Below are 54,387 nucleotides of genomic sequence, written 5' to 3'. Positions count from 1 at the left end.
GCGCTGTTCCAGGACCTCAAGGCCGGTGCCGCACCGGCGGGCATCGAGTACTACCTGCCGCTGTTCTTCCCCGACGGCGCCACCGCGACCCTGTTCGACTACCTCGGCGAGGATGCCCTGCCGCTGGTTGACGAGGGCGCCCCTGCTGCGGCCGACCACTTCTGGGCCCAGGCCGGGCAGCGCCACGAGCAGCGCCGCCACGATGTCGAACACCCGGTGCTGCCGCCGGGCGCGCTGTGGCTGGCGCCGGACGAGCTGCGCGCGCGCTTCAACGACGCGCCGCGGATCGAGCTTGCTGGCGCCGACCACCCGCGCCATGCGGAGGCCGCGCGCCTGGGCGAGCAGCCGGCACCGGAACTTCCGGTGGCCGCCCGCCACGACGCCGCCGCCGCGCCGCTGAAGGATTTCCTCGGCAGCTATCCGGGCCGCGTGCTGGTCTCGGCCGACAGTGCCGGCCGCCGCGAGGCGCTGCTTGAAGTGTTGGACGCCGCCGCGCTGCGGCCGCAGGTGCTGCCCGACTTCCGCAGCTTCGCCACCGGCGATGCGCGCTTCGCGATCGCGGTGGCGCCGCTGGAGGATGGCTTCGCCCTTGATGGCGACGCGGCGGCCGGCAGCGAGCCGATGGTGGTGCTCACCGAACGCCAGCTGTTCCCCGAGCGCGCCGCGCAGCCCCGTCGGCGCAAGCGCGTCGGGCGCGAGCCCGAGGCGATCATCCGCGACCTCGGCGAGCTGTCCGACGGTTCGCCGATCGTGCACGAGGACCACGGCGTCGGCCGCTATCGCGGGCTGGTGACGCTGGAGGCCGGCGGCATGCCGGCCGAATACCTCGAAATCGAATACGCCAAGGGCGACCGCCTTTACGTGCCGGTCGCGCAGCTGCACCTGATCAGCCGTTACTCCGGCGCCTCGCCGGAGACCGCGCCGCTGCATTCGCTGGGTGGCGAGCAGTGGACCAAGGCCAAGCGCAAGGCCGCCGAAAAGGTGCGCGACGTGGCAGCCGAGCTGCTGGAAATCCAGGCCAAACGCCAGGCCCGCGCCGGACTCGCGATCGACGTCGACCGCGGCATGTACGAACCCTTCGCGGCGACCTTCCCGTTCGAGGAAACGCCCGACCAGCACGCCGCCATCGAGGCCGTGCTGCGCGACCTGCAGTCCTCGCAGCCGATGGACCGCGTGGTCTGCGGCGACGTCGGCTTCGGCAAGACCGAGGTCGCGGTGCGCGCGGCTTTCGCCACCGCCGCCGCCGGCAAGCAGGTCGCGGTGCTGGTGCCGACCACGCTGCTGGCCGAGCAGCACTACCGCAACTTCGCCGACCGCTTCGCCGACTGGCCGATCCGGGTGGAAGTGCTGTCGCGCTTCAAGAGCACCAAGGAGATCAAGGCCGAGCTGGAGAAGGTCGCCGAGGGCACGATCGACGTCATCGTCGGCACCCACCGCCTGCTGCAGAAGGACGTGCGCTTCAAGGACCTCGGGCTCGTGATCGTGGACGAGGAGCAGCGCTTCGGCGTGCGCCAGAAGGAGGCGCTGAAGGCGCTGCGCGCCAACGTCCACCTGCTCACGCTCACCGCAACGCCAATCCCGCGCACGCTCAACATGGCCATGGCCGGGCTGCGCGACCTGTCGATCATCGCCACCGCGCCGACCAACCGGCTGGCAGTGCAGACATTCGTCGTGCCCTGGGACGACGCCCTGCTGCGCGAGGCCTTCGACCGCGAGCTCGCGCGCGGTGGCCAGCTGTTCTTCCTGCACAACGACGTCGAGAGCATCGGCCGCATGCAGCGCCAGCTGCAGGAGCTGGTGCCCGAAGCGCGCATCGGCGTGGCCCACGGCCAGATGCCCGAGCGCGAGCTCGAGCGGGTGATGCTCGACTTCCAGAAGCAGCGCTTCAACGTGCTGCTGGCCTCGACCATCATCGAGTCCGGCATCGACATCCCCAACGCCAACACCATCATCATCAACCGCGCCGACAAGTTCGGCCTGGCGCAGCTGCACCAGCTGCGCGGCCGCGTCGGCCGTTCGCACCACCGCGCGTACGCCTACCTGGTGATCCCGGACAAGCGTTCGATCACCGCCGACGCACGCAAGCGCCTGGACGTGATCGCATCGATGGACGAGCTGGGCGCCGGCTTCACGCTGGCCACCCACGACCTCGAGATCCGCGGCGCCGGCGAGCTCCTGGGCGAGGACCAGAGCGGGCAGATGGCCGAGGTCGGCTTCAGCCTCTACACCGAGCTGCTGGAGCGCGCGGTGCGCAGCATCAAGCGCGGCGAGCTGCCCGACGTCGACGGCACCGCCGCGCGCGGCGCCGAGGTCGAGCTGCACACGCCGGCCCTGATCCCCGACGATTACCTGCCCGACGTGCATGCCAGGCTGACGCTGTACAAGCGCATCAGCTCGGCCCGCGACGCCGAGGGACTGCGCGAACTGCAGGTGGAGATGATCGACCGCTTCGGCCTGCTGCCCGACCCGGTGAAGTACCTGTTCGCGATCGCCGAGCTGAAGCAGCGGGCAAGCGAGCTGGGCATCCGCAAGATCGACATCGGCGCCAGCGGCGGGCGGGTGCAGTTCGTCGAGAAGCCGTCGATCGACCCGATGGCGATCATCAACCTGGTCCAGGGCCAGCCGAAAAGCTACCGCATGGACGGCCCCGACAAGCTCCGCCTCACCCTGGAACTGCCGACGCCCGAGGAGCGCCTCCAGGCCGCCCGCGGCCTGCTGTCCGTCCTTGCCCCCGGCCCCTGACGACATCTCCCGGTGGGAGCGGCCATAGCCGCGATCGAAAGGCCTGGAAAAGCGTTTGCCGCGGACGAGTGCGGATTACGCCGATCTGGTTGCACTTCCGCGTCAGCCCTGGGAGCGATTGGTCGGGGTCACGGTGGCGGCGGAGTCGGCGATGCGCCACAGGTACAGGGCGGCATGCGTGCGATACGGGCCCCAGCGCTCGCCCCGGGCCGCGAGTTCGCGCGGCTTCGGCATCTCGTCGCTGCGATCCACCAGCTGGGCACCCTTGCGGATCCCGAGGTCGTCGACCGGCAGCACGTCCGGGCGGCCGAGGCGGAACATCAGCATCATCTCGACCGTCCAGCGGCCGATGCCGCGGATCGGCACCAGTGCCGCGACGATGGCGTCGGCGTCCATCACCGACATCCGCCGCAGGTCGGGGATCTCGCCCCGCGCCTCGCGTGCCGCGAGGTCGCGCAGGGCCAGGGCCTTGTTGCCGGAGACCCCGCAGGCGCGCAGGGTCGCATCGTCGATGCGGCCGAGGGTGTCGCTGTGCAGGCGCGCGCTGCCGATGGCCACCTCGACCCGCCCGACGATCGTCGACGCCGCCTTGCCGCTGAGCTGCTGGAACAGGATCGCCCGCGCCAGCGCATCGACTGGATCGAACGTACGCCGCCACCTCGGATCGGGATCGATCGGACCCAGGCGCCGGATCCAGGTGCCCAGGCGGCGGTCGCGGCGCGCCAGCCAGGCCTCGGCTTCAACGGTGTCGTAACCGCGGGAAAACCGGGGCATCGCCTCAGCGCCGCAGTGCAGCCGCGGCGTGGGCGAGCCAGCCGAGGATCATCAGGCTGCCGCCCGCCGGTGCCAGCCGCGTCGGCAGAGCGAAGAAATGTGCGCCGGCCAGCGAGCCCGCGAACAGCAGCACGCCCAGCAGCAGCGCCCACAGCGCCGCCGTGGCCAGGCTTCCGCGCGCGCGCGGTGCCAGCGCCGCCAGCGCCAGCCCGTGGCCGAAGGCGAACGCGGCGGCCAGGCCGAGGCGCATCCCCGCGTCCGCACCCGCGGCATGCGATGCGTATGCGGCCAGCGCCACCGAGACCGCCGCCAGCAGCGCGCCGGCGGCCGCAAGGGTTCGGAGGCCGGCAGGCGTTGCTCTGGTGAAACCGGCGTTGATCATCGCGCGCTGCTCCGTGAAAGCAGAACGCCGCATCCAGGGATGCGGCGTTCTGCGTGGCAATCGTCATCCAGCCTCGCGGCTCAGCGCTTCAGGTTCCAGAACACCTTGAACCGGCCTTCGGCGGTGAACGCGGCATCGATGCCGTTGAGGTAGTACTCGTACGGCCGGCCGATGGCTTCCTCGCCCTGGGTCAGCGCCCAGGCGCGGGTGGCGTTGCGGGCATTGTCGAGTTCGGCCATGAAGCCCTTGTAGTCGCCGCGGACCACGTACAGCGGCTCGCTGCGGACATAGGTCACCGGGCCCAGCAGCTCGAGCGAATCCTCGTCGATGGCGTCCGATTCGGTCACCGTGAAGGCCGGGGCGGCGGCTGCCTGCTCGCCATCCTCGCCCTCACCCGTGGCCTTGTCGTCCGCGGCGGCCGCGGCATCGTCAGCCGCAGCGCCGGTGCCCTTGCGGCGCACGGCCTGGACGACGTCGAAGGTGTAGGTCGCACTCGCGAACTCGGTGGTCACGATGCGCACCGGACCGATCGGCTCGAGATCGCTCTCGGCCATGGTGCGGTTGATCCACTCGACGTTGTCCTTCATCGCCTTCTTGATGACTTCGTTGTTGCGCTCGATCGCGCCGGCGTTGACCACCAGCAGGTTCTCCGCCGGGATCTCGGCGAACTCGAGGCCGGTCAGCGTCGAACCTTCCACCCGGTAGTCGAAGTTGGGCACCGAGGCCAGCATGTTGGTCAGGCGACCAAGGCCGAGCTTCATGGTGTCGCCGATGTTGCGGCTGACGTACAGGCCCGCGTAGCGACCGAGCAGGTTCCAGCCGTAGTCGACGCTGTAGGCCTGGGTGATCTCGATGTTGCGGCCGCCGCGACCGGTCGGCTTCAGGGTGAAGCTGGTCTGCTTGTTGGAACCGCGCTTGTTGTCCTCGATCCTGTAGGCCACGCGCGCGTCCTGCTCGGACTCGACGATCTCCCAGCTGCCCTTGCCAACGCCGGACACTTCCGAGTCGTAGTCGATGCGGGCGCCGACGCCGGAATCCGGGCCCGAGCGGTTCAGCTTGACCTGGCCCAAGGCAAAGGGATGCCAGTCGTCGAAGCGCTTGAAGCTGTTGAGCGTGTCGAACACGATCGCCGGCTTGCGATTGGTCTCCACGCTTTCGGTCAGGGAGCGGCTGGACGGCAGCAGCACGCCGACGACGATGAACAGCACGGCGACGATCGCCAGGGAAATCAGGAGCTCAAGAAAACGGGTCATTCAGGGTTCTCCGGGACCAGGACCGGCCGAGGCCGGGGCGCAGACCGGCAATCCTAGCAAGATTGCCGCCGACGCCGCGACCTTCGCAGCGCGCTTTTTTCGATATCCGGCTTCGCGGGTGCGCCGTGGCCACCGCGCGTCCGGCGGCTCAGACCAGCTGGAGCTCGAACGCCTTGAGCACCGCACGCGTGCGGTCGCGCACGCCAAGCTTGCTGAGGATGTTGGAGACGTGGTTCTTGATCGTGCCTTCGGCCACGCCCAGCGAGTTGGCGATCTCCTTGTTGGAGAAGCCCGAGGCCATCAGGCGCAGGATCTCGGTCTCGCGATCGGTCAGCGGATCCGGCCGGTCGAGGCTGACGAAATCGTTGCGCATGTGCTCCAGGCCCGACAGCAGGCGCTGGGTGACCGCCGGCTGCACCAGCGAGCCGCCGCCGGCCACCGTACGGATGGCGCCCACCAGCTGCTCCAGCGACACGTCCTTGAGCAGGTAGCCCTTGGCCCCGGCCTTGAGCCCGGCCAGCACCAGCTGGTCGTCGTCGAAGGTGGTGAGGATGATCGTGGGCGGCAGCGTCCCGGCCTGCGACAGCGCCTGCAGCGCCTCGAGGCCCGACATCGCCGGCATGCGCATGTCCATCAGCACGACGTCGGGAGCGACCTGCGGGATCATCTCCACCGCCTGTCGGCCGTCAACGGCCTCGGCCACCACTTCGATCCCGCCATCAAGCGCGAGCAGGGAGCGGATGCCCTGGCGTACCAGGGTCTGGTCATCGACCAGGCACACGCGGATGGCGCGCCGGGGATCGCTGGTACCGGTGGTCATGGAGCCTCCATGGTGATTGGCGGCGCCGCGGGCGGTCCCGCCACGGGCATCGCGATGTCTGGGACGTCGTCGGTGGGCAGCCGCAGGCGCAGGGTGAAGCCCTGCCCCGGGGCGGTCTCGGCGTCGACCTCGCCACCATACGCCGACAGCCGCTCGCGCATGCCGCGCAGGCCGTTGCCGGCAGTGAACCCGTCGGCGCCGCGACCGTCGTCACGGGCCACCAGGTGCACCGCGCCGCGGTCGAGCCGGTATTGCAGTTGCAGCACGTTGGCCTGGGCGTGGCGCACGGCGTTGGTGATGATTTCCTGGGTGCAGCGCAGCAGCACGTGGGCGCGCTCGGGATCTTCCATCGGGAACGGCCGCGGCAGCCGCATTTCGACCTTCAGCCCCGGCACGTTGCCCACCAGCGGCTCCAGCGTGGCGGCCATGTCGATGGTCTCGTTGCCGCGGATCTGGCTGACCGCCTCGCGCACGTCGGACAGCAGCAGCCGCGCCAGGGTGTGCGCCTGACCGACGTGTTCCTGGGCCTTGCCGCTGGTGAGGTGGTTGGCGACCTCCAGGTTCAGGCTGAGCGCGGTCAGGTGGTGCCCCAGCAGGTCGTGCAGCTCGCGCGAGATCCGCGTGCGCTCGTTGACGCGCACGCTTTCCGCCAGCAGGGCCCGGGTCGCGCGCAGCTCTGCATTCAGCCGGCGCTGTTCGTCGCGGGCCTGGGCCTGCTGCCGGGCCACCAGGCCGGTGACGAAGGCGAAACCGGTGAAGCCGACGTACAGGCTGGCCTGCAGGATGGCCTCGCCCCATGAAAAATCGAAGCCGCGAACGTAGACCGGCACGATCACGAATTCGCACAGCACCAGCAGGGCCACGCCCTGCCAGACCGGAAGCAGCCACGGCAGCACGCTGGCCACCACCATCAGCAGGATGCTGCCCAGCCCGCTCTGGCTGTAATAGCTGATCGAGATCGCGCCACCGGCCAGGCCCGCCAGCAGCACCCGGTCCACCGCTCCGACCCGGTGCCGCCCCAGGCCCCGGGTCAGCCAGGCATAGCTGGCGCCGAAAACCGCCCAGGCCAGCCACGCGCGGATGGCGCCGGGGGCAGCCGGCACGGCGAGGCCTTCGCGGTCTGCCTGGGGAATGGTCAGCAGCAGCAGTGGCAGGCCGATCACCGCCCAGGTGAACAGTCCCGCGTAACGCAGCAGCCGGTTGTGGTCGAAGCGCTGGAGCATGGGCTGCATGGTAGGCGCAAGCGCCGCCGGCGCGACGGTCCGGAAGTCATGTCCGCGCCGCGGCCACCCGGGTGTGGCCACGCGATCCCGCCATGCGATAATGGCCGCTGTCGCCGAACGGGCGCCGCTGGCCCATGCGCCGCGCGCGCCACGTTGACGGTCATTGGCCACACCACGGAGTCTGGAATGTCGATTGTCATCCGCGACGTGCGCGAGCACGAGCTGGATTCCGTCCTTGCCCTGAACAATGCCGCCGGTCCGTCGATCCTTCCCCTGGATTCGGCCCGCGTGCGCCATTTCCACGATACTGCCGATTATTTCCGGGTCGCGGAGCGCGACGGCACCCTGGCCGGCTTCCTGATCGGCTTCGGCTCGCGCCGCGGGCACGACAGCAGCAACTTCGACTGGTTCGCCGCGCGCCATCCCGAATTCATGTACATCGACCGCGTGGTGGTCGCCAGCCGCCGCCGCGGTGGCGGCGTCGGCCGCACCATCTATGCCGACGTCCAGGGCTATGCCGAGCTGCGCTACCCGGTGCTGGCCTGCGAAGTCCTGATCGAGCACGACAGCGATCCGGCCCGCATCTTCCACGGCAGCTTCGGCTTCCGCGAGGTCGGCCAGCACGTGATGCCCGACACCGGCATCCGTGCTTCGATGCTGACCAAGGAACTCTGCAGCTACGCCTGGGTCCGCGACACCTACGGCGACAACCTGCCCGACGCCCCCTGGCTGGTGCAGCCGCGGTCCGCCGGCCAGGCCTGCCGCGCGACGGGCACCCGCTGATGGCGGGCAGCGTGGGCGCACCGGCCGCGAACTTCGAACCCGCCGGCGAGCTCAAGATCGGCCAGGTCGGGATCGCCAACCTGCGCATCCGCACCCTCGACATCGAGCGCCTGGCCGCGGAAATGCGCGAGCGCGTCCAGCGCGCGCCCAAGCTGTTCGCCCGCGGCGCGGTCGTGCTCGATTTCGGCGGCCTGGCCGCGCTTCCGGACCCGGCCACCGCGCGTGAGCTGCTCGCCGCCCTGCGCGAGGCCGGGGCGCTGCCCGTGGCTCTGGCCTGGGGCAACAGCGAGAACGAGCAGTTGGCGGCTGAACTCGGCCTGCCGCTGCTGGCGCGGTTCCGCGCCCAGTACGAGCCCCTCGGCGGCCCGGCGCCCGCCGCCGAGCCCGAGCCGGCTCCCCGCCAGCGCGCCGTCCCTGACCGGCCGGAACCGGCCGCGCCGGCGGCGGCGTCCCAGGGCGGCGGCCCCGGCGTGGTCCAGACCACTGCGGTGCGTTCCGGCCAGCAGGTCTACGCCGACAACCGCGACCTCACCGTGCTGGCCGCCGTCGGCGCCGGTGCCGAGGTCATCGCCGACGGTTCGATCCATATCTACGGCGCGCTGCGCGGGCGGGCGCTGGCGGGCGCGCAGGGCAACGCCAAGGCACGTATCTTCTGCCGCGAGTTCCATGCCGAACTCGTGGCAGTCGCCGGACACTACAAAGTGCTGGAAGACATTCCGTCCGACCTGCGCGGCAAGGCCGTGCAGGTGTGGCTGGATGGCGACCAGCTGAAAATAGCAGCGCTCGACTGAGCAGCGCGCACACAGGAGATAGACTTTGGCCGAGATCATCGTAGTCACATCCGGAAAGGGCGGCGTCGGCAAGACAACCAGCAGCGCAAGCCTGGCCTGCGGGCTGGCGCGGCGTGGCAAGAAGGTCGCGGTCATCGACTTCGACGTCGGCCTGCGCAACCTCGACCTGATCATGGGCTGCGAGCGCCGGGTGGTGTACGACTTCGTCAACGTCACCCAGGGCGAGGCCACGCTCAAGCAGGCGATGATCAAGGACAAGCGCTTCGACTCGCTGTTCATCCTCGCGGCGTCGCAGACCCGCGACAAGGACGCGCTGAGCAAGGAAGGCGTGGAGAAGGTGCTCAAGGACCTCGCCGCCGACGGCTTCGACTACATCGTCTGCGACTCGCCGGCGGGCATCGAAAAGGGCGCGTTCCTGGCCATGTACTACGCCGACCAGGCGGTGGTGGTGGTCAACCCGGAAGTCTCCTCGGTGCGCGACTCCGATCGCATCATCGGCCTGCTCGACTCCAAGACCCGCAGGGCCGAGGCCGGCGAGTCGATCAAGTCGCACCTGCTGCTGACCCGCTACAACCCGGCGCGCGTGGAAACCGGGGAAATGCTGTCCATCACCGACGTGGAAGACGTGCTGGGCCTGAAGACCATCGGCGTGATCCCGGAGTCGGGCGACGTGCTCAACGCGTCCAACAAGGGCGAGCCGGTGATCCTGGACATGGAGTCGGACGCCGGCCAGGCCTATGACGACGCCGTCGCGCGCATCACCGGCGAAGAACGCCCGATGCGCTTCACCCAGCTGGAGAAAAAGGGTTTCTTCAGCAAGCTGTTCGGGGGTTGAGGCATGGGCATGTTTGATTTTCTCAAGGTCAAGAAGAACACCGCGTCGATCGCCAAGGAGCGGCTGCGCATCATCGTCGCCCAGGAGCGCGGCTCCCGCGGCGCACCCGACTACCTGCCGCTGCTGCAGCGCGAACTGCTTGAAGTGATCCGCAAGTACGTCAGCGTCGACATCGACGCGGTCAAGGTCGACCTGACCAAGGACGGCGAGCACGACGTACTCGACATCACCGTCGCCCTGACCGACGAACGCGCCGCGGCCGGCTGAGCGCGCCGTGGCGGACACCGCGGCTGTTGTGGGGGCGGCGGGGGTGTTGGTCCTGGGCCAGATTGCATTTACAGAGGTGGCGGGGCTGCTTTCGCGGCATGGGCTGGAGCTGGTGGGCGTCGAGGATGGGGCGCCTATCCCCGGCAGCTACTGGGGCGAGCCGGAGGCCGGAATCATCGGCTCGACCGTGTACGCGCGCGGCGACACACCCGTGCACTCGCTGCTGCACGAAGCCTGCCATCTGATCGTGCTGCCGCCGGAGCGCCGCGCCCGGGTGCATACCGACGCCACCGATTCGGTGCCCGAGGAAGACGCCAGCTGCTACCTGCAGATCCTGCTTGCCGATGCCCTGCCCGGGGTCGGCCGCGACCGGCTGATGGCCGACATGGATGCCTGGGGCTACAGCTTCCGCCTCGGCTCCACCCGCGCCTGGTTCGAGCGTGACGCCGACGATGCCCGCGCCTGGCTCGAGGCCCGTGGCCTGCTGCCGGCCTGAGCCTTCGCCACTTGCGGGGGCTTCACCCGCCCACTAGCCTGCGGGGGTTTCGCGCCGCCAGCAGGCGCCATCGGAGATCCGCCGTGAAGCCACGTACCCGCCTTGCCCTTGCCGTCGCCACCGGGCTGGTCCTCGCCGCCTGCTCGCGGACGCCCTCCACCGCCCCGGGCCCCGACGGCACGCCGTCCCAGGCCCAGCTGGAGAAGGAAACCGCCGACGAGTTCATCGCGCGCGTGAACGACGAACTCACCCAGTTGATGCCGGAGCTGACGGCCTCGCAGTGGGTCGCCTCCACGTACAGCAACGACGACAGCGAACTGCTCGCGTCGAAGGGCAACGAACGCTACCTGGCCCGCACCCAGCAGTGGGTCGAGCAGTCGCGGCGCTTCGAGGGCAAGGAGATGTCGCCGGCCACCGAGCGCGCGATCAGCCTGCTCAAGCTCGGCACATCGATGCCGCCGCCGCGCGACCCCGCAAAGCTGTCCGAGCTGACCCGCCTGGCCAGCAAGATGGAAGGCACCTACGGCCGCGGCGAATACTGCACCGGCGAAGGCGAGGCCCGCTCCTGCCGCCAGCTCGGCGCGCTCGAGGACGTGCTGCGCAACGACCGCGACTACGATGCCCAGCTCGACGCCTGGCAGGGCTGGCACACGGTTTCGATGCCGATGCGCGAGGACTACGTGCGCTTCGCCGAGCTGGTCAACGAGGGCGCGCGCGATCTCGGCTTCGCCGACGCCGGCGAGCTCTGGCGCGCCGGCTACGACATGACCCCGGCCGAGCTCTCCACCGAGACCGACCGGCTCTGGAGCCAGGTCGAGCCGCTGTACGAACAGCTGCACTGCTACGCCCGCACCCGACTGGAAGCCGAGTATCCGGGCCAGGGCTCGATCAACGGCATGCTTCCCGCGCACCTGATGGGCAATATGTGGCAGCAGGACTGGAGCAACCTCTGGTCGCTGCTGGCGCCGTATCCGCAGGCCAGCCAGCTTGACGTCAGCAGCGCCCTCGAGCGCCAGTACCAGGCCACCCTGAACGAGCAGCTGGTGCGCGAGAACGCACTGCTGGAAACCGACCAGCGTGCCGAGATCGCGCACGCCGCGCGCCTGGAACATGCCAAGGCCATGACCCGCCAGGCAGAGGAGTTCTACACCTCGCTGGGCATGCCGGCCCTGCCGGAAAGCTATTGGCAGAAGACCCAGTTCATCAAGCCGCGCGACCGCGACGTGGTCTGCCACGCCAGCGCCTGGCAGATGAACGCCGACGCGACCGACGTGCGCACCAAGATGTGCATCAAGCCCAACGAGGAAGACTTCACCACCATCTACCACGAGCTCGGCCACGTCTATTACTACCTGGCCTATGGCAAGCAGCCGCCGCTGTTCCAGAACGGTGCGCACGACGGCTTCCACGAGGCCATCGGCGACACCATCGAACTGGCGATGACGCCCGGCTACCTGCAGTCGATCGGGCTTGTCGAAGGCCAGGCGCCGGGCGAGGAATCGCTGATCAACGCGCAGATGCGCATGGCGCTGTCCAAGGTCGCCTTCCTGCCCTTCGGCCTGATGATCGACCGCTGGCGCTGGGGCGTGTTCGACGGCTCGATCACCCCGGACAACTACAACAGGTCGTGGTGGGACCTGAAGGCCCGCTACCAGGGCGTCGCCCCGGCCACGCCGCGCGGCGAGGAGTTCTTCGACCCCGGCGCCAAATACCACGTGCCGGGAAATACGCCGTACACGCGCTACTTCCTCTCGCACGTGCTGCAGTTCCAGTTCTACAAGGCGCTGTGCGATGCCGCCGGCCACGACGGCCCGCTGTCTGCGTGCACCTTCGCCGGCAACCCGGCCGCGGGCGAGAAGTTCCAGGCGATGCTGTCCAAGGGCAACAGCCAGCCCTGGCAGCAGACGATGAAGGAGCTCACCGGCGGCGAGACCATGGACGCGGCGGCGGTGCTGGAATATTTCGAGCCGCTGCAGGCCTGGCTCGTGACCCAGAACGAGGGCAAGACCTGCGGCTGGCAGGCCTCGGCACCGGTGGCCACGGCGGCTGCGACCCCCTGAGCGTGATCGACGCCCGCGCATTGCGCGGGCGGGACCGGGCCGTGGGCACCTTGCACACGGCCACGCTCGACTTGCCGATCGGCGACCGCTGAAGCCGCGGCCGCTGGCCGCCGACGTCAGACGTGCTCCGCCGGATCCGGCATCCCCGGCTCGCACTGCCCCGCCGGCAGTCGCCTGGTCCGGTAGCGCTCCAGGCGCCACACCAGCCAGCCCGCGAGCGTGAACGCCGCCCCGGCCAGCGCAAGCGTCAGCATCGAACCACTGACCATCGGCGACAGCAGCCCGGCCACCGCGGCGTTCAGCGCAAGGCTGGTGAAGGCCTGCAGCGACGACGCCGAACCGCGCTGGCGCGGATACATGTCGAGGATCGCCAGAGTCAGCACCGGGAACACCATGGCCACGCCAAAGGCCCCCAGCGCCGCCGGCAGTACGGCCCACGGCACCGCAGGCACGTCCACCAGCAGGCCGTAGGCGACGTTGGCCACCGCGGCCACTCCGCAGCAGGCGAAGCCGATGTTGACCTGCACCGCGTGCGGCATGCGTCCGGCCACGCGGCCGGAGGTGAAGGCACCGAGCATCATCCCGCCGATCATCGGCCCGAAGAACCACACGAAGCTGCGCTCATCGAGCCGCAGCAGGTCGAGCACGAAGGCCGGCGCCGAAGCGATGTACAGGAACAGCGCCGAGAAGTTCAGCGCACCGGCCGCCGCCAGCCGCTGGAAGCGCCGGTTGGTGAAGATCAGCACGTAGTCCGCCAGCATCCGCCGCGGCACCGGGGCGCTGCGGTTCTGCGCGGGATGGGTTTCCGGCAGCCACATCCAGGTCGCCGCCAGCAGCAGCACGCCGAAGCCGACCAGGAACCAGAAAATGTCGTGCCAGTGGCCCCAGCCGAGGATCCAGCCGCCGATCACCGGCGCGATCGCCGGCGCGATGCCGAAGATCATCGACACCTGGCTCATCAGCCGCTGCGCATCGTCGCCGTCGAACAGGTCGCGGATCACCGCACGGCCCACGATCAGGCCCACGCCCGCCGACAGGCCCTGCAGGGCACGGAAGGCCAGCATGGTCGTCAGGTCGTTGGCCAGCGCGCAGCCCACCGAGGCGGCGATGAACACCACCAGCCCGCCAAGGATCACCCGCCTGCGGCCGAAGGCGTCGGACAGCGGGCCATGCACCAGGCTCATCAGCGCATAGGCCACCAGATAGACGCTGATGGTCTGCTGCATGGCCAGCTTGTCGGCGCCCAGCGCCTCGCCGATCACCGGGAACGCGGGAAAGATCGCGTCGATCGAGAACGGGCCGAACATTGACAGACCGGCGAGCAGCAGCGCCAGCCGGCCGGTGGACCTGGGGAAGTGCGGGGGCATGGGCGGGCCGGCGGCAGGCCGACGGGATGAAGGCGGGCCGGCAAGGATACCGGCTCCCCCCGTCCGCTGTAGGAGAGGCTGGCACTGCTCCACGGGAGCTGGCGCTGCCCGCGCAGGCTATAATCCCCGGGCAAGACTCTCCAGCGGGAGAAGCCGTTCCAGTCCACCGGGTCGGCTGCCGAAGGCGCAACGCCCGTAATCGCTCAGGCCCATGTACCGCTGGCGGGGACAAACTCTGGAGAGACCGGTCAAACCCGGCGCCGAAGGTGCATGGGGTGGGCGTCACGCCCGCCTCGAACTCTCAGGCAAAAGGACAGAGGGGCGCCCCGCGTGCACGCACGCGGCCCATCCGCGCCCGCCAGAGTCCATTGCCATGTCAAAGCAGCCCGCTTCCCTCCGCTCGCTCGAGCACCACGATGCATTCGTGGAACGCCACATCGGCCCGAACGAAGACGAGATCGCGCGGATGCTGCGCGTGATCGGCCACGATTCGCTCGATGCGATGACCGACGCCATCGTGCCCGGCTCGATCCGCTCCGGCGACGCGCTCGACCTGCCGCCGCCGATGACCGAGGTCGACGCGCTGGCGAAGATCCGCGCCATCGCCGACCGGAACACCGTCTTCCGCAGTTTCATCGGCCAGGGTTATTACGGCACCCACGTGCCCAACGTCATCCTGCGCAACATCCTCGAGAACCCGGCCTGGTACACGGCCTACACGCCCTACCAGGCGGAAATCTCGCAGGGCCGCATGGAGGCGCTGATCAACTTCCAGACCATGCTCGCCGACCTGACCGGCATGGAGATCGCCAACGCCTCGCTGCTTGACGAGGCCACCGCGGCGGCGGAAGCGATGACGCTCGCCAAGCGCTCGGCGAAGTCGAAGTCCAACGTCTTCTTCGTATCGAAGAACGTGCATCCACAAACGCTGGAAGTACTGCGCACGCGCGCCGGCGGCCTCGGCATCGAGCTGCACGTGGGCGACGATGCGGACGCGGCGACCGTCGACAGCTACGGCGTGCTGCTGCAGTACCCCGACACCTTCGGCCGCATCGGCGACTACCGCGCGGTGGCCGAGGCCGTGCACGCGCGCCAGGGCGTGGTCACCGTGGCCGCCGACCTGCTGGCGCTGACCCTGATCGCCGCACCCGGCGAATGGGGCGCGGACATCGTCATCGGCAACACCCAGCGCTTCGGCGTGCCTTTCGGCTTTGGCGGCCCGCACGCGGGCTACATGGCCTGTCGCGACGCGTTCAAGCGGCAGATCCCGGGGCGCCTGATCGGCGTGTCGGTCGACGTCGAGGGCAATGCCGCCTACCGCCTCACCCTGCAGACCCGCGAGCAGCACATCCGCCGCGAGAAGGCGACCTCCAACATCTGCACCGCGCAGGTGCTGCTGGCGGTAATGGCGAGCATGTACGCCGTCTACCACGGTCCCGAGGGCCTGACCCGCATCGCCCGCCGCGTGCATCGGTTCACCACGATCCTCGCCGCTGCGCTGCGCGATGCCGGCGCCACCGTGGGCGATGACTTCTTCGACACCCTGCACGTCAGCGGCCTCGACGCCGCGGCGGTGCATGCCAAGGCCGGCGCGGCGCGCATCAACCTGCGCGCGATCGACGCCGGCAGCGTCGGCATCAGCCTGGACGAAACCACCACGCGCGATGACGTGGTGGCACTGGCCGCGCTGTTCGGTGCCGTGATCGACGACATCGACGCGCTCGACGCCGGGGCTGCCGACGCATTGCCCGCGGGCCTCGAGCGCACTACCGCGTTCATGACCCACCCGGTGTTCAACACCCACCACAGCGAGCACGAGCTGCTGCGCTACATGCGCGCCCTGGCCGACAAGGATCTGGCCATGGACCGCACGATGATCCCGCTGGGCTCGTGCACCATGAAACTCAACGCCACCGCCGAGATGATCCCGATCACCTGGCCCGAATTCAGCGAGATCCACCCGCTGGCACCGGCCGACCAGACCGCGGGTTACAAGGTGCTGATCGACGGCCTGGAGGCGATGCTGGCCGAGATCACCGGCTACGACGCGGTGAGTTTCCAGCCGAACTCCGGCGCCCAGGGCGAGTTCGCAGGACTGCTCGCGATCCGCGCCTACCTGGCCTCGAAGGGCGAGGGCCACCGCGACATCTGCCTGATCCCGGAGTCCGCGCACGGCACCAACCCGGCCTCGGCGCAGATGGTCGGCATGACCGTGGTCGTGACCCGCTGCGACGCCAACGGCAACGTCGACGTCGAGGACATCCGCGCCAAGGCGGAGAAGTACTCCGACCGCCTGGCCGCGATCATGATCACCTACCCGTCCACGCACGGCGTGTTCGAGGAGGACGTGGTCGAGATCTGCGAAATCGTGCACGCCCACGGCGGCCAGGTGTACACCGACGGCGCCAACATGAACGCGCTCTGCGGCGTCGCGCGTCCCGGCAAGTGGGGCTCAGACGTGAGCCACCTCAACCTGCACAAGACCTTCTGCATCCCGCACGGCGGCGGCGGCCCCGGCGTCGGCCCCTGCGCGGTGAAGTCGCACCTGGCGCCGTTCCTGCCGCGCGCCTTCGGCGGCGAGGGCGAGGTCGGCATGGTCTCCGCCGCGACCCACGGCTCGGCCAGCATCCTGCCGATCAGCTGGATGTACATCGTGTTGATGGGCGCCGAAGGCCTGCGCCGCGCCACCCAGGTCGCGCTGCTCAACGCCAACTACGTCGCCAAGCGCCTGGAACCGCACTACCCGACCCTCTACACCGGCCGCAACGGCCTGGTCGCGCACGAGTGCATCCTCGACCTGCGGCCGCTCAAGGACGCCACCGGCGTTGGCGCCGAGGACGTGGCCAAGCGCCTGATCGACTTCGGCTTCCATGCGCCCACGCTGAGCTTCCCGGTCTCGGGCACGCTGATGGTGGAGCCGACCGAGAGCGAGTCGATGCACGAGCTCGACCGCTTCATCGACGCGATGATCCAGATCCGCGAGGAGATCCGCGCGATCGAGGACGGCCGCCTGGACCGCGAGGACAACCCGCTCAAGCACGCGCCGCACACGGCGGCGCAGGTGTCGGCGAGCGAGTGGACGCACGCGTATCCGCGCGAGCTGGCGGTGTTCCCGCTGCCCAGCCTGCGCCAGCAGAAGTACTGGCCGCCGGTGGCGCGCGTGGACAACGTGCACGGCGACAAGAATGTCTTCTGCAGCTGCATCCCGATCGGCTCTGCCGAGGACGAGCCGGAGGCCTTCAGCGAACCCGACGTCGCCTGAGCCCGGGCGCGCAGCCGCAACCGCCGCGCGCGTGCCGGTCCCGACGCCGCGACGTCACTTCGCGTGCGCCGGTGGGCGCACGCGGAACACCACGCTCATGCGCGGGCCCACGGCCCGCGCGGTCTTCGGAATGCCGTGCTCGTGGCTCAGCTGTGAGGCATGGCTCATCGCCAGCAGGCTGCCGTGCACCAGGTCGATGGCATGGCGCTCGCGCGCGCCATCCTTCGCACGCACGAGCATCCTGCGCGGATCGCCCAGCGACACCAGTGTGATCGGCTGCCCGGGCACGATGGTGTGCAGCTTGTCGTTGTGCATGGCGACGCTGTCACGGCCGTCGCGATAGAGGTTGAGGCCGACCGCGTTGTACGGCGCCGGCACGACGCCGCGCACCTGTTCCAGCATGGTGGCCAGCGGCAGTCCGTCGGGCAGCGCGTCGACCCGCCACGAAGCCAGCAGTCGCGGCACGTCCACGGTCCGGTCGTACATCTGCCGTCGGTGCGAAGACCAGGGCACCCGTGCCTGCAGCGCCTGGAACCATGCATCGGCCTCGCCGGGAGCGGCGAACGCCGGCCAGTAGCGGATGCCGCCTTCGGGGTCATCCACCACCTGCACCGCGCCTGTGTCCGGAAAGAGGTCCATGGCCATGGCACGAGCCTGGCCTTGCGCCCATGAAGCCCGCGTCGCCCGCGGTCCCCTCCTGTCTGCATCCTGGCCGCGACGCCGGCTTTACGCCGGCCGCGACAGGATGGCCGCTCCCGAAGCTGCGGACGCTTGCCTGAATGACGACCCCGCGAGCGGCCTGCCCGGAGACCGCCCGCCGCAGCGGTTATGCTTCGGGCATGGTTTTCGATCTCGCCGCCCGCTATGCGGAAGTGCGCGCCCACACCGTGCTGCTCGCCGCGCCGCTGTCCCCCGAGGACGCGCAGCTGCAGTCGATGCCCGAGGCCAGCCCGGCCAAGTGGCACCTGGCGCACACCAGCTGGTTCTTCTCGCGCTTCGTGCTGGGCGATGCCCCCGGGGCTATGCCGGACGGCTGGGACTATCTCTTCAACAGCTACTACGTCGGCGCCGGCGAGCGCCACGCGCGCGCGCGCCGCGGCCTGGTGTCACGACCGGCCCTGGCCGAGGTGCTGGCCTGGCGCGAGGCCATCGACGCCCGCGTGCTGGAGCGGCTGGCGGCCGGCGGCTTCGAGGCGGACACGTGCGACGTGCTGCTGCTCGGTACCCACCACGAGCAGCAGCACCAGGAGTTGCTGCTCACCGACATCAAGCACGCGCTCTGGTGCAATCCGCTGCAGCCGGCCTACCAGCCGGACTGCATGATCGAACAGGCGCACTCGGCTGCAACCGGACGCGCTGGATCCGCTGGCGCCACCGCGTCATTGCATCGCTCCGCGGGCGCTGACTGGATCGAATGCGACGAGTGCATCGCCGAAGTCGGCGCCGCGCGCTGGCCGGGTGACGGCGCCGGCTTCGCCTACGACAACGAAACGCCGCGGCACAGGGTGCTGGTCCCGGCCCACGCCATGGCCACGCATCCTGTGACCAACGCCGAGTACGCCGCCTTCGTCGCCGACGGCGGCTATGACACCGCGTCGCTGTGGCTGAGCGACGGCTGGGACCTCGCGCAGCGGCAAGGCTGGCGACGCCCGATGTATTGGCACGCCGACGGCGTGCGCGAGTTCACCCTGGCCGGATGGAGGGCGCGCGATCCCGATGCGGCGGTGCGCCACCTCAGCCACTACGAAGCCGACGCCTTCGCCCGCTGGGCCGGCGCGCGCCTGCCGACCGAGGCCGAGTGGGAAGTCGCGGCACCCGACCTTGCCGGCACCGGCCAGGCTTGGGAGTGGACGTCCAGCGCGTACGCGCCCTACCCCGGCTTCCGCCCGCTCGCGGGCACCCTGGGTGAATACAACGGCAAGTTCATGAGCGGCCAGCTGGTGCTCCGCGGCGGCAGCTGCGCCACGCCGCCGGGACATGCCCGCCCGACCTACCGCAACTTCTTCGCACCGCCCGCGCGCTGGCAGTTCTCCGGCCTGCGCCTTGCAAAGGATCCTGCTTGAGCAATGACCTGACGATCACCGACCTGCACCCCAGCGTCGACGACATCACCGGCGACGTGCTGCGCGGCCTGTCGGCCACCCCGAAGCACCTGCCGTCGAAATATTTCTACGACCAGCGCGGATCCGAACTCTTCGAGGCCATCACCCGCCAGCCGGAGTACTACCCGACGCGCGTGGAGCTGGCCCTGCTTGCGGACTGCGGCCCGCGGATCGCCGCCGCGGTCGGCCCGCGCGCGCACGTGGTCGAGTACGGCAGCGGCAGCGGCCGCAAGACCCGCCTGCTGCTGGACGCACTCGAAGACCCTGTGGCCTATACGCCGATCGAGATCTCGCGCTCTGCGCTGACCGCCAGCGCGGAGCGCCTGGACCGCGAGTTCGGCGACGTCGAAGTACTGCCGGTGCTGGCCGATTTCACCCAGGCGGTTCCCTTGCCCACGCCCTCGCGCAGGGCCGACTCGGCGCTGGTGTTCTTCCCGGGCTCCACGCTCGGAAACTTCAGCCGCGAGGAATCGGTGCGCCTGCTGGCCGCGATGCGCGACACCATGGGCGGCAGCGGCGCGGCCCTCATCGGCCTGGACCTGGAGAAGGATCCGGCCATCGTCGAAGCCGCGTACAACGATGCCGCGGGAATCACCGCGGAGTTCACGCTCAACCTGCTGCGCCGCCTCAACCGCGACCTCGGCAGCGACTTCGACCTCGCAGGCTTCGCCCACCGCGCACGCTATGTGCAGCCCGAAGGCCGGATCGTGACCACCCTGGAAAGCCTGCGCGACCAGGTCGTGACCGTGGAGCAGCAGCAGTTCGCGTTTGCACGGGGGGAATCGATGCAGGTCGAACAGAGCCAGAAATACACCGACGCCCGCATCGGCGCGCTGGCGTCCGAGGCGGGGTTGCGCGTGGTCGATGGCTGGAACGATGCCTGCGACTGGTTCGGGCTGCGCCTGCTGCGCCGGGCCTGACCCGCCTCCGGCGCGCGCGCGACTGCCGATAGTCGACGGCCGCGCGCCGGCACGTGCTAGTGCTTGCGCATGCCGTCGCGGGCGTTCTCCGCGCGCGCCGCGCCGATCGCGGTCTCGACCTTCTTCACCTCTTCCGGCGGCGGCAGCACCGCCGGCAGGCCAAGCGACTGCAGCCACAGCTCCCGACCCCATCCCTTGGTGTGGTACAGGTGGTGGTCTTCCTGCTGCTCGACCTCCTCGTACGCGGCCTTGAGCACCTTGCCGACATCGCCGGTGGCCTTCTTCGAGACGTAGCCGACCAGCTCCCAGTTGAGATGGTCCTTGGTCTCGGCCAGGACCACGCACTCCGCGGCGACAAGTTCGGCGGCCACCGGATCACCCGCCGCCTGCGCCATCTCCATCGCCTTCACCAGCGACTTGCCGTGGTGGGCCACGACCTCGCGGCCCGGCGTGCGGACGCCGGGATCCAGCCCCAGCTGCTCGAACACGCCCAGCAGCACCTCCTGGTGGTGCCGGGTTTCCTCGAGGTAGTCGTTCCACTCCTTGCGCAGGTCGTCATTGACCGCGCACTCGATCGCCTTCAGGTAGACCTGCTCGCCGCCGAGCTCGGTCTCGATGCCCTGGTACAGCAGCTCGTGCAGCTGCGCCTCGTCATAGCTTCCGCGTGCCATGTCGCCTTCCTCCTCGGGTGGGGAGGCATACCTTCCGGCCGCGGGCGTCGCGGCGCGGTGAAGCGGCAAGGCTCCCGGCGAAGGCGCCGGGGCCCGGGCTCAGGACGCCGCGACCGGCCGTTTCCGGGGCACGGCGTCGAACGGGAGCATGATCCTGGCGTCCTTGAAATACATCATCCGCAGCTGCCGCCCGCGCGGCGACCAGCCGATGAAGTGCGCCTTCGCCTCGGCCTCGTACATGTCCTGGTAGCGCACGGCCATGTCGTCGTTCTGCAGTTCGATCATCACCCCCACCGACTCCGGCTTCGGCAGCGAGGCGTTGTAGGCCTCCAGCGTGTCGCGGATGGCATTGAGGAAGGGCATGGTCTGCTTCAATCCGCGCGCGCCGACGTCGAAGAACTGCCGGTAGAGATAGGTCGGCTGGCCGAAGGACGGAACGATACCCAGCACCGCGGTGCCGACGCCCCAGATCCGGCCTTCATCATCGCGGCCCACGGCCACCGCCTGCTGCGCGCGCTCGGCGGCCCTGGTCGGATCAGGCAGCGCACTGTTGCGCGCCCACATGGCGATGAGTTCCGACGACAGTTCCGGCGTCACCTTTTTCCAGACCGGCACGATCTCCATGCTCACCTGCCCACCGCGCTGCGCTGCGTGCAATCGATCATCAATCCTCTCCTCCCCGGTGTCGTCCGATCATGGCGCATGCGGTGGCGACCACGCAACGCGGTCGCCCCACTGGCGCGGCAGCGTGGCGCGCAGATGCGTGGCGAAGGCGCGGCAACGGGCTGTTAACGGCAGCGGCTTGATGATGGAGGTCCCCCGGAAACGCGGAGCCATCCCATGGCCGACCTCAAGATCGCGGTGCTCGTTGGCAGCATCCGCAAGGACTCACTGAACCGCTCGCTCGCGCAGGCGCTGGAAAAACTGCTGCCGGCAGGCGTGAGCTTCGAATACGCGCGCATCGACGATCTGCCGCCCTACAACCAGGACGAGGACGACAATCAGCCGGCGCCGGCGAAACGGCTCAAGGCGCTGATCTCCGAAGCCGACGGGGTGCTGTTCGTGACCCCCGAATACAACCGCTCGGTGCCTGGCGTGCTCAAGAACGCCATCGACCACGCCTCACGGCCGTATGGCCAGAGCGCGTTCGGCGGCAAGGCGGCGGGCATCGTCGGCATCTCCATCGGTGCCATCGGCACCGCCTGCGCGCAGCAGCACCTGCGCGCCATCGTCGGCTATCTCGACATGCCGACATATGGCCAGCCGGAAGTCTTCCTGCAGGCCAAGGACGGGCTGTTCGAAGCCGATGGCAGCGTCGGCGAGGCCAGCCGCGGCTTCCTGCAGGGCTGGGTGGACGGCTATGTGGCCTGGGTGAAGAAGCACTCGGGGAACTGACACCGAGCTTCGGGATTTGTCCGGCGGTCCCGGGCGGCATAACATTGGTTATAACCGCCCCAGAGTATCGGTCATGAAGCTCAAGATCACCACCATCGGCAATTCCTCCGGGGTCATCCTGCCCAAGGATCTGCTCGCACGCCTGCGCCTGCAGAAGGGCGACGAACTTTTCGCGCTGGAGACGCCCGACGGCATCAGGCTGACCGTGTTCGATCCGACGCTGGCCGAGCAGATGGAGGTCGCGGAGCAGGTCATGCGCGATCGCCGTGCATTGCTCAACAAGCTCGCGCAGTAGTGGCGGCCATGATCACGTGGATCGGGAAGCCGTTTACACTTGCCATCCACGACCGCCAGCTGAGCGAGCACGGCGGCAGCGGCGGTGTGCGTGACGAAAGCCTGCTGGACTCCGCCCTCGCCCGTCCGCAGCAGCTGTACGCGAACGGCGACCCTTCGCCGGACCTTGCCGATCTCGCCGCGAGCCTGGCGTTTGGCCTGGCGCGCAACCATCCTTTCATTGACGGCAACAGGCGCACTGCGGCCGTAGCCTGCGAAGTGTTCATCGTGCTCAATGGCGGCTCGCTGCAGGCCGAAGACCTCGAGTTGTACCCGGTCTGTCTCGGCCTTGCCGAAGGCAGTCTCCCCGAAGCCGGTTTCGCCGCGTGGCTGCGCGACCGCATCCAGCACGAGGCCGGCATTGACATACACGAGCCCGGCGCGCACCACGCACGCTGAACTGCACCCCGCCGCTCAGGCCAACCCCACCTCCCACCATTGCAGTGCGCGTCGCCGCCGACGCCCACGGAGCCGCTCCATGTCCGTCATCTATCCGCCGCTGCGCGAGCAGTGGTTCGGCAACATCCGCGGCGATGTCCTGTCCGGCGTGCTGGTCGCGCTGGCGCTGATCCCCGAGGCCATCGCGTTCTCGATCATCGCCGGCGTCGATCCCAGGGTCGGCCTGTACGCCTCGTTCTGCATCGCGGTGGTCACGGCAGTGGCCGGTGGCCGTCCGGGCATGATCTCGGCCGCCACCGGCGCAATGGCGCTGGTGATGGTCGACCTGGTGCGCGACCACGGGCTGCAGTACCTGCTGGCGGCGACCATCCTGGCCGGCGTGCTGCAGCTCCTCGCGGCGGCACTGCGCTTGAACACGCTGATGCGATTCGTGTCGCGTTCGGTGGTGATCGGCTTCGTCAACGCGCTGGCGATCCTGATCTTCATGGCGCAGCTGCCGGAGCTGATCGGCATGCCGCTGACGGTGTACATCGTGTGCGCGGTCGGGCTGGCGATCATCTACCTGCTGCCGCTGGTCACCAGAGCCGTGCCATCGCCGCTGGTGGCAATCATCCTGCTCACCGCGCTCAGCCTCTGGCTGGGCCTGGACATCCGCACCGTGGGTGACATGGGCGAGCTGCCGGATGCGCTGCCGACGTTCCTGTTCCCGGACATTCCTTGGACGCTGGACACGCTGTGGGTCCTGCTGCCGGTGTCGGCCACGCTGGCCGTGGTCGGCCTGCTGGAGTCGTTGATGACCGCGCAGATCGTCGAGGACATGACCGACACGCCCACCAACCGCCGTCGCGAATGTGCCGGCCAGGGTTCGGCGAACATCGTCGCCGGCCTGTTTGGCGGCATGGCCGGCTGCGCGATGATCGGCCAGTCGGTGATCAACGTCAGCTCCGGGGGCCGCGGCCGGCTGTCGTGCATGGTCGCAGGCGTGGTCCTGCTGCTGCTCGTGGTCTACGCATCGGACTGGGTATCGATGATCCCGATGGCGGCGCTGGTGGCGGTGATGATCATGGTCAGCATCGGCACCTTCCACTGGAAGAGCTTCCGCGAGCTGAAGACCCACCCGAAGAGCGCCAACCTGATCATGTTCGGCACCGTGGTGGTCACCGTCGCCACCCACGACCTGGCCAAGGGCGTGCTGGCCGGCGTACTGCTCACCGCGCTGTCGTTCACGCGCCGGGTGAGCTCGATGCTGCAGGTCGAACACCACGATGGCGACGATGGCAGCCGCAGCTACCGCGTGACGGGCCAGGTGTTCTTCGCCTCCGCAGTGCAGTTCGCCAACAGCTTCGATTACCTGCATACGCCCGGGAAGGTGCTGATCGACGTGCGCGATGCGCATTTCTGGGACACCAGCGCGGTCGGCGCCCTGGACCGCGTGGTGCTGAAGCTGCGCAAGCATGGCGCGACGGTGGACGTGGTCGGGCTGAACCTGGCGAGCCAGTCACTGGTCGATCGCCTGGGCACGCACGGTGACGACGCTCCGGCCCCGTCGATGGGTCAATAGGAGACGCTGACCGGACCCCGATCAGCGCTGCGGGTCAATCCCGCATCGGCGCCGGGCTCACGCGCCAGGCATTCCTGCAGGCTGCGCAGCTCGCGTTCCAGCAGCGGCGGCTGCGCGCCCAGCGGGCCGGGTGTCGTGCGCGCCGCGGCCGGACGCGCTGGCAGCAGGCGGAACACCAGCAAGGCGATGGCGCAGCCGATCGCGGTATCGACGCCGCGCGCCAGCACGAAGGGCCCGGGTGCCTCGATCAGTTGGCCGCCCGAAGCCAGCAGCAGGGCCGCGCTGGTGATGAACACCACCGCCAGCGCGTAGTTGCGCACGACCAGCATTTCGACCACGAACTGCAGCGCCATCAGGCCTGGCGGCGCTGGTGTCGGGCTGGAGTGGGCAGTCCGCGCACTTCTTCGGTGATCGCGGCCGGCGGCGCTTTGCCGCGGGCGGCAGCGGCCATGGCATCGGCAAACAGCAGGTGCATGCGGCGATTGACCGCGCGCAGCGCGGTCAGGCGGCCGGGAGCCGCGCGCTTGGGCTGATAGCTGACCAGGGTGTTCCAGGTCGCGTGCAGGGTGCGCGCGGCGGCATGGCGTGCGCGATCCTGCCCCGGCGTGCCCGCGGCCGCGACGAAGGCGGCCACGGCATCGCCGGCACGCAGCACCGCTGATTTTTCAGGGCCGCGCGCGTCCGACAGCGCGCCCAACATGTGCACGCACCAGGCAAAGGCGCCGCCGCAAAGCACCAGCAGCGCCGCCGCCAGCGGGCCGCCCTCCGGGGCCGGCATGCCGCTGGCCGCGGCGCAGGCCAGCAGGAACATGTACGCCCCCGGCGGGCCGATCTGGAAGGCGTTGCCCATCCAGGTGACGACCATGGCCATCACCGCCACCACCGGCACCACCACGATCCAGCCCAGTGCCGCGGCGGCCATGCCGATGCCCACCGCCGCCGCGAACGCCAGCGCGATCAGGGCCAGCTCGCGCGCACGGTTGAGATAGGGACGATCACTGCCGTAGAGCGCGGTGAAGCCACCGGTGGCGGCCAGCATGCCCGCGGCGCACATCGAACATGCCGCGCATCTGCTGGCGCAGGCCGGGCGGCGGATTGGAAGGCGCGGCGGACACGCCCTGATTGTAGGCGCGCACGGTGCCAGGCCTTCCCCGCACCGCTACAGTGGAGCGCCCCCCAGCGAGGCCCACCATGCACGCCACGATCTATCACAACCCGCGCTGCGGGACGTCACGCAACACGCTGGCACTGATCCGCCATGCCGGCATCGAGCCCGAGGTCATCGAATACCTGGAGGACACGCCGTCGCGCGACGAGCTGGTCGCGCTGATTCGCGACGCCGGTATCGGCGTTCGCGATGCCATCCGCGCGAAGGAAGCGAAGTACACCGAGCTCGGCCTGGACGACCCGTCCCTGCCCGAAGACGCGCTGCTCGACGCCATGCTCGCCGAGCCGGTGCTGATCAACCGGCCCTTCGTGCGCACCGGCCTCGGGGTGCGGCTGGCGCGTCCGTCGGAAAGGGTGCTCGAGATCCTGCCGCAGATCAGCACCCCGTTCACCAAAGAGGACGGCGGCGTGGTCCCGCCGAAGTAGCGGCACCACGCTGCCCCGCGACGGCGACTCGTCAGTAGGTGTAGCCCACCCGCAGCCAGAGCGTCCGGCCCGGCTCGTTGATCCGCACCGCATCGGCCGGATAGCCGAAGTCGGCGTTTCCGGCGAGGTTGAGGTGCTCGCTGTAGGCGCGGTCGAACAGGTTGTCGACGCCGGCGGTCAGCTGCACGCCGCTTGCGAAGCGGTAGCCGGCGTTGAGCGCGAGCGTGGCGAAGCCGGCGCTGGGACCGATGTCCTGGCCGACCACGTTGCCATAGCCCTCGGCGACGCGGTTCTGTCCGTCGACCAGCCTGACCAGGGCACCGGCCGACCAGGTGCCGTTGTTCCAGTCGGCGCTCAAGCGGCCCTCCAGCGGCGGCATCTGCGGCAGCGGACGGCCGCTGTCGCGGTCCTTGCCGCGGGCATAGGCCAGGCTGGCGCCGAGCTTCCAGTCCTCGTTCGCGCGGTACTCGCCGCCAAGCTCGGCGCCGCTGGTCCGAGCGTCGATGTTCGACACCCTGGACATCGGACCCGTCATTGCGTCCATGTAGTGGAACTGGATGAAGTCATCGACGCGGCCGGCGTAGGCCGAGATCCAGGCGTCGAAGCGCGTGCCGCTGTACTGCAGGCCGACGTCCAGCTGGGTGGTCTTCTCGGTGTCGAGGCCGGCGAAGGCGTTGGCAAAGCCCATCGGGCCCATGTCCGCGGAGAACAGCTCCCAGTAGTCGGGCATGCGCTCGGTATGGCCGATGCCGGCGTACCAGCTGAGCGACTTGCCGACGTCGCGTTCGAAGCGGACGAAGCCGGCCTTCAGCGTCTCTTCGCGCGACTGGCCCGCGGTCGGATTGGGCATCGCCGGGCTGCCGTGGCCACCGGCCACCGTCATCCGCCCGTCCTCGGCACCCGCGCGGTCCACGCGCGCGCCGGCGATCCAGCGGCTGTCGTCGCCCTGGAACCAGGTGCCTTCGGCGAACAGGCCGAGGTTGTCGAAGCGCGCGTCCACCGTCCATGGCATGGCCAGATAGGCGTTGCGGCCCATGCCGGCGCGACGGCGGTGGCGGCTGTCCTGGGCGTCGATGCCGGTGACGAGCTCGAACGCGGCGCCGCGCCAGGTCGCCGCGGCGCGCCCGCCGCTGGTGCTGCGCTCGACGTTGGACGCCATCGGCATGGGCATCGAACCGTTCGGGTTCGGGTCGCGCAGGCTGTAGTTGTCCATCACGTGGTCGGCGACGTTGTGGTAGACGCTGGCCTCGAATTCCTGCAGCGCACCGAACCCGATGTTCGCTTTCTCCAGGCGCAGGCTGTAGTTGCTGCGGTCGAAGCTGCTGCCATCCATGCCGCGGGTGGCATACCGCGCCTGGCCGTCGCCGATGCCCACGCCGAGTTCGAGCAGGGTGTCCTCGTCGGGCGTCCAGCCGAGCGCGAAGTCGGCGTTCCACTTCTTCCACGCCGAACCGACGCGGTCGCCGTTGCCGTCGTCGTAATCACCTGATTCGGAGCGGTTGGCGCTCACGCGTGCGTAGCCGAGCGGCATGCCGTAGCTCGCGTCGACCACCTGGTCGTTGCGGCCCCAGCTGCCGGCCAGCGCGCTGCCGGCAAGTTTCCAGGTGGGCTCGCCGTAAAACTCGCGGTCACGCTCGAAGCGCACCGTGCCGGCCGACGCGCCCGGGCCCCAGAGCACGGTCTGCGGCCCCTTGGTGACCACCAGCGCGTCATAGGTTTCGGGCGCGATGTAGGACATCGCGTTGTCCATGCGCGAAGGGCAGGCACCGGGCATGGCACCGTCGTTGGTCAGCAGGTTCAGGCGCGAGCCGAACATGCCGCGCAGCACCGGATCACCGTTGCTGCCGCCGTTGCGGACGCTGCTGAAGCCGGGAATGGTTTTGAGGTAGTCGGCGCCATCACTGGCCGGCACCGGCTGGCGCGGAAGCTTCGGGCTGGTTTCCCAGGTAAGCGCGGACACCGGCGCGGCGGCCGTGACCACCAGCGCTTCGAAATCCACCGTGCGCGTTGCGTCCGACGTGGTGTCGGGCGCGGCGGCCTCCAGTGCAAGCGCGACGGGGCTGGCAAGCGCGGCGGCAATCGCCAGGCACAGGCAGGACGAACGGATCACCGGGCAAAAGGGGATCGACATGGCGTGACTCCATGGAGCGGAATGCGATGGGGGTGCCGCGCGGCGGGTGCCGGGCGGCGTGGCAAGGTCAGCCGACGCGCGGCGGTCCGCGCGAGCCCAGTCCGTTCGGGTGCAGCCATGCCACGCTGGGTGCGGTTGGCGCCAGCGCCTGCGGGGTCGCCACCGGCAACGCGAAGGCTTTGAACACCACCGTCGCCGAGTGCGTGAACGCGGCCAGCAGCGGACAGTAGTCGCAGTCCGGATCACCGATTGCGGGACGGGCATCGCCCGGAACCCCACCATCGTGTCCACCATGCCGGGCATGTCCGCCATCGTGGAGAGGAGCCTGCGCGACACCCGCCTCGCCCGGGGCGTCCAGCAGTCGCGTGGTGGTCGGTACCAGCATCAGCAACAGCGCTGCCGCCAGTCCGATCCGCCCCATCCAGTGCTGGAATGCCTTCGTGTTCATTTCACGGCGGATTCTCCGCGCCAGGCATCGGAATGGATCTGACGCAGGTCAAGACCGGACGCTTTCCATACGCGAACGTACGCGCTTGACCCAGATCATGGGGCTGGCCGCTGCGCAGCAGTAACGTGCGCTCCATCGGCCAGGCAGCACCCCCCGCGGCATCGGCCCCCGATTTTCTTCAAGTCGTTCAACCACTGAGGTCATCACCATGAGAAACCTGGTACTGCTGTTCGCACTCGCCGCCGCCGGCGGCTTCGTCCCCTCCGATGTGGCCGCGCAGGGATCGGCCTCGGTCGACATGATCGCCGACGTCAACTTCAGCCTGCGCACCGAGATCACCGGCGGCCAGATGGTCTTCGTCGGCAACGCCGGCGCGATCAAGGACCAGGTCAACCCGGACCTGCGCGTGCCCGAGGGCTCGGTGGTCGCGATCACGATCACCAACAACGACGGCGCCATGCACGACATCGCGGTGCCCGAGTTCGGCGCCCAGTCCGACCAGCTGGTCGGCGTGGGTTCCTCGACCACGATCGTGTTCCGCGCCGCCAAGGGCGGCACCTTCGAATACATCTGCACCATCCCCGGGCACAAGCTCGCGGGCATGGCCGGCAAGCTGATCGTCGGCGACGTCAAGGAAGAAGTGAGCACGGCGGTCGACATCTCCAAGAACCCGGCCGAAGTCGGCACGCCCGTCGGCGACCGCGCCGCCCAGCACGTGACCTATGACCTGCTGACCACCGAGGTCGAAGGCCGCCTGTCCGACGGCAGCACGTACCGCTACTGGACCTTCGACAACACGGTCCCGGGCCCGCTGCTGCGCATCCGCCAGGGCGACACGGTCACGATCAACCTCAAGAACGCCGAGGACAGCGTCAACATCCACTCGGTCGACTTCCACTCCGTGACCGGCCCCGGCGGCGGTGCGGCGGTGACCCAGGTCCGCCCCGGCGAGACCAAGAGCTTCACGTTCAAGGCGCTGCACCCGGGCCTGTTCGTCTACCACTGCGCCACGCCGATGATCGCCCACCACATCTCCAACGGCATGTACGGGATGATCCTGGTCGAGCCCGAAGGCGGCTTGCCGACGGTCGACAAGGAGTACTACGTGATGCAGGGCGAGCTCTATACCGCCCAGAAGCACGGCTCCAGCGGCCTGCAGGAGTTCTCGGTCGACAAGCTGCTTGACGAGAAGCCCGAGCACCTGATGTTCAACGGCTCCATGGACGCGCTCACCAAGACCTACGACATGAACGCGAACGTGGGCGAAGAAGTCCGGATCTTCTTCGGCGTCGGCGGCCCGAACCTGATCTCGAGCTTCCACCTGATCGGCGAAGTGTTCGACCGGGTCTACGACCTGGCCTCGTTCACCAGCCCGCCGCTGACGGACGTGCAGACCACGCTGGTGCCGCCGGGCGGCGCGACCATGGTCGAGTTCAAGGTCGACTACCCGGGCAAGTACATCCTGGTCGACCACGCACTGTCCCGCGCCGAGAAGGGCCTGACCGGCATCCTCACCGTCAACGGTGAAGCCGACTCGACGATCTTCAACAGCAACGAGGCGATCGACGCAGCGTCCGGCCACTGACGCAGGCATCGCAAGGCGGCAATCAACGGCCCCGCTCCGGCGGGGCCGTTTTCGTGTGCGAAGTCAAGCGCGGTCGGCACCGCGATTCCACACAGGCGTCATGCCGCAGTCACCCCTGGTGAGACGAAGGCAGGGACAATAGGCGCCATGCACCAGATGATCGAACTCCACCCCCCGGCCGACGCGCTGACCGGCCTCGGCCTGCCCTCCATTCCCTACCCGGTTGCACTGCCCGCCTTCCAGGCCGCGGTGGCCAACGACGGCGAGCTGCCGCTGGCCGACATGCTGCACGGGCTCCAGCTGCGCGCCGCCCGTGAAGCGGCTGACTGGCAGGCCATGGAGCCGGCCATGGCGCGCCTGGCGGAGCTGCTGGCACCGGATGATGCCGACGAATGCCTGGCCGCCGAAGGCGCGGACTGGTGGATCGAAATCGGCCCGGTCGACCTTGGTGGGGCGGTCGTGGCCCTGCAGCGCGACGACGCACTCCTGGCCGCGATCACGCAGCGTCCCGACGGCCGCCTGCGCATGGCGGCCTATCGCCCGCTGGATGGCCGCTCCATCGAACTGCTGGTAGGTCTTGCCCGCGGCGGCGTAGCGCTCGCGGACCTGCGTTTGCCTGCCGCCGCGGAGTCCGGCCTTCCCGGCCTGTCGCGCTGGAGTGCGGACGCGGGCAGCGGACCGGACGCCGACACGCAGCCCGCCTGGCGCACGCAGCCCGCTCTGGCGGCGCGCAGGCCGGCGTTCGTGCTGGCAGAAATCGGCAGCTGGGAGCTGCTCCGGGCCTGAGTTCCGTTCGCCGCGGGAGCGGAAAGCCGGCGACCTTTACGGACGCCGGCCCGCTAGATCCGGGCCAGGGCGTCGCGCAGCGGTTCCAGGTCAGCGCTGGATACCGGGCGTACCACCCGCACCAGCTCCTGGCCCGACCGCAGCAGCACCAGCGTCGGCCACAGCTTCACCTTGAAGGCGCGGCCCAGCGGCCGTCCGCGACCGTCCTCGATCTTCAGGTGCCTGATCCCGGCGTGTTCTCCCAGCAGCACCCGGATCGGCGCCTGTGCCGCCTGGCAGTGCCCGCACCAGTCGGTTCCGAACTCCAGCAGCAGGGTGCCTTCCATGGCATCGAGCTCCGCACGCGCCGGTTCCACGGCCGAGTAGCGCGCCTCGTAGCTCACAGCGGTGCCCGCAGCGCCTGCTCGATATCGCCCAGTGGTGCGTTGGTCAGCGTCTTCGGCAACTCGGCGACCAGGCGTTGCTGGACTTCCTTGTGCAGCAGCGGGCGCATCCGTCCGAGCGTGGTGGGATCGGCCATCAGCACCAGGTGCTGGTACTGCTGCTTGAGCGCGCCTTCGTTCAGCGCCAGCGCGAGCTGCTTGGCGAACGTGGCCTCGTCGATCTGGGCACCGGTGGATTCGTGCGGCATGCTGCCCGCCGGGCCGTCGTCATCCATGTTCATCAGCTCGCGCAGCTCGACCTGGCGCAGCGAGGGCGCGCGCTCGTCGCCGGCGTTGCGGAACAGGCGCGCGCCGGTGCCGTCGGCGACCACGACCAGGGTGTCGGAGGGGAGCAGCGTCATGGATATCTCCGTTTCAATCGGGGTCCCCACCTTCCGCGACCGGTGATCAACATCGCGTGACCCGCGGACCGCGAGTCCCGGGCGGCACGCGGCCATGCGGGTAGACTGCGCGCAGACGGCGCGGCCCGAGCAGCGCGCCGGCCCGCAACCAGCAAGGCCATGTCCTCCCGCCGCCTGAGACTTCCACGCACATACTGGGCCGATCGGACCGTACTGGCGGCGCTGATCGCGGCGACGGCGTGGCTCGCACTCACCCTGGCCCGCGGACCGGGCGAACTCGCCGCCATCTGGGTCGGCAACGGCATCCTCACCGGGTGGCTGCTGTCGCGGCGCACCAGCACCTGGCCGCGCTACCTGGCGGTCGCGTTCCTGGCCGAGCTCCCGGCGCGCATGCTGGCCGGCGACGAAGCCCCGTACGCACTGGCCATCGCGAGCTGCAACCTCCTGGAATCACTGGCGGTGGCGTGGATCATCCGCAGCCGCGTGCCCGACATCCGCGCTCCGGAGCACTGGCTCGCGCTGGGCAGCATCGCCACCGTGGCCACGCTGGCCGCCTGCGCGCTGGCGGGACTGATTGCCGCGGCCGTGGCCCACTTCATGCACGGACAGGACTACGTGCGTGCGGCGGGCGGCTGGTACGCCGCCCACGTCATCGGCATGGTGCTGCTGGGGACGATGACCCTGGTGGTGCAGCGGGAGGGCGTGGGCCTGTTCCTGAAGCCCGGCCGCGGCTGGAGCCTGATGGCCGCCCTGGGCCTGCTGGTCGCGGTTGCGGCCGGCATTGCATCCACCAGCTATCCGCTGCTCTTCCTGGCCTATCCGCCCCTGCTGCTGCTGGCCGTACGCCACGGCTTCGCCGGCGTCGGGCTGGGCGTGATCGCCCTGGGCCTGGTGATCGCCACCGCCACGACGCTGGACCAGGGGCCGCTGTCGGACCCGAGCCTGGGCGACGCCGACCGGCTGGCCCTGCTGCAGCTCTATCTTGCCGGCGGCTGCCTGATGACGATCCCGTTCTGCCTGACCATGGCCGAACGCAGACGGCTGACCGCGCGGCTGGGCGAAAGCGAGCGCCGCTACCGCATGCTTGCGGACCATTCGCACGACGTCATCGCGCGCATAGCGGCCAATGGGGCGCTGCTCTACGTCTCGCCGTCGGCTGCGGAGATGTTCGGCTTCGGGCCCGCCGAGATGGTCGGCGCGCGCCAGAATTTCCTGCATCCGGACGACCGCGCGCGGCAGGCGGAGGCAATGGCCGATGTCCTCGCTTCGGGCGACCCGCGCACCGAGATCTACCGCATCCGGCACAAGGACGGCCACCACGTCTGGGTCGAGGGCGTGCTGCGCTGCATCCCTTCCGATGGCGACGCCGAATCCAACGACATCATGCTGACCGCCCGCAACATCAGTCGCCGCGTCGCCGCCGAGCAGGCGCTGGCGGCAAGCCGGCTGGAGCTGGAATGGCTGTCGCGCGTCGATCCGCTGACCGACCTGGCCAACCGCCGCCAGTTCGACGAGCGCCTGGGGCTGGCGCTCAAGCGGCAGCAGCGCCACGCGATCCCGATCGCGCTGCTGTGCATGGACATCGACCATTTCAAGCAGGTCAACGATGGCCACGGCCACGCCGCCGGCGACATCGTGCTCAAGGCCTTCGCGCAGCGGCTGTGCGACAGCGTGCGCGAGACCGACCTGGTCGCCCGCCTGGGCGGGGACGAGTTCGTGATCCTGATCGAGGACGCATCCCCCGGAGCCGCCGAGGCCGTGGCGCGCAAGGTGGTCGCCGCCATGGCGGAGCCGGTCGATGTCGGTGGCACCCGGCTTACGGTCAGCACCAGCATCGGCGTCGCCTACGCGCGGCAGGCGGCCGATGCGGCCGGCCTGATGGCCTCGGGGGACGCCGCCCTGTACGAGGCCAAGAAGGCCGGGCGCAACCGCTACCACGTGGCCCGGGAGTCCTGACGCCCCGCGGCCCCCAGGCTACCGCGCGATCACGCCGCCGCGGCGGGCGCCCCGCCCCTGAGCCTGCGGACCAGGCGTTGCTCGAGGTCATCCATCAGCGTGAACGCCGCCGGCACCACGACCAGGCTCAGCACGGTCGAGGTGATCAGCCCGCCGATCACCGCCACTGCCATCGGCATGCGGAAGCTCGCGTCCGCGGTCAGGCCGAGTGCGATCGGCATCATCCCGGCGCCCATCGCCATCGTGGTCATGATCACCGGCCGCGCGCGCTTGTGGCAGGCGTCCATCAGCGCCTCATGGCGCGACATCCCCTTCTCCCCGGCCATGACCGCGTAGTCCACCAGCAGGATCGAGTTCTTCACCGCGATGCCGATCAAGAGGATCAGGCCGATCAGCACCGACAGCGAGATGTCCAGGCCGGTGACCAGCAGCGCGCCGAAGGCGCCGCCCGCGGCCAGCGGCACCGCCACCAGGATCGTGATCGGCTGGCTGGCGTGGTTGAACAGCAGCAGCAGCACGCCGTAGACGCAGAAGATGCCGGCGACCATGGCCATGGCGAAGCCACCGAACATCTCGGCGAAGATCTCGCTGTCGCCGGCGGCCTGCCGGTCCACGCCGGGCGGGAGGTTCTGCAGCGAGGGCAGCGCATCGATCTGCCCTTCCACTTCGCCCATCGCCATGCCGTTGAGGTCGACGGTGATGGTGACGTTGCGGCGGCGGTCGAAGCGGTCGATCTGCGAGGGGCCGCTGGCGGTGGTGATCGTAGCCACCGACGACAGCGGCACGCTGCCGCCCGTCGACGTCGGCACGCGCAGCTGGCCGAGCAGTGACGGGTCCGACAGCGCGCGCTCGTCCAGCTGCACGCGGATCGGCACCTGGCGCTCGGGCAGGTTGAGCTTGGCGAGGAACTGCTCGTAGTCGCCGCGGGTCGCGACGCGGGTGGCGGCGGCGATGTCGGCGGTGGACACGCCCAGGTCGGCGGCGCGCGCGGGGTCCGGGCGCACGATCACCTCCGGGCGCACCAGCGAGGCCGACGAGCCCACGGTGCCGAGGCCCGGCAGCTGGCGGATCTCGCGCTCGACGTCGCGCGCGGTGGCGGCGAGCTTCACCGGGTCGTCGCCGGCCAGCACCAGCTGCAGGGCGCGTCCGGGTTCGCCGCCCTGGAAGCTCAGGCGCACGCCGGGCAGGTCCGCAAGCCGCTCGCGCACCTGCGTTTCCAGTTCGTACTGGGTGAGGTCGCGGTCGTCGGTCCAGCGGATGGTCAGCGTGGCCTTGCGCAGCTCGGCGCTGCTCATATCGCCGGCCGGGCCGTTGGCGCCGGAGGTGCTGCCGGCGGTCACGAACACGTGCTCGATCTCGGGGATGTCGGCGATGCGCTGGCGCGCGGTCTCGGCGACTTCTTCGGTGGTGGCGAGCGCGGAGCCCGGCGGCAGCTCGATCAGCACGTTGCTCTGGATGCCGTCGATGGGCGGGATGAAGGTGACCTTGAGTAGCGGCAGCAGCGCCAGCGAGCCGATGAAGATGCCCAGCGCGACCGACAGCGTGCGGTTGCGGTGCTTCAGCGAACTGTCGACGAAGCGCAGGTACCACTGCATCAGCTTCGAGTCGCCCTTGTGTTCGGGCAGGGGCTTGAGCATGTAGGCCGCCATCATCGGCGTGATCAGGCGCGCCACCAGCAGCGAGAACATCACCGCCGCGGCCGCGGTCCAGCCGAACTCGCGGAAGAACTTGCCGGGGATGCCGGGCATGAAGGCCACGGGAATGAACACCGCTGCCAGCGTGCACGAAGTCGCGATCACCGCCAGCCCGATTTCATCGGCGGCCTCGGTGGCGGCCTGCTTCGGCGACTTGCCCATGCGCAGGTGGCGGTCGATGTTCTCTACCTCGACGATCGCATCGTCCACCAGGATGCCGACCACCACGGCCAGCGCCAGCAGCGTGATCATGTTGAGGCTGAAGCCCAGCCAGTACATGACGGCGAAGGTCGGGATGATCGACAGCGGCAGCGCGATGGCGCTGATGAAGGTGGCTCGGAAATCGCGCAGGAACAGGAACACCACCAGCACGGCGAGTGCCGAACCTTCGTAGAGCATGTGCATCGAGGACTCGAACGAGTTCTCGGCCACTTGCGTCGTGGAGGCCACTTCCACCATGCGCACGCGCGGCTGCTCGGCCTGCAGCTTCGCCACGCTGTCGCGCACGGCGTTGCCGACGTCAACCTCGCTGGTGTTGGTGGTGCGCTGCACGGCGAAGCCGATCACCGGACGGCCGTCGAGCGTGGTGCGCTGGCTGACGGTGGCGTTGCCGTCGCTCACCGTTGCCAGCGTCGACAGCCGCACGCTGCGCCCGTCGGGCATGGAGATGGGGAAGTTGGCGAGGTCGGCGGCGGTCTCGACGGTGCCGAGCGTGCGCACGGCCTGCTCGCTGCCGCCCACGGTGGTGCGGCCGCCGGGCTGCTCCTGCTGGATGCGCGCGAGCTGCTGGCTGATCAGCGCCGGGCTGGCGCCGAAGCCCTGCACGGCTTCCGGCCGCAGATCAACGCGGATCTCGCGGTTGACGCCCCCGATGCGCCGCACCGTGCCGACTCCGGGCACGGCGAACAGGCGCTTGGCCACGGTGTCGTCGATGAACCAGCTGAGCTCCTCGTCGCTCCAGCCGTCGGCGGTGACGGCATAGGTCAGCATGTCGCCGCCGGTGACGTTGACCAGCGAAACGATCGGCGGCTCGACGTCGGCCGGCAGGTCGATGCGCACGCGGTCGATCGCGTCGCGCACTTCGTCCTTGGCCAGGGTGCCGTCCTTCTCGATCTCGAAGGTGAGGATGGTGGTCGACACGCCCTCGTTGACGACCGAGGCCATGTTGCGCAGGTCGGGAATGCTCGCGGTCGCGTCCTCGACCTTGCGCGTGACCTGGGTTTCCAGCGTGCTGGGGCTCGCGCCCGGCAGCGTCACGGTGACGTTGACCACCGGCACGGTGAGGTCGGGGAACTGCGAGACGGCAAGCTTGTTGAAGGCCAGCAGGCCCGCGGCGCTCAGCAGGATGAAGACCAGGATCGCCGGCAGCGGGCGGTTGATCGACCAGGCGGAGAAGTTCATTCGGCGACGGCCTCACCGGCGCCGTCCAGGCGGCGGTCCGCGGCAGGCGCGGCCGCGTCACCGTTGCCCGCATTGCCGACTGTGGCGGGTGTGCTCGCAGTACCTGCGGCGGATGCCGAAGCCGCCCCGGCGTTCGCCGCATCGGCCGCCTCCGCACTCTCGACCACGCGCACCAGGTCACCATCGCCGAGGAAGCCCGCGCCGCGCGCCACCACGCGATCGCCCTGCGTCAGCCCGTCGCTCACCTCCACCAGGTCGCCCTGCGCGCCGCCGGTCACCACGCCGCGCTCGCGCACGCGGCCTTCCTCGTCGACGGTGAAGACGTAGGCGCGCCCGTCGCGGCGCACCACCGATTCGCCCGGCACCAGCAATGCCTGCGCGCGGCCCAGCGCCAGCCGCCCCTGCGCGAACATGCCGGCGCGCAGCGCGCCCGGCTCCGGCAGGTCGACGTACACGGTGCCGGTGCGGCTCTGCGCATCCAGCCCGGGCGAGACGGTGCGCACGGTGCCTTCGACCGTGCCGCCGGCCGGCGCCTCCACGCGCACCGCCGTACCGGCCCCCACGCGCAGCAGGTCGCCCTCGGCAAGTTCGGCACGCCACTCCAGGCGGCCGTCGCGGATCAGCCGCAGCAGCTCCGTGCCGGCACCCACCACCTGCCCCGGCTGCACGCTGCGCGCGGACACCACGCCGGCAACCGGCGCGCGCACCACGGTGAAGTCGCGCTGCACGCGCGCGGCGTCGCGGCTGGCGACGGCGGTGTTGAGCCGCGCTTCGGCGTTGGCACGCGCAGCTTCGGCTTCTTCGGCGTCCTGCAGGGACACCATCTGCGAATTGGCGAGCTCGCGGATGCGCGCGGCCTTGCGGCGGGCGGTCTCCAGGTTGGTCTGCGCCTCGCGCACCTGGGCGTCGGACTGCGCCAGCTGCGAGGCCAGCGTGCGATCGTCGACGCGCAGCAGCACGTCGCCGGCCGCGACCACGCTGCCCACCTCCACTTCCACCGAAGACACGCGCAGGCCGGAGAGTTCCACGCCCACCGAGACCTCCTCCCACGCCGCCACCGCGCCCGAGGCCACCACCTCGCGCGTGACCTCGCGCAGCTGCGGCGTCGCCAGGCTCACGGTCAGGCTGGGCATGGCCTCGGGGGGTGCATCGCTACCGCAGCCAGCGAGGGCGAGGGCGAGGACAAGCACCAGGACACCGGAAGCGGCCGGCAGTCGGGAAAAAACGGGCATCGTCACGGACTCGTACCGGAAAGCCCGGCAAGGTATCAGCACACTGATAGGAAGTGGGTGACGACGGAGACCGGGATGGCCCAACGCAAGACCACCAGCCTGCAGGCGTTCAGGAAATCACGCGCCTACCGCACCGGCGTGCTGGCGCGGCGGCTGCACCTCGGCCTGAGCGCCGTGGTCGACCGGCGGTTGCACGAGGAAGGCTTGGACCTGACGCGGCCGCAGGCGCTGGCGCTGATGGCGCTGGTCGAACATCCGGGCCTGTCGAACGCCGAGCTGGCGCGGCGCAACGGGGTGTCGCCGCAGACCATGCACCAGATCCTGGCGCGGCTGGAGCGCGATGGCCTGGTGATCCGCAGCCCGCATCCGAGCCTCAAGCGGGTGCAGGCGCTCGCGGCCACGCCCGCGGCCGTGGAGCTGGTGACGCGCGGCAGCGCCGCCGCGCGCGCCGCGATCGAAGGCGCACTGCGCACGCTCGCGCCCGCCGAACAGGACCAGCTCATCGCCCTGCTGGAGCGCTGCGCCGCCATGCTGCCTGCGGCAGGGCCGCCGCAGCTGGATTAGGCGCTGCGGTCGGGTCACCCAACCATCGAGCGCAATGAGCCGGCGGTGTGCCTGCGGGCTGCCGGTTGCGCCGAGGCTCAGGCCTGCGCTGACTCCGGGTGGCGCACCTGGCCTTCGCCACGGACCACCCAGCGTTCGATGGTCAGCGACTCCAGCCCCATCGGCCCGTAGGCGTGCAGGCGGGTGGTGGAAATGCCGATCTCCGCGCCCAGGCCCAGCTGGCCGCCATCGTTGAAGCGCGACGAGGCGTTGACCATCACCGCCGAGCTGCGGATCGCACGCACGAAGCGGTCGGCCGCGGCCTTGTCGGTGGTGGAAATCACCTCGGTGTGGTCGGACGTGTGGCGCTGGATGTGGCTGATGGCGTCGTCGATCGAATCCACCACCCGCACCGAGATGATCGGCGCCAGGTACTCGGTGTCGTAATCCTCTTCCGTCACCGGCTTCGCATCCGCGAACAGCGCTTGGGTCCGCTCGCAGCCGCGGATCTCCGCGCCGCCCCGGACCATCGTGGCCAGCGCGTCCGGGATCCACGTGCCGGCGATATCGGCATGCACCAGCAGCGTTTCCAGCGCGTTGCACACGCCGGGGCGCGACAGCTTGCCGTCCACCGCCAGGCGGGTTGCGGCGGCCGGGTCGGCGGCGGCGTCCACGTACAGATGGCACACGCCCTTGTAGTGCTTGATCACCGGCACCCGCGCGTTCTCGGCCACGAAGCGGATCAGGCGTTCGCCGCCGCGCGGGATCGCCAGGTCGACCAGGTCGGTCAGCTGCAGCAGCTCGAGCACGTGCTCGCGCGCGGTGTCTTCCACCAGCGCCACCGCTTCGACCGGCAGGTCGAATTCGCGCAGTGCCGAATGCAGGCAGCGGGCGATCGCGATATTGCTCTCGCGCGCCTCCGAGCCGCCGCGCAGCAGCACCGCGTTGCCCGCGCGCAGGCACAGCGCGGCGGCGTCGGCGGTCACGTTGGGCCGGGCCTCGTAGATCATCGCGATCAATCCCAGCGGTATGCGCACCTTCTCCACGGTCATGCCGTTGGCATGCGTTTCGCTGCGGGTGACCTGGCCGACCGGATCGGGCAGCGCGGCGACCTCGCGGATCGCCTGCACGATGCCGTCGATGCGGCCGTCGTCCAGCTCCAGGCGGTCCAGCATGGCACCGGTGGTACCGGCTTCGTTCGCCCGCTGCATGTCGCGCGCGTTGGCGGCCAGGACGTCGGCGCGGCCGGCGTCGACCGCGTCGGCCATCTTCGACAACAGCGCCGCACGGCGGGACGGATCCAGCGCGGCGATCGCGTGCGAAGCCGCACGGGCGCGCTCGGCAAGGGAACGGATGTAACTGGTCATGGAAGGTGACTCCTTGTTCAATGCGTGGTGGCCGTGGGCTGGTCGATCAGGACCAGGTTGTCGCGGCGTACGACGGCGCTGCCGTTGTCGAAACCGAGCAGCCCCTCGATCTCCTGGCTGTGGCGGCCGGCGATGCGCTGCAGGTCGCTGGCGTGGTACTCGACCAGGCCGCGGCCAATGCGGCGGCCCTGCCTGCTGACCAGGTTGACCAGGGCGTGGTTGCTGAAGTCGCCTTCCACCCCGATGACGCCGCCGGGCAGCAGCGAGGCGCCGCGCTCGGCCAGCGCCTTGCAGGCACCGTCGTCGATCCGCAACTGGCCGCCGCAGGCCGGCTGGTGGCGGAGCCACAGCTTGCGCGCCAGGAGGCGCGGGCCGTGCGCCGGGATCAGGGTGCCGTGCAGGCGGTCGTTGGCAAGCGCCGCCAGCGCGCGGCGGTCGTGGCCGCACAGCAGCGCGGTGTCGATCCCCGCCGCGGCGGCCTTGCTGGCCGCCTCCAGCTTGGTGGCCATGCCGCCGGTACCCAGCGCGCCCGCGCCGCCTGCGGTCATCGCCATGACTTCCGGCGTGATCGCCTCGACCCGCGGCAAGGGCCGCGCGTCGGGATCACGCGTGGGATGGCCGCTGTAGAGTCCGTGGGTATCAGTGGCGATGAAGAGCATGTCGGCATCGACCAGGGTGGCCACCGCCGCGGCCAGGTTGTCGTTGTCGCCCAGCTTGAGCTCGTCCACCGACACGGTGTCGTTCTCGTTGATGATCGGCACCGCCCCGATCCGCAGCAGTTCCTGCAACGTCGCCCGCGCATTGAGGTAGCGGCGCCGGTTGCGCATGTCGTCGTGGCTGAGCAGCACCTGCGCCACCGGATACTCGAAGAGCTCCTGCCACAGCGCCAGCATCGGCGTCTGTCCCAGCGAGGCCAGCGCCTGGCGCTGCACCAGGCTGCCGCGCTGGCGCGACATCAGCCCGCGCCCCGCGGCCACGGCGCCTGAAGACACCAGCAGGACCTCGCGACCCTGGGCCCGGAAACCGGCGATCAAGGACGCCAGCGCGGAGGCATTGCGCCTCTCCAGGTTGCCGCGGCCGTCGGTCAGCAGGCTGCTGCCAACCTTGATCACCGCGCGCCGCCAGACAGGCAGCGGCTGTTCGGGAAACGGGTGTGGTTGATGGTCGGAATCTGGCATGGAGGCTCCATTGGGCGACATGAAAAGATTGTGCTGCGCACCATCCCGGCGTCTGGACACGCCAAAGGCGCGCGGAAGCGCGGACCGGCAACGATCCTGGATACGCGAACGATCAGTGAAGATCACAAGCGCAGCGCGGCGCGAGAGAAAACTCGATCGCGCGCCTGGTTGTGGTGGGGCCGCACCTGCCGCAGTGGGTGGAAAAAACGTGGGGGCAGGCCGGGCCGAACCTGTTCAGGTTAACAGAAGGGGCTGCTCGACCCAAGCCGGAGGTGCAGCCGGATTCAAGCGAGTGCTTGCGGCATCCGCCGATAGCAGGGAAGCAGCACCAACGCCCGCGCCACCACAAACACCACGAACGCCGCCCACAGCCCATGGTTGCCAAACCACGCCGCAAGCGGCCAAGCGCATATCAGGAACACCGCCAACGAGGCCATGCTGGCATTGCGCATCTCCCGCGTGTGCGTGGTACCAATGAACACGCCATCAAGCTGGAAGGCGGCCACCGAAAGCAGCACGTACAGCGCGCTCCACGGCAGGTGTGCGGCGGCGATCTCGCGCACGGCGGGCAGCGTGGTCAGCGCAGCCACCGCGGCATTACCCAGCAGCGCGATCAGCGCGGCCAGCACCAGCGCAGTGCCCGCCGCCAGCTCGCTGGTCAGGCGCACGGCACGGCGGAACCTGCGCCCGTCCCGCGCCCCCCAGGCGGCACCCACCTGCGCCTCGGCCACGAACGCGAAGCCGTCCAGGAAGAACGCGCTGAACGACACCAGCTGCAGCAGGATGTGGTTCGCAGCCAGCGTCACGTCGCCAAAGCGAGCCCCGGCGTTTGCGAACCAGCCGAACGCCAGCAGCAGGCACAGCGTGCGCACCAGGATGTCGCCGTTTGCCGCCAGCGCCTGGCGGACGCGATCCATGTCGGCAATCCGCGCCCACTGCAGGAACGGCGTCGGACCGCGGTGGCGCGCACGCAGCACGCGCAGCACCACGACGATCGCCACCACGCAGGTCAACCATTCGGCAATCGCCGTGCCCAGCCCGATACCCCGCGCACCCATGCCCAGCGCGCCGGCAAACCAGACGTCCAGCCCGGCGTTGAGGCCATTGAGCAGCAGCTGCACGAACAACAGCTCGCGGCTGCGGCCAAGCCCGATCAGCAAGCCACTGCAGGCGAACAAAGCCAGCGCCGCCGGTGCGCCCCAGATGCGCGCACGGAAGTATTCGCCGGCCACCGACTCGACCACGTCGCTGCCGTCCATCAGCCCGAAGTACAGCGCGGTGACCGGCCACTGCAGCAGCATCAGCGCAACGCCCAGCCCCACCGACAGCAGCACACCGCGTGCCAGCGTGGCCCGCACCTCGGGCTCGTCACCGGCACCCACCGCCTGCGCCACGAAGCCCGTGGTGCCCATGCGCAGGAAGCCGAAGCTCCAGTAGACGAAGTTGAACAGCAGCGCGCCCAGGGCCAGCGCACCAAGCTCCGTCGCACTGCCGTAGTGGCCGATGACCGCCGTATCCACCAGCCCGACCGCCGGCACTGCCGCGTTGGCCAGGATGATCGGCCACGCCTGACGCGCGACGGCGACGCGGGTGAGCGGCTCCGTGGATCCTGCCAAGGCGGCGCTACAGGTTGGAGGCGTCCGCGGGCACCACGCTGGACGGCGCCGCCGCGCCCTCGCCCGCCTGGTCCTGCCGCGGGCACTGCGCCCCGACCGTGTACGAGGTCATCGACAGCGAACCGTAGGCCGGGCCTTCCACCAGCACGTCGGCGCCCTTGCCCGCCGCGGCGGCGATGCCTGCCAGGTAGAGCAGCGGCAGGAAATGCTCGGCGGTGGGCGCGGAGAGCGCGTAGTCGCGATGCGAGACCAGGCCCGCGGCATCGCCCGCACGTTCGGCCAGCAGCTGCTTGACGTGCGCATCGAAGCGCGTGTTCCAGTCGAACGCCGTGTCGGGCTGCTTCCAGTCCATCGCGCGCAGGTTGTGGACCACGTTGCCGCTACCCAGCACCAGCACGCCGCGCTCGCGCAGCGCCGCCAGGCGCACACCCATCCGGACGTGCCACTCGGGCGGCTTCTGCGCGTTGATCGACAGCTGCACCACGGGGATGTCGGCATCGGGGAAGGCGTGCACCAGCACCGACCAGGTGCCATGGTCCAAGCCCCAGCCGTCGTGGTCCGAACCGACGAAATCCGGCTTTGCGACGTCAGCGACCTCCTCGGCCAGCTCGGGCAGGCCCGGCGCCGGATAGTCGACCTCGAACAGCGGGCGCGGGAACCCATGAAAATCGTGGATGGTGCGCGGCCGCGGCATCGCGGTCACGGCGGTGGCATTGACGTACCAGTGCGCCGACACCGCCAGGATTGCGCGCGGGCGCGGCACCGAGGCGCCGAACGTGCGCCACGCTTCGGTGAAGCGGTTGCGCTCGATCGCGTTCATCGGGCTGCCGTGGCCGAGGAAAGCGGCCGGCATCAGGGGCATGGTGGCCATGGAAGCACCTCGCTGCTGCGGAACCCCGAGTCTAGGCCAGCGACGCCGGGCGCGGCCTAGAGCCGCTCGACGGGCGTGGCCCGAACGAGCACTTCGTCCTGGCGGAAGCGCCGCTCCAGCGATTCGCGATAGTGGCGCCACCAGGCGTGGTCGACGTGCTCGGCCATGACTTCGAACAGGACGACGTCGTCGCGCTGTACTTCGCCGTCGTCGTCCTCCCACAGCCCGGTCGCGGGCGCGCGGCTGAAGGCGGTGACGCCGCCGAAGCGTTCGGTGAGCTCGGCGCGCACGGCGTCGAACAGCGCGCGCGCAAAGCGTTCGCCGCCGCCGTCATGCAGGGGCAGGAAAAGCTGGACCAGGTGCATGCGTACAAGGCTCGGCGCCATGCTGTCAGCGGACGGTGAACGCAGCCGTGCGCACCACCAGGGAAGGAAGTTCACCCAGGCGGGATGTCCGGCCGCGGATGGGTCATGATGCCGGCCTGCGGTCCTCTCCGGCTGCCAACCAATGGAAGGTCCCACCCGTGGAGTCCCGCCCCCCGGCCACCGCAACGTCCACGCCGCTGTCCCCGCGCACCCGCGCCCTGCGCACTGCACTCATCGTGGTGCTGGTCGCAGGCGGCGCCACCGGCGTCGCCGCGCTGCGCGGCGCGTTCGGCACCGGTGCCGACCACCGCGCCAGCTCGATCGTCGACACCATGCAGGGCGGCGGCAACGCGCTGCACGCGGGCTTCCGCCGCGCGCACGCCCGCGGTCTGTGCGTGTCGGGCCGCTTCATCGCGTCGGGCGACGCCGCGACGCTGTCGTCGGCGCCGCTGTTCGCCACCGGTGAATCCCCGGTGCTGGGACGGCTGTCCATCGGCGGCGGCAGCCCGGTCGCCCCCGAGGCCAGTGCCGGTGTGCGCAGCATGGCGCTGGCCATCACCCAGGCCGATGGCCAGCAGTGGCGGATGGCCATGAACACGCCTCCTGTGCTGGCCGTCGGCACGCCCGAGGCCTTCCACGACCAGTTGCGTGCGATGGCGCCCGACGCCGCCACCGGCAAGCCGGACCCGACGCGGATCGCGGCATTCTTCGACGCACATCCGGAAAGTGCCGCCTTCCGCGCCTGGCAGGCCGGCTACCAGGCCAGCGACAGCTGGGCGAACACGCGCTACCACAGCATCAACGCCTTCGTGCTGGTCGACGCCGATGGCCAGCGCCAGCCGGTGCGCTGGGCGGTGGTGCCGGAGGCGCCGTTCACGGCCCTGGGCGAGGGGCCCCACACCGACGACGCGCTCAGCCGCGAGTTCCAGCAGCGCCTGGTGGCGGGTCCGCTTCGCTGGACGCTGCGCCTGCAGCTGGCCGAGCCGGGCGACCCCGTCGACAACGGTGCCCGGCCGTGGCCGGACGCCCGCCGCACCGTGGATGCCGGCACCATCGAACTCACCTCCGCCCACGCGCAACAGGGCGGCGACTGCAACGGCCTCAACTTCGACCCGCTGGTGCTGCCGGACGGCATCGAGCCGTCGGCCGATCCCGTCCTGCACGCGCGCCGCGCGGCCTATGCCGAAAGCCTGCGCCGTCGCGCACGCGAGACCCTGCTGGAGGGCGCGCCATGACCCGCTATCCGGTATCCGCCCGGTTGCTGCACTGGGCGATGGCCGCGCTGCTCCTGTCGCAGTTGAGCCTGGGCGCGTCGATGGTGGACCGCTGGCAACCCTGGACCACGCCGGCCATCCAGCTGCACAAGGCGTTCGGCGTACTCGCCCTTGTGCTGGTGCTGATGCGCCTGGCCAACCGCCTGCGCTTCCGTGCGCCGCCGCTGCCGCGCAGCATTCCCGCGCTGCAGCGTGGCGTGGCGCGGGCCAGCCACTGGGCGCTGTATGCGCTGATGCTGGCGCTGCCGCTGACCGGCTGGGCCATGCATGGCGCCGCGGGGCTGCCGGTGCGCGTGGGCGGATTCGTGCTGCCTGCGCTGATGGAAGCTGACCTGGCGCGCTATGGCCTGCTGCGGGAACTGCATGGATGGCTGGCCTACGGCCTGCTGGCGCTGGTGCTGGTGCATGCAGGCGCCGCCCTGCACCACGCCTGGGTGCGACGCGACGGCGTGTTCGAGCACATGGCGCTGGGCCGGCGCAGGGTGGCCGGCGAACCGGCCGGCCCGGCGAAGGCCGGATCCGTCGTCCAGCAGGATGCCGGCACCGCAACGGGCCCGGCCACCCGGGACTGAGCCGCGCTCAGCCTGCGTCGTCGCAGTCCGTGCCCCGTTCGGCCCGGCCCGCGTTAGCCACGCAGCGCTCGCGCGCGATGCGCTGGCGGACTTCGCCCTCCAGGCCAGTGAGCCCCCAGCGGCGGCCCTCCACCACGGCGGACTCCTCGTCCGCGCCCTGCAGCCAGGCCGCGCGCAGCGCCACCAGCGCACCCACGCGATTGCCGCTGCCGCAGTGCACCAGCGTGGGCGCGTCGGCGGCCTGCAGCAGGCGGTCGAAAGCCACCACCGCTTCACGGTCGAGATCCCCGGCGCCGGCGATCGGCAAGGGGTCGTAGCGCACTCCCGCCGCCCGCGCCGCCTCGGCCTCGTCGAATCCGGGCGTCTCGGATGCCGGTGCCAGGTTGATGACGTGGCGGATGCCGGCGGCGCGCAGCGCGGAAAGATCATCCGCCGTGATGCGGCCGCCGGAATGGACGCCGGCGACAGGGTTGGCGAAGCGTTCGAGCACGGGGGATGGCATGGTCAACTCCTGGTCGGCCTGGGCGCGCCGCACGTCGCCGGGCGTGGTGCAGGCGGTGAGTGCGGTGGAAAGTGCAGCCGCGAGCGTGATCGCCGGCAGGGTGCGTCGTGGGGTCATGGCAGGCTGCTCATGTTGTGGGGTCGCGGCGCGGCACAGAAGGCGGCGTGCAGCGCCTCGAGCACGCTCACCGCCGGTCCGTCCGCCAGCGAATAGTGGATGCACTGCGCCTGGCGCCGGGTGTGCACCAGGGCCATGTCACGCAGCACGGCGAGGTGCTGGGACAGCGCCGAGGCACCGAGTCCCGTCGCGGGCTGCAGCTCGCCCACGGTCCGCTCGCCCTCCACCAGCTGGCACAGCACCAGCAGGCGGGCGGGATGGGCCAGCGCTTTCAGCAGGGCCGCCGCCTCGCCGGCATGGACGGCCATGCCGGAGGCCAGCGGCTCGGGGCTGGACGGTCTGGGGGCGTTGCTCGGCATCGTCGCAGGACTCGCTTGACAGGACACGGGACGAACCATACTTTAGCATTTACTGAATAATATGGAAGCCCATCATGAATCCACAGGTAGAGAGCTTCTACGACCCGTCCACGTCCACCTGGTCCCACGTGGTCTACGATCGCGCCGGTGGCCACGCCGCCATCGTCGATCCAGTGATGGATTACGAGGCCGCCACCGCCCGCACGGCATTCGACTCCGCGCAACGCCTGCTCGACTTCGCGCGCGGGCACCACCTGCGCGTGGAGTGGATCCTCGAGACCCACGCGCATGCCGACCACCTCTCCGCCGCCGCCTGGCTGCGCGCGCAGACCGGCGCCCGGGTGGCCATCGGGCGCGGCATCACCGGCATCCAGGCGCGCTTCAAGACGGTGTTCGGCCTGGAAGACGGGTTCGCGGTCGACGGTCGCCAGTTCGACCGCTTGTTCGCCGACGGCGACAGCTTTGCCATCGGCGAACTCGGCGGCCGCGTGATCGCCACCCCCGGCCACACGGACGACAGCGTGACCTACGTCATCGGCGATGCGGCCTTCGTCGGCGACACCGTCTTCGCGCCCGACACCGGCACGGCGCGCGCCGACTTCCCCGGCGGCGATGCGGCCACGCTGTACAGCTCGATCCGCCGCCTGTTCGAGCTGCCGGACGACACCCGCGTGTTCCTCTGCCACGACTATCCGCCGGATGGCCGCGACGCGTGCGCGGAAACATCGATCGGCGCGCAGCGCGAGCGCAACGTGCACCTGGCCGGCGACGTCGGCGAGGCGGCGTTCGTGCGCCTGCGCAACGAGCGCGACGCGGGACTGGCGGCGCCCAAGCTCATCCTGCCGTCGCTGCAGGTCAACATCCGCGGCGGCGACCTGCCGCCGCCGGAGAGCGACGGCGTGCGCTACCTGCGGCTGCCGCTCAACCGCGTTGGCATCGGCGCATGAGTACGACCTGGCTGATGGCGCTTGCCGGCGGCGTGCTGATCGGGCTCGCGGCCACGTTGCTGCTGTGGCTCAACGGACGCATCGCCGGCGTCAGCGGCATCCTCGCCGGGGTCGTGTATCCGCGCCGCGGCGAACTGGCCTGGCGGCTGGCGTTCCTTGCAGGGCTGGTGCTGGCGGGCCGCGCGTCGATCGCGCTGCTGCCGGGCATCGCGGCCCCGCGCGAGGGCTTCCCGCCGCTGCTGCTGGTGGCGGCGGGCCTGCTGGTGGGCTTCGGCTCCAGCCTCGGCAACGGCTGCACCAGCGGGCACGGCGTGTGCGGGCTGGGCCGGCTGTCGCTGCGCTCGATGGTGGCGGTGCCGACCTTCATGGCCACGGCGGTGGCGACCACGTGGATCGTGCGCCACGCGGGAGGCTGGGCGTGAAGCGCTTCATCGCCGCGGCGTTCGCCTCCGGCGCGCTGTTCGGGGTCGGCCTCGCGCTGTCGGGCATGACCGATGCGCGACGCATCCTCGGCTTCCTCGATGTCGCCGGCGACTTCGATCCCACCCTCGCCTTCGTCCTCGGTGGCGCGGTGGCCACCACCCTGCTGCTGTTCCGCCCGGTGCTGCGGCGCGGTCGTCCGCTGTTCGCCGACGACTTCCGCCTGTCGCAGCTGCGGCATGTGGATTCGCGGCTGCTGGCAGGGGCTGCGCTGTTCGGGATCGGCTGGGGCCTGGCCGGCTACTGCCCGGGTCCGGCGCTGGCGGCGCTCGGCGTGGGTTCGAGCGAGGCGGCCTGGTTCGTGCCCGCGATGGTCGCCGGGATCGTGCTGCAGCGGCTCGAAGAAAAGGCGCAGTGGCGTGCCGCCTCACACCCTCCGCCAGCGTGAAGCGGCCTATCTCGCGAGATAGGCCTGCTGCTTGTCCTGCACATGCCTACTGCCGGTTTCATCCATTGCTTGCAGCAGATAGACATCGTCGCCGCCCAGGTCGAGCGCCTGTTTGCCACGATTTCGAAGCGTGTGATGGCTCAGGACGACCTTGGACAGCACACCCGATAGACGCAGCAGATGCCTGCCACGACGGCCATAGCGAACATGGATTGAGCAGGGAGGTTTCAAGCGTCCCCACTCCTCTTCACAGGGAATGCACGTACTCCAACGTCAGCTGAAGGCTGTACATGGCGCTCGCCCAAAGGTCGCTATATTCGGACACCCCAGACGAAGGAGAACTGCCATGTCCCCGACCCGGCAACATCTGATGATGGCGCGTACGCTCGGCGTCGCGATCGTCGCCGCCGTGGGCCTTTCCGCCTGTGCCACCTACGACGACGAGTTTGCAGGCATCAACTCGCGCCTCGACCGCCTCGACACGCAGGTGCAGGGCGCTGCCCAGAGCGCCGAATCCGCCAACCAGGGCGCGCAGCGGGCCAATCAGCGGCTGGACCAGATCGAAGGCCGCGTGCAGCAGCTGGAGTCGTCGCCGCGCCGCGTGCCGCGCGGCTGAGTGCACGCCGGGCCGGGCCGCGCGAGGCGGCCTGACCCCGGACCGGTGGCCCCTGCCGGCCACCGGTTTTCCCGCCTCCACCTGTCTCCCTGTCTCCATTCCAGGACCGATCCCATCCGTCACCGCACACACCATCCGATCCGGACCGCCCAGGCCGCCTTGGCGCTGGCGCTGGCACTTTCAAGCTTCACCGGCGTGGCCGGCGCCCAGGAGGATGCCGCGGCGCAGGCGGTCTCCACCTTCGACCAGCTTCCGCGAGACCAGGAAGTCTCCGACACGGTGATCGAGCTCGCGGGCTGGGTGGTTGCGTCCAAGGACAGCCAGGGCTATCCATTCGCGATCATCGACAAGGCCGCCGCGCAGATCCTGGTGTTCGGCGGCGACGGCCGGCTTCGCGGCGCGGCGCCCGGGCTGTTTGGCTCGGCGGTCGGCGACCACACGGCCCCCGGCGTTGCAGGCCTCGCGCTTCGCGAGATCCCGGGCCGGGATCGCACCACGCCTGCCGGCCGCTTCGTCGGCGGGTACGGTCCGTCGATCGACGCCGGGCGCGTGCTGTGGGTGGATTACGAATCCGCGGTCTCCATCCACCCGACCGCAACCGGCGTCCCGGCGGAGAAGCGCGCCGAGCGCCTTGCATCACCCACGCCGGACGACAACCGCGTCACGCATGGCTGCATCAACGTCGCGCCCGGGTTTTACGAGCAGATCATCCGTCCGACGTTCGAGCGGGGCGGGGTGTTCTACGTCATGCCGGATGAGGCGACGGTGGCGGAGACCTTCCCGGAGTTCGCGCAGGGTCGCTAGCGCTCGCGCGCGCTACGCCTCGGCGACGCCCGCCCGCCCCCGCCCCGCCAGATCCAGCTGCGTCAGGTACAGTCGCGTATCGAACTCAAGCTGGTGGTAGTCCGGCTCCATATGCATGCACAGCCGGTAGAACGCCTTGTCGTGCTCGGCTTCCTTCATGTGCGCCAACTCATGCACGGCGATCATCTTGAGGAACTCCGCGGGCGCGTCGCGAAACACGCTGGCAATGCGGATCTCGCGGCTCGCCTTGAGCTTCCCGCCCTGCACGCGCGAGATCGTGGTGTGGGTGCCCAGCGCATGTTTCACCACCTGCAGCTTGCCGTCGTAGATCACCTTGCCCAGCGGCGCGGACTTGCGCAGGTGGCGATCTTTCAGGCCCTGGACGTAGCCGTACAGCTGGCTGTCGTTTCGCACCGCGTGGCGTTCGCTGTACTTCGCGGCCAGCAGCGTGCCCAACCGGTCCTGTTCGATCAGCGCGCGCACCTTCGCCTGCACCTCCAGCGGATAACCGCCGAGGTACTTCAGCGCGTCCATCAGAAAAAACCCCGCAGCAGCGGGGTTTCTTCATATGCAGAAAGCCGCTCGCTCAAGCAAACGGGTCCTGCAGCACCATCGTGTGCTTCCGGTCCGGTCCGGTGCTCACGATCGACAGCGGGCACCCTGCCAGCTCCTCCAGCGCGCGCAGGTAGGCACGCGCGGCCGGCGGCAGCTTGTCCCACTCGGTGATCCCGTGGGTGTCCTCGCTCCAGCCCGGGAACTCCAGGTACACCGGCTCGCACTCGGCCCAGCCCTGGGCGTCGAGCGGGGCGTACTCGGTTTCCTTGCCGCGGTAACGGTAAGCGATGCACATCTTCAGCTTGTCCAGGCCGTCCAGCACGTCGAGCTTGGTGATGCACAGGCCACTGATGCCGTTGATCGCCACCGCGCGCTTCAGCGCGACGATGTCGATCCAGCCGCAGCGGCGCGGGCGGCCGGTGGTGGCGCCGTATTCCTGGCCGCGGTCGCGCAGGCGCTGGCCGTCTTCGTCGTCGAGCTCGGTCGGGAACGGGCCGCCGCCGACGCGGGTGGCGTAGGCCTTGCAGATGCCCAGCACGTAGTCGATCGCGTCCGCACCCACGCCGGTGCCGGCCAGCGCACCGCCAACGGTGGTGTTGGAGCTGGTGACGTAGGGATAGGTGCCGTGGTCGATGTCGAGCAGCGAGCCCTGCGCGCCCTCGTACAGCACCTTCTTGCCCTGCTTGCGCAGCTCGTGGAGGATGCCGGCGACGTCGGACTTCATCGGCTCGACGTACTCGCCGAACGCCAGCGCTTCGTCATAGGTCTGCTGGAAATCCACCGCGTCCACGCCCAGGTACCGGGTGAGCACGAAGTTGTGGTAATCCAGCGCCGTGCGCAGCAGTTCTTCCAGCTGCGCGGGGTAATGCAGATCGGCCACGCGGATGCCGCGGCGGGCGACCTTGTCCTCGTAGGCCGGGCCGATGCCACGGCCGGTGGTGCCGATGGCCTTGCCGCCGGCGGCCTTCTCGCGCGCCTGGTCGAGGGCGATGTGGTACGGCATGATCAGCGGCGTCGCCGGGCTGATCTTCAGCCGCGAGCGCACTTCGACGCCTGCATCTTCAAGCTCGCCGATTTCCTTCATCAGCGCTGCAGGCGACAGCACCACGCCGTTGCCGATCAGGCACAGCGCGTCATCGCGCAGCACGCCCGACGGGATCAGGTGCAGCACCGTTTTCTTGCCGCCGATCACCAGCGTGTGGCCGGCATTGTGGCCGCCCTGGAAGCGCACCACCGCGCCGATGTCCTGCGTCAGCAGGTCGACGATCTTGCCCTTGCCCTCGTCGCCCCACTGGGCGCCAAGCACCACCACCGACTGACCCATGCCACTGCTCCTTGAACGGGAAAAAGCCGGAGGTCCGCGCTGTGCAGCGGGCCCTTCCGGCTTTTCTGGATTATCCCGGCTTTCTACGCCGGGGGCCAGCCCGGTGTGACGCCGTGGCGTGGCTCAGCCCTGGCGCAGCCACCACAGGGCCAGCAGGCCGGCGGCCAGCACGATGCCGCCGATCCGTCGCAGCTGGCGGTCCGGCGTGGCCAGCATCTGCGTCATGGCCCGTTTCCACTCGCCCGGGGCTGCGAACAACAGCAGCCCCTCCAGCACGGCCACCAGGCACAGGGCGGCCCACAGGTCACTCACGCCCGGCCCCCACGCTTCAGCGGTCGCTGCGCATGTACTGCAGGAACGGGTCGTCGCGCTCCAGCACCATCACCGCTTCGCCAGAGGAGAAGGCACGCCGGTAGGCGTCCAGGCTGCGCTGGAAGGCGAAGAACGCGGGGTCGCGGTTCGCAGCCTGCGCGTAGATGCTCGCGGCCTGGGCGTCGCCCTCGCCTCGCAGCACCTGCGCGTCGCGCTCGGCCTCGGCCAGCAGCACCGTCTGCTCGCGGTCGGCCTCGGCGCGGACGATGCGCGCCTGCTCCTCGCCCTCGGCGCGCAGGGCGCTGGCCACCTGGCGGCGTTCGGCGCGCATGCGGTCGTAGACCTGGCCGATCACTTCGCTGTCGGTGGGCAGGTCGATCTGCTTGAAGCGGATGTCGACCACCTGCATGCCGAGGGTGCGGGCACCCTCGTTGATGCCCGGCAGCTGGCGGTCGATCAGCTCGGAGCGATCACCCGACACCAGCTGGGTCAGGGTCTGCGAGTTGATCTCGTTGCGCAGCGAGTCCTTGATGATCGGCGCGAGGCGGTCGGTCACCAGCTCTTCGTTGCCACCGGTGGCGCGGTAGAAGTCCGCGACGTCGACGATGAAGCCGATGGCGACGAAGTCGACGCTGACGTCCTTGCGCTCCGAGGTCAGCGAGCGCTCGGGCGGGAACTCGTTGGCGGTGAAGCGGCGGTCGAACACGCGCGCGCTTTCCACCATCGGGATCTTGAAGTGCAGGCCGGGCCCGAGATCGGTACGCGCGACGCGGCCGAGGTTCAGCACCAGGCCGACCTGGCCTTCGCGGACGATGAACATCGAGCCGAGCAGGCCGAGGATCACGACCAGGACGACGGGGACGAGGAATTGCGGCTTCATCGGGTGGCTCCCTCGCGCGGTGGGCGCGGCAGGTTGGCGGGCGCCGCCGCGGGCCTCGGATCAAGTTCGGGCGCGGCGTTGACGGTCGGCGAGACCATGTCGGGGGTCAGCAAGGGCTGCTGCGGCGCGCCGCCCTGCCCGCCCATGGGCACATAGATCAGCTGTTGGCCATCGCCGCCCACGACCTTGCGGTTGTCGGCCAGCACGTCTTCGACCGTCTCCAGCCACAGGCGCTTGCGGGTGACTTCGGGCGCCTTGGCGTACTCGTTGACCAGCAGCGTGAAGCGCTGGGCGTCACCGGTGGCGCGGGCGACCTCGGCGGTCTTGTAACCCTCGGCCGTGGTGCGCACGCGCTGCGCCTGGCCGCGGGCCTCGGGCACGATGCGCGCGGCGTAGGCGCGGGCCTCGTTCACCAGGCGCTCGTTCATCTGCTGGGCGCTGTTGACCTCGTCGAAGGCCGGCTTGACGGCCTCCGGCGGGCGCGCGTCCTGCAGGCTGAGCTCGGTCACGATCAGGCCGGTGCGGTAGGTGTCCAGGGACGCCTGCAGGGACGTCGCCGCGGCGGCCGACAGCGGGCCACGCGCGTTGAGCGCGGAGTCCAGGTTGGCGCGGCCGATCTGCTCGCGCACCGCGCTTTGCGAGACCTGCTCGAGCACGTTGTCGGCATCCCGCGAGCCGAACAGGTACATCTGCGGGTCGCTGATGCGGTACTGCACGTTGAACGACACGGTGACGATGTTCTCGTCGCGGGTCAGCACCGGCAGGCTGTTGCTGAAGGTGCGCACGCCGGTGGTGTTGAGCTTGGTGACGCTTTCGATCGGCCACGGCAGCTTGAAGTTGGGGCCCGGCTGCATGACGCGGGCGAACTTGCCGAAGCGCAGCACCACGCCTCGATCCTGCTCGCCCACCAGCACGAAGCAGTTGAACGCGAGCCACAGCGCCAGCGCGATGCCGATCCAGCGCAGCGGATTGCCGCCGCCGGCGCCGCCGCCGAACATGCCGCGAAGCTGGTCGAGGATGCCGTCGAAGGGACCACGGCCGCGGCCACCGCCGCTGCTGCGGCGCGGCGGCCAGGGATTCTGGCGGCGACCGTTGTCGTCGTTGCGGCCCGAGCCGCGGTCGTCGTTGTTCTTGCCGGGGATGTTCCAGGCCATGCTGGCTCCAGTCTGGGGATCCCGCCACCGGGACCGGCAGCGAAGGGACATTCTACAAGGTGCGGGGGGGGGGGGGGGGGCGGCGGGGGGGTTCTTGTGTTTAGGAAGCGGGAGGGA

The 54,387-nt window shown here is 69.9% G+C and carries 56 protein-coding genes and 1 riboswitch (1 of these 57 only partly in view); of the genes, 26 read left to right on the top strand and 30 right to left on the bottom strand.

Annotated elements, in window-relative coordinates; all coding sequences use genetic code 11:
* Positions 1 to 2,742 carry the 3' portion of a transcription-repair coupling factor gene (gene mfd, locus WCE37_RS02050; RefSeq protein WP_343277914.1) on the top strand. Its footprint begins 774 nt before the window's first position, so the window shows 2,742 of its 3,516 coding nt (coding positions 775–3,516); its start codon lies off the left edge, out of view; the stop codon is at positions 2,740 to 2,742.
* Positions 2,743 to 2,844: 102 nt separating this feature from the next.
* Here the strand turns inward: mfd and WCE37_RS02045 are convergent, their stop codons facing one another.
* From WCE37_RS02045 to WCE37_RS02025, 5 genes are all read right to left on the bottom strand, one after another.
* On the bottom strand, positions 2,845 to 3,516 hold the full coding sequence (locus tag WCE37_RS02045; RefSeq protein ID WP_343277913.1) for a DNA-3-methyladenine glycosylase 2 family protein: 672 nt from the start codon (positions 3,514 to 3,516) through the stop codon (positions 2,845 to 2,847).
* A gap of 4 nt (positions 3,517 to 3,520) precedes the next feature.
* A complete protein-coding gene (locus WCE37_RS02040; RefSeq protein WP_343277912.1) occupies positions 3,521 to 3,898 on the bottom strand; it encodes a DUF423 domain-containing protein in 378 nt (125 codons plus the stop codon).
* Between the two features lie 80 nt (positions 3,899 to 3,978).
* Positions 3,979 to 5,151 (bottom strand): SRPBCC family protein, encoded by a 1,173-nt coding sequence (locus WCE37_RS02035; protein ID WP_343277911.1) that lies wholly within the window; start codon positions 5,149 to 5,151, stop codon positions 3,979 to 3,981.
* A gap of 148 nt (positions 5,152 to 5,299) precedes the next feature.
* The gene (locus WCE37_RS02030; RefSeq protein ID WP_343253610.1) at positions 5,300 to 5,971 is read right to left on the bottom strand and encodes a response regulator transcription factor; all 672 of its coding nucleotides are present in this window, start codon (positions 5,969 to 5,971) and stop codon (positions 5,300 to 5,302) included.
* The gene (locus WCE37_RS02025) at positions 5,968 to 7,194 is read right to left on the bottom strand and encodes a histidine kinase (RefSeq protein ID WP_343277926.1); all 1,227 of its coding nucleotides are present in this window, start codon (positions 7,192 to 7,194) and stop codon (positions 5,968 to 5,970) included. The genes WCE37_RS02030 and WCE37_RS02025 overlap by 4 nt, the downstream gene beginning before the upstream one ends.
* Positions 7,195 to 7,380: 186 nt before the next feature.
* Between WCE37_RS02025 and WCE37_RS02020 the strand changes: the two genes are divergently transcribed.
* From WCE37_RS02020 to WCE37_RS01995, 6 genes are all read left to right on the top strand, one after another.
* Positions 7,381 to 7,977: a GNAT family N-acetyltransferase gene (locus WCE37_RS02020; RefSeq protein ID WP_343277910.1), complete on the top strand. Its 597-nt coding sequence runs from the start codon at positions 7,381 to 7,383 to the stop codon at positions 7,975 to 7,977.
* On the top strand, positions 7,977 to 8,768 hold the full coding sequence (minC, locus tag WCE37_RS02015; RefSeq protein WP_343277909.1) for a septum site-determining protein MinC: 792 nt from the start codon (positions 7,977 to 7,979) through the stop codon (positions 8,766 to 8,768). Before WCE37_RS02020 ends, minC begins: the two co-directional genes overlap by 1 nt.
* A gap of 25 nt (positions 8,769 to 8,793) precedes the next feature.
* Positions 8,794 to 9,603 (top strand): septum site-determining protein MinD, encoded by an 810-nt coding sequence (minD, locus tag WCE37_RS02010; protein WP_343277908.1) that lies wholly within the window; start codon positions 8,794 to 8,796, stop codon positions 9,601 to 9,603.
* A 3-nt stretch (positions 9,604 to 9,606) separates the two neighbouring features.
* A complete protein-coding gene (gene minE, locus WCE37_RS02005) occupies positions 9,607 to 9,870 on the top strand; it encodes a cell division topological specificity factor MinE (protein ID WP_343253614.1) in 264 nt (87 codons plus the stop codon).
* 76 nt (positions 9,871 to 9,946) lie between these two features.
* Positions 9,947 to 10,366, top strand: coding sequence for a hypothetical protein (locus WCE37_RS02000; RefSeq protein ID WP_343277907.1), 420 nt, complete (start codon positions 9,947 to 9,949; stop codon positions 10,364 to 10,366).
* 83 nt (positions 10,367 to 10,449) lie between these two features.
* The gene (locus WCE37_RS01995; protein ID WP_343277906.1) at positions 10,450 to 12,426 is read left to right on the top strand and encodes a M2 family metallopeptidase; all 1,977 of its coding nucleotides are present in this window, start codon (positions 10,450 to 10,452) and stop codon (positions 12,424 to 12,426) included.
* Positions 12,427 to 12,542: 116 nt separating this feature from the next.
* On the opposite strand, the gene WCE37_RS01990 is transcribed toward WCE37_RS01995, so the two are convergent.
* Positions 12,543 to 13,793: a multidrug effflux MFS transporter gene (locus tag WCE37_RS01990; protein WP_343277905.1), complete on the bottom strand. Its 1,251-nt coding sequence runs from the start codon at positions 13,791 to 13,793 to the stop codon at positions 12,543 to 12,545.
* A 225-nt stretch (positions 13,794 to 14,018) separates the two neighbouring features.
* Positions 14,019 to 14,120, top strand: a riboswitch (glycine riboswitch).
* Positions 14,121 to 14,166: 46 nt separating this feature from the next.
* Here WCE37_RS01990 and gcvP point away from each other — a divergent pair.
* Positions 14,167 to 17,055: an aminomethyl-transferring glycine dehydrogenase gene (gene gcvP / locus WCE37_RS01985; protein WP_343277904.1), complete on the top strand. Its 2,889-nt coding sequence runs from the start codon at positions 14,167 to 14,169 to the stop codon at positions 17,053 to 17,055.
* 54 nt (positions 17,056 to 17,109) lie between these two features.
* On the opposite strand, the gene WCE37_RS01980 is transcribed toward gcvP, so the two are convergent.
* Positions 17,110 to 17,694: an alpha-ketoglutarate-dependent dioxygenase AlkB gene (locus tag WCE37_RS01980; RefSeq protein ID WP_343277925.1), complete on the bottom strand. Its 585-nt coding sequence runs from the start codon at positions 17,692 to 17,694 to the stop codon at positions 17,110 to 17,112.
* A gap of 200 nt (positions 17,695 to 17,894) precedes the next feature.
* Here WCE37_RS01980 and egtB point away from each other — a divergent pair, with 200 nt between their 5' ends.
* Both egtB and egtD read left to right on the top strand, forming a co-directional pair.
* Positions 17,895 to 19,118: an ergothioneine biosynthesis protein EgtB gene (gene egtB, locus WCE37_RS01975; RefSeq protein ID WP_343277903.1), complete on the top strand. Its 1,224-nt coding sequence runs from the start codon at positions 17,895 to 17,897 to the stop codon at positions 19,116 to 19,118.
* Positions 19,115 to 20,077: an L-histidine N(alpha)-methyltransferase gene (egtD, locus tag WCE37_RS01970; protein ID WP_343277902.1), complete on the top strand. Its 963-nt coding sequence runs from the start codon at positions 19,115 to 19,117 to the stop codon at positions 20,075 to 20,077. Before egtB ends, egtD begins: the two co-directional genes overlap by 4 nt.
* A 56-nt stretch (positions 20,078 to 20,133) precedes the next feature.
* Here egtD and WCE37_RS01965 read toward each other — a convergent pair whose 3' ends face one another.
* Together WCE37_RS01965 and WCE37_RS01960 are read right to left on the bottom strand one after the other, a co-directional pair.
* The gene (locus tag WCE37_RS01965) at positions 20,134 to 20,748 is read right to left on the bottom strand and encodes a hypothetical protein (protein ID WP_343277901.1); all 615 of its coding nucleotides are present in this window, start codon (positions 20,746 to 20,748) and stop codon (positions 20,134 to 20,136) included.
* A 99-nt stretch (positions 20,749 to 20,847) separates the two neighbouring features.
* Positions 20,848 to 21,405 carry a hypothetical protein gene (locus tag WCE37_RS01960; RefSeq protein WP_343277900.1) on the bottom strand — a complete coding sequence of 186 codons (558 nt, stop codon included), beginning with the start codon at positions 21,403 to 21,405 and terminating at the stop codon, positions 20,848 to 20,850.
* Positions 21,406 to 21,588: 183 nt separating this feature from the next.
* Here WCE37_RS01960 and WCE37_RS01955 point away from each other — a divergent pair, with 183 nt between their 5' ends.
* From WCE37_RS01955 to WCE37_RS01940, 4 genes are all read left to right on the top strand, one after another.
* Positions 21,589 to 22,143 (top strand): NADPH-dependent FMN reductase, encoded by a 555-nt coding sequence (locus WCE37_RS01955; protein WP_343277899.1) that lies wholly within the window; start codon positions 21,589 to 21,591, stop codon positions 22,141 to 22,143.
* Positions 22,144 to 22,216: 73 nt separating this feature from the next.
* Positions 22,217 to 22,438: an AbrB/MazE/SpoVT family DNA-binding domain-containing protein gene (locus WCE37_RS01950; protein ID WP_343253624.1), complete on the top strand. Its 222-nt coding sequence runs from the start codon at positions 22,217 to 22,219 to the stop codon at positions 22,436 to 22,438.
* Positions 22,439 to 22,446: 8 nt separating this feature from the next.
* Positions 22,447 to 22,875: a type II toxin-antitoxin system death-on-curing family toxin gene (locus tag WCE37_RS01945; RefSeq protein WP_343277898.1), complete on the top strand. Its 429-nt coding sequence runs from the start codon at positions 22,447 to 22,449 to the stop codon at positions 22,873 to 22,875.
* Between the two features lie 79 nt (positions 22,876 to 22,954).
* Complete coding sequence (locus tag WCE37_RS01940; protein ID WP_343277897.1) at positions 22,955 to 24,436, top strand: SulP family inorganic anion transporter; 1,482 nt, start codon at positions 22,955 to 22,957, stop codon at positions 24,434 to 24,436.
* Here WCE37_RS01940 and WCE37_RS01935 read toward each other — a convergent pair.
* Both WCE37_RS01935 and WCE37_RS01930 read right to left on the bottom strand, forming a co-directional pair.
* Positions 24,430 to 24,789: an FUSC family protein gene (locus tag WCE37_RS01935; protein ID WP_343277896.1), complete on the bottom strand. Its 360-nt coding sequence runs from the start codon at positions 24,787 to 24,789 to the stop codon at positions 24,430 to 24,432. The two genes, WCE37_RS01940 and WCE37_RS01935, sit on opposite strands and share 7 nt — an antisense overlap.
* On the bottom strand, positions 24,789 to 25,490 hold the full coding sequence (locus WCE37_RS01930) for a hypothetical protein (RefSeq protein WP_343277894.1): 702 nt from the start codon (positions 25,488 to 25,490) through the stop codon (positions 24,789 to 24,791). Before WCE37_RS01930 ends, WCE37_RS01935 begins: the two co-directional genes overlap by 1 nt.
* Positions 25,491 to 25,627: 137 nt before the next feature.
* On the opposite strand from WCE37_RS01930, the gene arsC reads away from it, so the two are divergent.
* Positions 25,628 to 26,029 (top strand): arsenate reductase (glutaredoxin), encoded by a 402-nt coding sequence (arsC, locus tag WCE37_RS01925; RefSeq protein ID WP_343277893.1) that lies wholly within the window; start codon positions 25,628 to 25,630, stop codon positions 26,027 to 26,029.
* Positions 26,030 to 26,060: 31 nt separating this feature from the next.
* On the opposite strand, the gene WCE37_RS01920 is transcribed toward arsC, so the two are convergent.
* Together WCE37_RS01920 and WCE37_RS01915 are read right to left on the bottom strand one after the other, a co-directional pair.
* Positions 26,061 to 28,160, bottom strand: a complete 2,100-nt coding sequence (locus WCE37_RS01920; RefSeq protein ID WP_343277892.1) for a TonB-dependent copper receptor — start codon at positions 28,158 to 28,160, stop codon at positions 26,061 to 26,063.
* Positions 28,161 to 28,227: 67 nt separating this feature from the next.
* Entirely contained in the window at positions 28,228 to 28,608 is a 381-nt protein-coding gene (locus WCE37_RS01915; RefSeq protein WP_343277891.1) for a DUF2946 family protein, read from the bottom strand.
* A 208-nt stretch (positions 28,609 to 28,816) separates the two neighbouring features.
* On the opposite strand from WCE37_RS01915, the gene nirK reads away from it, so the two are divergent.
* Together nirK and WCE37_RS01905 are read left to right on the top strand one after the other, a co-directional pair.
* The gene (gene nirK / locus WCE37_RS01910; RefSeq protein WP_343253630.1) at positions 28,817 to 30,193 is read left to right on the top strand and encodes a copper-containing nitrite reductase; all 1,377 of its coding nucleotides are present in this window, start codon (positions 28,817 to 28,819) and stop codon (positions 30,191 to 30,193) included.
* Between the two features lie 147 nt (positions 30,194 to 30,340).
* Positions 30,341 to 30,979, top strand: coding sequence for a hypothetical protein (locus WCE37_RS01905; protein ID WP_343277890.1), 639 nt, complete (start codon positions 30,341 to 30,343; stop codon positions 30,977 to 30,979).
* Positions 30,980 to 31,032: 53 nt separating this feature from the next.
* On the opposite strand, the gene WCE37_RS01900 is transcribed toward WCE37_RS01905, so the two are convergent.
* Both WCE37_RS01900 and WCE37_RS01895 read right to left on the bottom strand, forming a co-directional pair.
* Positions 31,033 to 31,362: a thioredoxin family protein gene (locus WCE37_RS01900; protein WP_343277889.1), complete on the bottom strand. Its 330-nt coding sequence runs from the start codon at positions 31,360 to 31,362 to the stop codon at positions 31,033 to 31,035.
* Positions 31,359 to 31,763, bottom strand: coding sequence for a host attachment family protein (locus WCE37_RS01895; RefSeq protein ID WP_343277888.1), 405 nt, complete (start codon positions 31,761 to 31,763; stop codon positions 31,359 to 31,361). The genes WCE37_RS01900 and WCE37_RS01895 overlap by 4 nt, the downstream gene beginning before the upstream one ends.
* A gap of 159 nt (positions 31,764 to 31,922) precedes the next feature.
* On the opposite strand from WCE37_RS01895, the gene WCE37_RS01890 reads away from it, so the two are divergent.
* Entirely contained in the window at positions 31,923 to 33,719 is a 1,797-nt protein-coding gene (locus tag WCE37_RS01890; RefSeq protein ID WP_343277887.1) for a diguanylate cyclase, read from the top strand.
* A 29-nt stretch (positions 33,720 to 33,748) separates the two neighbouring features.
* Here WCE37_RS01890 and WCE37_RS01885 read toward each other — a convergent pair whose 3' ends face one another.
* Together WCE37_RS01885 and WCE37_RS01880 are read right to left on the bottom strand one after the other, a co-directional pair.
* Positions 33,749 to 36,814, bottom strand: a complete 3,066-nt coding sequence (locus WCE37_RS01885) for an efflux RND transporter permease subunit (RefSeq protein WP_343277886.1) — start codon at positions 36,812 to 36,814, stop codon at positions 33,749 to 33,751.
* Positions 36,811 to 37,947, bottom strand: a complete 1,137-nt coding sequence (locus WCE37_RS01880; RefSeq protein ID WP_343253636.1) for an efflux RND transporter periplasmic adaptor subunit — start codon at positions 37,945 to 37,947, stop codon at positions 36,811 to 36,813. The genes WCE37_RS01885 and WCE37_RS01880 overlap by 4 nt, the downstream gene beginning before the upstream one ends.
* A 174-nt stretch (positions 37,948 to 38,121) precedes the next feature.
* Here WCE37_RS01880 and WCE37_RS01875 point away from each other — a divergent pair, with 174 nt between their 5' ends.
* Positions 38,122 to 38,610 carry a MarR family transcriptional regulator gene (locus tag WCE37_RS01875; protein WP_343253637.1) on the top strand — a complete coding sequence of 163 codons (489 nt, stop codon included), beginning with the start codon at positions 38,122 to 38,124 and terminating at the stop codon, positions 38,608 to 38,610.
* A gap of 77 nt (positions 38,611 to 38,687) precedes the next feature.
* Here the strand turns inward: WCE37_RS01875 and WCE37_RS01870 are convergent, their stop codons facing one another.
* From WCE37_RS01870 to WCE37_RS01850, 5 genes are all read right to left on the bottom strand, one after another.
* Positions 38,688 to 39,956 carry a glutamate-5-semialdehyde dehydrogenase gene (locus WCE37_RS01870; RefSeq protein WP_343277885.1) on the bottom strand — a complete coding sequence of 423 codons (1,269 nt, stop codon included), beginning with the start codon at positions 39,954 to 39,956 and terminating at the stop codon, positions 38,688 to 38,690.
* A gap of 17 nt (positions 39,957 to 39,973) precedes the next feature.
* Positions 39,974 to 41,134: a glutamate 5-kinase gene (proB, locus tag WCE37_RS01865; RefSeq protein ID WP_343277884.1), complete on the bottom strand. Its 1,161-nt coding sequence runs from the start codon at positions 41,132 to 41,134 to the stop codon at positions 39,974 to 39,976.
* Between the two features lie 284 nt (positions 41,135 to 41,418).
* On the bottom strand, positions 41,419 to 42,750 hold the full coding sequence (locus WCE37_RS01860) for an MATE family efflux transporter (protein ID WP_343277883.1): 1,332 nt from the start codon (positions 42,748 to 42,750) through the stop codon (positions 41,419 to 41,421).
* A gap of 7 nt (positions 42,751 to 42,757) precedes the next feature.
* On the bottom strand, positions 42,758 to 43,621 hold the full coding sequence (ygiD, locus tag WCE37_RS01855; RefSeq protein ID WP_343277882.1) for a 4,5-DOPA dioxygenase extradiol: 864 nt from the start codon (positions 43,619 to 43,621) through the stop codon (positions 42,758 to 42,760).
* A 56-nt stretch (positions 43,622 to 43,677) separates the two neighbouring features.
* Positions 43,678 to 43,986 (bottom strand): hypothetical protein, encoded by a 309-nt coding sequence (locus tag WCE37_RS01850; RefSeq protein ID WP_343277881.1) that lies wholly within the window; start codon positions 43,984 to 43,986, stop codon positions 43,678 to 43,680.
* A 158-nt stretch (positions 43,987 to 44,144) separates the two neighbouring features.
* Between WCE37_RS01850 and WCE37_RS01845 the strand changes: the two genes are divergently transcribed.
* Positions 44,145 to 45,221 (top strand): catalase family peroxidase, encoded by a 1,077-nt coding sequence (locus WCE37_RS01845; protein WP_343277880.1) that lies wholly within the window; start codon positions 44,145 to 44,147, stop codon positions 45,219 to 45,221.
* Positions 45,218 to 45,832, top strand: coding sequence for a cytochrome b (locus tag WCE37_RS01840; RefSeq protein ID WP_343253644.1), 615 nt, complete (start codon positions 45,218 to 45,220; stop codon positions 45,830 to 45,832). Before WCE37_RS01845 ends, WCE37_RS01840 begins: the two co-directional genes overlap by 4 nt.
* 7 nt (positions 45,833 to 45,839) lie before the next feature.
* Here WCE37_RS01840 and WCE37_RS01835 read toward each other — a convergent pair whose 3' ends face one another.
* Positions 45,840 to 46,451 (bottom strand): sulfur transferase domain-containing protein, encoded by a 612-nt coding sequence (locus WCE37_RS01835; RefSeq protein WP_343277879.1) that lies wholly within the window; start codon positions 46,449 to 46,451, stop codon positions 45,840 to 45,842.
* Complete coding sequence (locus WCE37_RS01830; protein ID WP_343277878.1) at positions 46,448 to 46,810, bottom strand: metalloregulator ArsR/SmtB family transcription factor; 363 nt, start codon at positions 46,808 to 46,810, stop codon at positions 46,448 to 46,450. The genes WCE37_RS01835 and WCE37_RS01830 overlap by 4 nt, the downstream gene beginning before the upstream one ends.
* Positions 46,811 to 46,881: 71 nt before the next feature.
* On the opposite strand from WCE37_RS01830, the gene WCE37_RS01825 reads away from it, so the two are divergent.
* The 3 genes from WCE37_RS01825 to WCE37_RS01815 are packed head-to-tail and all read left to right on the top strand — an operon-like array spanning position 46,882 to position 48,625.
* The gene (locus WCE37_RS01825) at positions 46,882 to 47,757 is read left to right on the top strand and encodes an MBL fold metallo-hydrolase (RefSeq protein WP_343277924.1); all 876 of its coding nucleotides are present in this window, start codon (positions 46,882 to 46,884) and stop codon (positions 47,755 to 47,757) included.
* Positions 47,754 to 48,179 (top strand): YeeE/YedE thiosulfate transporter family protein, encoded by a 426-nt coding sequence (locus tag WCE37_RS01820; protein ID WP_343277877.1) that lies wholly within the window; start codon positions 47,754 to 47,756, stop codon positions 48,177 to 48,179. The genes WCE37_RS01825 and WCE37_RS01820 overlap by 4 nt, the downstream gene beginning before the upstream one ends.
* Positions 48,176 to 48,625, top strand: coding sequence for a YeeE/YedE family protein (locus WCE37_RS01815; RefSeq protein ID WP_343277876.1), 450 nt, complete (start codon positions 48,176 to 48,178; stop codon positions 48,623 to 48,625). The genes WCE37_RS01820 and WCE37_RS01815 overlap by 4 nt, the downstream gene beginning before the upstream one ends.
* Before the next feature lie 6 nt (positions 48,626 to 48,631).
* Here the strand turns inward: WCE37_RS01815 and WCE37_RS01810 are convergent, their stop codons facing one another.
* The gene (locus WCE37_RS01810) at positions 48,632 to 48,856 is read right to left on the bottom strand and encodes a hypothetical protein (protein WP_343277875.1); all 225 of its coding nucleotides are present in this window, start codon (positions 48,854 to 48,856) and stop codon (positions 48,632 to 48,634) included.
* Positions 48,857 to 48,971: 115 nt separating this feature from the next.
* On the opposite strand from WCE37_RS01810, the gene WCE37_RS01805 reads away from it, so the two are divergent.
* A complete protein-coding gene (locus WCE37_RS01805) occupies positions 48,972 to 49,241 on the top strand; it encodes a hypothetical protein (protein WP_343277874.1) in 270 nt (89 codons plus the stop codon).
* 159 nt (positions 49,242 to 49,400) lie between these two features.
* Positions 49,401 to 50,045: a hypothetical protein gene (locus WCE37_RS01800; RefSeq protein WP_343277873.1), complete on the top strand. Its 645-nt coding sequence runs from the start codon at positions 49,401 to 49,403 to the stop codon at positions 50,043 to 50,045.
* A gap of 12 nt (positions 50,046 to 50,057) precedes the next feature.
* Here WCE37_RS01800 and WCE37_RS01795 read toward each other — a convergent pair whose 3' ends face one another.
* From WCE37_RS01795 to hflK, 5 genes are all read right to left on the bottom strand, one after another.
* Positions 50,058 to 50,579 carry a YgjP-like metallopeptidase domain-containing protein gene (locus WCE37_RS01795; RefSeq protein WP_343277872.1) on the bottom strand — a complete coding sequence of 174 codons (522 nt, stop codon included), beginning with the start codon at positions 50,577 to 50,579 and terminating at the stop codon, positions 50,058 to 50,060.
* Between the two features lie 52 nt (positions 50,580 to 50,631).
* Positions 50,632 to 51,924 (bottom strand): adenylosuccinate synthase, encoded by a 1,293-nt coding sequence (locus WCE37_RS01790; RefSeq protein WP_343253652.1) that lies wholly within the window; start codon positions 51,922 to 51,924, stop codon positions 50,632 to 50,634.
* Between the two features lie 123 nt (positions 51,925 to 52,047).
* Positions 52,048 to 52,236 (bottom strand): DUF2065 domain-containing protein, encoded by a 189-nt coding sequence (locus WCE37_RS01785; RefSeq protein ID WP_343277871.1) that lies wholly within the window; start codon positions 52,234 to 52,236, stop codon positions 52,048 to 52,050.
* A gap of 16 nt (positions 52,237 to 52,252) precedes the next feature.
* On the bottom strand, positions 52,253 to 53,116 hold the full coding sequence (gene hflC, locus WCE37_RS01780) for a protease modulator HflC (protein ID WP_343253654.1): 864 nt from the start codon (positions 53,114 to 53,116) through the stop codon (positions 52,253 to 52,255).
* A complete protein-coding gene (gene hflK, locus WCE37_RS01775; protein WP_343253655.1) occupies positions 53,113 to 54,270 on the bottom strand; it encodes an FtsH protease activity modulator HflK in 1,158 nt (385 codons plus the stop codon). Before hflK ends, hflC begins: the two co-directional genes overlap by 4 nt.
* Positions 54,271 to 54,387: the final 117 nt, after the last annotated feature.

The sequence above is a fragment of the Luteimonas sp. MJ250 genome (genome assembly GCF_039548455.1).
Lineage (GTDB): Bacteria > Pseudomonadota > Gammaproteobacteria > Xanthomonadales > Xanthomonadaceae > Luteimonas.
Note: the sequence above shows the minus strand (reverse complement) of the source record. Positions and strands in the feature narration are given on the sequence as shown.

Excerpts from the sequence above, each read along its gene's own strand:
- WCE37_RS02045 (WP_343277913.1), bottom strand. The coding sequence starts at position 3,516 with ATGCCCCGGTTTTCCCGCGGTTACGACACCGTTGAAGCCGAGGCCTGG.
- WCE37_RS02040 (WP_343277912.1), bottom strand. The coding sequence starts at position 3,898 with ATGATCAACGCCGGTTTCACCAGAGCAACGCCTGCCGGCCTCCGAACC.
- WCE37_RS02035 (WP_343277911.1), bottom strand. The coding sequence starts at position 5,151 with ATGACCCGTTTTCTTGAGCTCCTGATTTCCCTGGCGATCGTCGCCGTG.
- WCE37_RS02030 (WP_343253610.1), bottom strand. The coding sequence starts at position 5,971 with ATGACCACCGGTACCAGCGATCCCCGGCGCGCCATCCGCGTGTGCCTG.
- WCE37_RS02025 (WP_343277926.1), bottom strand. The coding sequence starts at position 7,194 with ATGCTCCAGCGCTTCGACCACAACCGGCTGCTGCGTTACGCGGGACTG.
- WCE37_RS02020 (WP_343277910.1), top strand. The coding sequence starts at position 7,381 with ATGTCGATTGTCATCCGCGACGTGCGCGAGCACGAGCTGGATTCCGTC.
- minC (WP_343277909.1), top strand. The coding sequence starts at position 7,977 with ATGGCGGGCAGCGTGGGCGCACCGGCCGCGAACTTCGAACCCGCCGGC.
- minE (WP_343253614.1), top strand. The coding sequence starts at position 9,607 with ATGGGCATGTTTGATTTTCTCAAGGTCAAGAAGAACACCGCGTCGATC.
- WCE37_RS01990 (WP_343277905.1), bottom strand. The coding sequence starts at position 13,793 with ATGCCCCCGCACTTCCCCAGGTCCACCGGCCGGCTGGCGCTGCTGCTC.
- gcvP (WP_343277904.1), top strand. The coding sequence starts at position 14,167 with ATGTCAAAGCAGCCCGCTTCCCTCCGCTCGCTCGAGCACCACGATGCA.
- WCE37_RS01980 (WP_343277925.1), bottom strand. The coding sequence starts at position 17,694 with ATGGACCTCTTTCCGGACACAGGCGCGGTGCAGGTGGTGGATGACCCC.
- egtB (WP_343277903.1), top strand. The coding sequence starts at position 17,895 with ATGGTTTTCGATCTCGCCGCCCGCTATGCGGAAGTGCGCGCCCACACC.
- WCE37_RS01965 (WP_343277901.1), bottom strand. The coding sequence starts at position 20,748 with ATGGCACGCGGAAGCTATGACGAGGCGCAGCTGCACGAGCTGCTGTAC.
- WCE37_RS01955 (WP_343277899.1), top strand. The coding sequence starts at position 21,589 with ATGGCCGACCTCAAGATCGCGGTGCTCGTTGGCAGCATCCGCAAGGAC.
- WCE37_RS01950 (WP_343253624.1), top strand. The coding sequence starts at position 22,217 with ATGAAGCTCAAGATCACCACCATCGGCAATTCCTCCGGGGTCATCCTG.
- WCE37_RS01945 (WP_343277898.1), top strand. The coding sequence starts at position 22,447 with ATGATCACGTGGATCGGGAAGCCGTTTACACTTGCCATCCACGACCGC.
- WCE37_RS01940 (WP_343277897.1), top strand. The coding sequence starts at position 22,955 with ATGTCCGTCATCTATCCGCCGCTGCGCGAGCAGTGGTTCGGCAACATC.
- WCE37_RS01935 (WP_343277896.1), bottom strand. The coding sequence starts at position 24,789 with ATGGCGCTGCAGTTCGTGGTCGAAATGCTGGTCGTGCGCAACTACGCG.
- WCE37_RS01930 (WP_343277894.1), bottom strand. The coding sequence starts at position 25,490 with ATGTGCGCCGCGGGCATGCTGGCCGCCACCGGTGGCTTCACCGCGCTC.
- arsC (WP_343277893.1), top strand. The coding sequence starts at position 25,628 with ATGCACGCCACGATCTATCACAACCCGCGCTGCGGGACGTCACGCAAC.
- WCE37_RS01920 (WP_343277892.1), bottom strand. The coding sequence starts at position 28,160 with ATGTCGATCCCCTTTTGCCCGGTGATCCGTTCGTCCTGCCTGTGCCTG.
- WCE37_RS01915 (WP_343277891.1), bottom strand. The coding sequence starts at position 28,608 with ATGAACACGAAGGCATTCCAGCACTGGATGGGGCGGATCGGACTGGCG.
- nirK (WP_343253630.1), top strand. The coding sequence starts at position 28,817 with ATGAGAAACCTGGTACTGCTGTTCGCACTCGCCGCCGCCGGCGGCTTC.
- WCE37_RS01905 (WP_343277890.1), top strand. The coding sequence starts at position 30,341 with ATGCACCAGATGATCGAACTCCACCCCCCGGCCGACGCGCTGACCGGC.
- WCE37_RS01895 (WP_343277888.1), bottom strand. The coding sequence starts at position 31,763 with ATGACGCTGCTCCCCTCCGACACCCTGGTCGTGGTCGCCGACGGCACC.
- WCE37_RS01890 (WP_343277887.1), top strand. The coding sequence starts at position 31,923 with ATGTCCTCCCGCCGCCTGAGACTTCCACGCACATACTGGGCCGATCGG.
- WCE37_RS01885 (WP_343277886.1), bottom strand. The coding sequence starts at position 36,814 with ATGAACTTCTCCGCCTGGTCGATCAACCGCCCGCTGCCGGCGATCCTG.
- WCE37_RS01880 (WP_343253636.1), bottom strand. The coding sequence starts at position 37,947 with ATGCCCAGCCTGACCGTGAGCCTGGCGACGCCGCAGCTGCGCGAGGTC.
- WCE37_RS01875 (WP_343253637.1), top strand. The coding sequence starts at position 38,122 with ATGGCCCAACGCAAGACCACCAGCCTGCAGGCGTTCAGGAAATCACGC.
- WCE37_RS01870 (WP_343277885.1), bottom strand. The coding sequence starts at position 39,956 with ATGACCAGTTACATCCGTTCCCTTGCCGAGCGCGCCCGTGCGGCTTCG.
- proB (WP_343277884.1), bottom strand. The coding sequence starts at position 41,134 with ATGCCAGATTCCGACCATCAACCACACCCGTTTCCCGAACAGCCGCTG.
- ygiD (WP_343277882.1), bottom strand. The coding sequence starts at position 43,621 with ATGGCCACCATGCCCCTGATGCCGGCCGCTTTCCTCGGCCACGGCAGC.
- WCE37_RS01850 (WP_343277881.1), bottom strand. The coding sequence starts at position 43,986 with ATGCACCTGGTCCAGCTTTTCCTGCCCCTGCATGACGGCGGCGGCGAA.
- WCE37_RS01840 (WP_343253644.1), top strand. The coding sequence starts at position 45,218 with ATGACCCGCTATCCGGTATCCGCCCGGTTGCTGCACTGGGCGATGGCC.
- WCE37_RS01835 (WP_343277879.1), bottom strand. The coding sequence starts at position 46,451 with ATGACCCCACGACGCACCCTGCCGGCGATCACGCTCGCGGCTGCACTT.
- WCE37_RS01830 (WP_343277878.1), bottom strand. The coding sequence starts at position 46,810 with ATGCCGAGCAACGCCCCCAGACCGTCCAGCCCCGAGCCGCTGGCCTCC.
- WCE37_RS01820 (WP_343277877.1), top strand. The coding sequence starts at position 47,754 with ATGAGTACGACCTGGCTGATGGCGCTTGCCGGCGGCGTGCTGATCGGG.
- WCE37_RS01805 (WP_343277874.1), top strand. The coding sequence starts at position 48,972 with ATGTCCCCGACCCGGCAACATCTGATGATGGCGCGTACGCTCGGCGTC.
- WCE37_RS01795 (WP_343277872.1), bottom strand. The coding sequence starts at position 50,579 with ATGGACGCGCTGAAGTACCTCGGCGGTTATCCGCTGGAGGTGCAGGCG.
- WCE37_RS01790 (WP_343253652.1), bottom strand. The coding sequence starts at position 51,924 with ATGGGTCAGTCGGTGGTGGTGCTTGGCGCCCAGTGGGGCGACGAGGGC.
- hflC (WP_343253654.1), bottom strand. The coding sequence starts at position 53,116 with ATGAAGCCGCAATTCCTCGTCCCCGTCGTCCTGGTCGTGATCCTCGGC.
- hflK (WP_343253655.1), bottom strand. The coding sequence starts at position 54,270 with ATGGCCTGGAACATCCCCGGCAAGAACAACGACGACCGCGGCTCGGGC.